Origin of the sequence: Streptomyces sp. NPDC017676, assembly GCF_044329325.1 — a bacterium.
Classification (GTDB): Bacteria; Actinomycetota; Actinomycetes; order Streptomycetales; family Streptomycetaceae; genus Streptomyces.
Genome location: NZ_JBIRJA010000035.1, coordinates 1 through 47,001, shown reverse-complemented (window position 1 = coordinate 47,001; position 47,001 = coordinate 1). Strand labels below are relative to the sequence as shown.

Here is a 47,001-nt window from a genome sequence, read left to right as displayed (position 1 = left end):
GTGCCGTGGTCCTCGTAGTACAGCTCGATGTCGGTGGTGTTCTCCTGGCCGACGGTGATGTAGGGCATGGTGGTGGCCTTTCGGTGTGGGGCGGTACGGGGAAACCGCACCGCCGGGCGACACACCCACCGTCCCCCGGCCGCACACCTCCGTGAATCCGTCTAACGACTTACGGCGTGGTCTTCTTGGTGTCTCCCGCCGGCCCACGGCCTGCCCGATGAGTGCAGTCGAACGACGCACGTCCGGGCCTGTCCGTGCGACCTGCCGGCCGCACCGGTCCGGGCACGTCGTCCCCGGCCGCAGCGGAAGGTTCGGTGGCGCACATCGGCCGCGGGCGGTCATCAGCCGGGTACGGAGGCGTCGGCGCTCCGTCCGCGGGTGCCGACCGCCGGCCGCCCTCAGGGCAGCAGAGACACCCCCGTGACCCACCGGGCGGGGGTCGGCCGAGGTCACACCTGCTGCCCGCGTCGGGCCGGAGCGTGGCCGCATGTGCCGCCCGCACTCCGGGGCGTGGCCTCCTCCTCGGGCACGACCCACACGAAGTGGACGACGTTGCCGTCGTCCTCCGTGCCGTCCCGCGTACCGCCCAGGATCTCTGCCGGCTCGACGTGTGCGCCGAGCGAGGTGCAGATGGCGGTCATGCGACGGTTGTCGCGCGTCGTCACGACCACCGCCTCCCGGACGCCGAAGAACGGCGCCCGGGACAGCGCCCAACGCGCCAGCGCCGTGCCGAGGCCCACGTCCTGCCAGCCGTCCTCCACGAGTAAGGCCAGCTCACCGCGGCCGTCGGCGCCGGCGTGCAACAGGTGGGTGGTGGCGACGACCACGTCGGGGCGGTTCACCGGGCTCGTCACCCAGCTCACACCCTGTCGGATCAAACGGGCCCACTCGTGCTCGCGCAGGGCGGAACGCCCGGTCTGGTAGCGGCTGAAGAGCGTCTGCGGGGAACAGCGGCCGTGCATGGCGTTCACCGCCGCGAGGTCCGCCGCCTCGGCTCGCCGGGTCACGGTCATCCGGCCCGAACGGGTGCGGATCCGGTGTCCTGCGGATCCGGCCGTACCGACGGAAGGGGCTGTCAGCGCATCAGGTGTCACGGTGAGGTCCTGTATCGGGCGCAGGGGCAGAGAAGCGTGGAATCCCGCGTCCGTGCCGTGGTCGACATGTGAGGACAGTCCAGCGCGGAAGAGGGCTGCCCGCTTCCGTCGAACGACTGCCGACGGGCGAAGAATGACTGACACCTCGGTCGGTGCGCTGAGAAATGTGTGCCCTATCGGGCACCATCGGCGTCCCGCACCGCTCCCGGCACGCCGACGGCCGTAATGTCATGGTCAGTCGACCGGTCTTCTGCGACAGGGCCGGTGTGCCACTTCTCGCGTGCATTCTACGAACCGGGACTTCTCCATGCCGAACACCGCAACCTCCTCCACGCATGCCCCTGTGCGTGCCGAACAGCAGAGCCCTGGTTACTGGAGGGTCACCTTCGACAATCCTCCCCTCAACCTCTACGAGCCCGAGGTGGAGTCCGCCCTCGGGAAGATCGTCGACCAGCTGGAGGCGGACCCCGACGTCAAGGTGGTCGTCTTCGACAGCGCCGTTCCCGACTTCTTCATGGCACACCTCAATCTGGGCAGGGTCGCCGAGTTCGGGGAGGGCATGCCGGCCTGGTTCGACATCGTCGGCCGTCTCGGCACCGCCCGCTTCATCACGGTGGGTTCCCTGCGAGGCCGTGCGCGTGGCATCGGCAACGAGTTCCTGACCACGCTCGACGTGCGGTTCGCCAGCCGGGAGAAGGCCGTGCTCAGCCAGCTGGAAATCGGTACGGGGATCATCCCCGGCTGCGGCGGAATCCAGCGCCTGGTGCAGCTCACCGGGCGGTCACGGGCCCTGGAGATCATCACCTCCGGTGAGGACTACGACGCCGACACGGCCGCGCTGTACGGCTGGGTCAACCGTGCCGTCCCGGACGCCGAACTGGACGCGGTCGTCGACCGGTTCGCGCGGCGGATCGCCTCCTTCGACACCGACGCCCTCCGCGCGGTCAAGGAGATCATCAACGGGGAGGCCCCGTTGCACAGCCCCGGTGATCTGGCGGCCACCCACCAGCGCTTCGCCGGGCTGCTCGCCCGCGACTTCGTCCAGCAGCGCCTGAAGCTGTCGGCGCAGGCGAGCCCGGAGGTCATCTACGACCTTGAACTGAACATGGGCGAGCGCCTCGGTCCCCGCGACTAGTCCGGACGCCTTCGCTGCCACGTCGTAGGACCGCACGTCGTCGCACCGTATGCCCGCGGGCCACATACCCGGGCCGCGTCCCAAGGGCCGTAGGCAGCCCCCTCGCCTGACCTCCCCAGTCCGCCACCAGTGCTGAAAGGCGCTCACCATGGCCACCGATTCCATCCACAGCCAGATCACGACGCCCAACCTCCACGTCGAGGCCGCCGACGGCGTCACCTACCGCTACCGCCGCTTCGGCCGCCCCAACGCGAGCGATCTGCCGGTGGTCTGCCTGGTGCACTTCCGCGCCAACCTCGACAACTGGGATCCCGAACTCGTCGACGCCCTCGCCGCCGAGCGCGAGGTCGTCCTGGTGGATCTCGCCGGGGTCGGCGGGTCCACCGGGACCACTCCGAACACCGTCGAGGAGATGGCGCACAACGCGATCGCCTTCCTGGACGCCATCGGGCTGCGCCGCTTCGACCTGCTCGGCTTCTCCCTCGGCGGCTTCATCGCGCAGGAGATCACCCTCTTCCGCCCGTGGCAGGTTCGCCGGCTGGTCCTGGCCGGCACGGCGCCCCGGGGCGGCCGGGACATCCACCAGTACACGGCGGGCGCCATTCGTGAGGCGGCCTTCGACGACGCCCCCTCCGCCGCGAACCTGCTCACCCTCTTCTTCGAGAAGAGCGCGTCCAGCCAGGCCAAGGGTGTGGAGTTCCTCAAGCGGCTGGGCCTGCGCACCGCGGAGCGGGACGCCGCGACCGACCTGGCCGTCCGTGACGCGCAGCTGACCGCCATCTCCGCGTGGGGTGTGCGGGACGACTCGCGCCTCCAGCGTCTGGAGTCCATCCAGCAGCCGGTTCTGGTGGCCAACGGCGACAACGACGAGATGGTCCCCACCAAGAACACCTATCTGCTGGCCGAACACCTGCCCAACGCGAAGCTGAGCATCTACCCGGACGCCGGTCACGGGTTCCTCTTCCAGTACCCGGCCGAGTTCGCCGGAGAGGTGAACGCCTTCCTCGGCAGCTGACGGCCCTCGCCCAGCGGGTGATCCGGGCCTGTCACGCGGCCCACGCCCGCCTGCGTGACCCATCCGTACCGCACACGTCCAGAATCGGGAACACGTCCATGCGCAGCCAGCCCCACGCCCGCCCCCGCGGTGGCACCGCCACCGGCCACGGCGGGCACACCACATCCCCCGTGGTCACCTCCGTGCCGTCGGCCGTACCGAGCGGGAGGGCCGGCTGACCATGGGCGCACATTACGACGTCGTCGTCCTGGGGGCCGGTCCGGGCGGATACACGGCCGCTGTGCGGTCGGCCCAACTGGGGCTGCGTACCGCGGTCGTCGAGGAGCGCTACTGGGGCGGGGTGTGCCTGAACGTGGGCTGCATCCCGGCCAAGGCGCTGCTGCGCAACGCCGAACTCGCGCACATCTTCACCCGGGAGGCGAAGACCTTCGGCATCGAGGTCGACGGCCGGGTGCGGTTCGACTACGGCGAGGCGTTCCGGCGGAGCCGGAAGGTCGCCGACGGCCGGGCCAGGGGCGTCAACTTCCTCATGCGGAAGAACAAGATCACGCAGTACGACGGGCGCGGTCACTTCACCGACGCCCACACCCTGAGGGTGACCGGCGCCGACGGCAGCGAGGAGACGGTCACCTTCGACCACTGCGTCATCGCCACCGGCGCCACCGCGAAGCTGCTGCCCGGCACCCGGCTGAGCGAGCGCGTGGTGACCTTCGAGGAGCAGATCCTCGCCGAGGAGCTGCCGGACAGCGTGATCATCGCGGGCGCCGGCGCGATCGGCGTCGAGTTCGCGTACGTGCTGCACAACTACGGCGTCCGGGTGACCATCGTGGAGTTCGCGGACCGGCCGGCCCCGCTGGAGGACGAGGAGATCTCCGCGGAGCTGGCGCGGTGGTACCGCCGGCTCGGCATCGAGGTGCTCACCTCCACCCGGGTGGACGCCGTCGCGGAGAAGGCCGACAGGGTACGGGTCACCGTCACCCGCGGCGGGCAGCGGCAGGTCCTGGAAGCCGACAAGGTGCTCCAGGCCCTCGGTTTCCAGCCGAACGTGACCGGCTACGGCCTGGAGAACACCGGGGTACGGCTCACCGAACGGGGTGCCATCGGCGTGGACGGCCGGCTGCGCACCAACGTCCCCCACATCTTCGCGATCGGTGATGTCACGGCCAAGCTGATGCTGGCGCACGCCGCCGAGTCGATGGGCATCGTGGCGGCGGAGACCATCGGCGGGGCGGAGACGATGGAACTCGACTACGTCATGATCCCGCGTGTCACGTTCTGCAAACCGCAGATCGCGAGCTTCGGGTGGACGGAGGCGCAGGCACGGGAGCGCGGCTTCGACGTGCGGGTGGCGAAGTTCCCGTTCACGGCGAACGGCAAGGCGCAGGGCCTCGGGGATCCCGCGGGCTTCGTGAAGATCATCAGCGATGGCACGCACGGCGAGCTGCTGGGCGCGCACCTCATCGGCGGCGAAGTGGCCGAGCTGCTGCCCGAGCTGACGCTGGCCCAGCAGTGGGACCTGACCGTCCACGAGGTGGCCCGCAACGTGCACGCGCACCCCACGCTCGGTGAGTCGGTCAAGGAGGCCGTCCACGGCCTGGCCGGCCACATGATCAACATGTGAGGCCGCCCCATCCGGCCGGAAGGTGGCCGGAAGGTCCCCCGGCCGCCGACCAGGAACAGTCCCGGTCGGCGGCCCGGCGGCCCGGCGGCCTGGCGGTCGGCAGCCCGCTGGTCGTCATGCCGGTGACGTGCCGGGCGGTGCCGTCAGTGACGGGAAGCCGGTGGCAGGGGTGGGTCGAGGGTGCGCAGCAGACTGCGGGCGGGCGGCCCCGGCGGCAGCGGTTCGTCGTCCGTCACGGCGCAGGCGCGCAGGACGAACGCGACCAGCCGGCGGGACGCCTTGTCCGCGTTGGACCCGCTGCCCATGACGACGCCGGCGTTGGCGAGCAGCAGCAGGGGAAGATCGTGCGCGGAGAAGTCGGGGCGCAGGACCCCGGCCTCCTTGGCACGCCGGACCAGACGGGTGAAGCCGCGCATGGCACGGCGCCGGTGGGCTTCGAGTTCCGCCGAGGCCGGGAACGTCGTGTTCAGTACGACGGCCAGTCCCTGGTCCTCGCACTGCAGTGCGGCCACGTGCTCGACGTAACCGCGGAAGCCCGCCCAGGGATCGGGCTCTTCCAGAGCCCGGTCGACGGCGTCGGCGTACGCGCGCACCCGGGGTGTGAACACCGCCGCGACGAGCTCCTCGCGCCCGGCGAAGTTGCGTTGCAGCGTGGCGATGCCCACCCCGGCACGCCGCGCGATCTCGTTGAGCGAGACGTCCAGGCCGCGCGTCGTGTAGAGCTCCGCCGCGGCTGTGAGGATCTTGGCACGGTTGGCCTGCGCGTCGGCGCGACGCTGCCGGAGTGGTGGTGAGGTGTTGTCGGTGGATGGCACGGTCCGACAGCTTACGGTCGTCCGTCAGGCGGGGAACGGGTCCGGTCCCGCCCGGCCCCCGTGCACGGCGTCAGCCCCGCGGCGCACCGGGCCGGTTCCGGGCCGCCGGAACCGCGAGCCGGCGCAGTGCGGGCGCGACCGCGGTGGCCAGGTGCCCGACGGACGAGGCGACCGCGTCGCCGGGCAGACCGCCCCAGTCCACCAGGGCCTGGAGGCGGTCGAAACGCACCGCTTCGTAGAGGGCGGCCGCCTTCTCGGTGACGCGTTCGGGTGTGCCGACCAGGAGGTGCCCGGCCGGTTCCAGGCCCGCCCGGAACTGTTCCGGTGAGACGGTGAAGCCACTTCCTCCGGGCCGCTTGGGCCGCAGGAAGTCCCGGTAGTACGGGTAGGTGTCGAGGGCGGTGGTGGCGTCGTCGGAACTGAAGAAGTGCACCCCCACGCCGAGGCGCAGCCGGTGGCCGTGCCCTTCCGCCTCGCCTGCCGCCCGGTAGACGGCGGCGAGGTGGGCCAGGCGCTCCAGAGGGCCGCCGATGTACCCGAGCATCATGGGCAGCCCGAGTCGCCCGGCGCGTTCGGCGCTGGCGGGAGTCCCCCCGACGCCGATCCACACCGGCAGGGGGTCCTGCCGTGCCCGGGGCACGACGGCGGCCTCGGTCAGCGGGGACCGGAACCGTCCGTGCCAGGTCACCCGCGGTTCACCGCGGATGCGCAGCAGGAGCCCCAGTTTCTCCGCGAAGACCTCGTCGTAATGGCTCAGGGGCACCCCGAACAGTTCGAACGGCTCCGGGTGCGCGCTGCGCCCCACTGTGATCTCCGCGCGGCCCGCGCTGACGAGGTCGAGCGTGGCGAAGTCCTCGTACAGCCGCACGGGGTCGAGGGCGCTGAGGGTGCTGACCGAACTGGTGAGCCTGATGCGGGAGGTCCGGGCGGCGACGGCGGCCAGCACCACGGCCGGTGAGGAGACGGCGAAGTCCTCGCTGTGGTGTTCGCCGACGCCGAAGTGGTCGAGTCCGAGCCGGTCGGCGGTGACGCCGAGGTCGATCAGCCGGCTGTGCCGGTCGCCGGCGGTCAGGGAACGGCCGTCGACCGTACGGGGCTGGAAGTCGGCCAGTGACGCGATGCCGATGTCCAGCCCCGGGTCCTGCGCGCTCATGCCTCTCCTTCCGGGGCGGTGTCCACGGATCAGGAGGCGGACGGGGTGAGCCTGGTCGCCGTCTCCTCGTCCACCGGTATCCAGCCCTGGCCGAGGTCGATCTCGCCGATGTGGTGATACGTGTCGGACCCCAGCCGGGTGAAGGTGTCGCGCAGCGGAACGGTCGCACCGTTCATCGTCATGGTCCCCTCGAACACCAGGGTGTCACCCTGCCAACCCGAGGACCGCTGCCTGGCCCGGCCGCCGTTGCTGTCGAACCAGTCCGCGACGAACTCGTCGGAAGCGGCGTCGAACCCCCACACGTATGTGGCGCGCAGCGGGTTCGGGTTGTCGGCGGTGGGCTGCTCCTCGGTGCTGAGCCGCAGATAGTGCGGGGTGAGTTCGCCGGAACCGGTCACCTTCATCTCGATCGGCTTGCGCGGGCCGAAGGGGGTGGCGTGGAACTGCCCCGGCGCGTCCCAGACGCCCAGGAAGAAATCGAGTTCGTCCATCCGCGAGCCACTCATGGCTGTCTGCCTCTCTCAGGGGTCCCGGGCGGCCGTCCGCCGTCCCGGTGCCGGTCAGCATAACCATAAGTGGTGTGGGCACACCACTTAGCGGGTGTGGCGGGTTTCTCCCGCCGAATGACACACCCTCCGTGGACGGCCGCTGTCGGCAGGTGCAAACATGTGTGCATGAACGACACCACGCAGGCGTCCGCGACCATGCGCGCCTTCAGTCAGGACACACTCGGTGGTCCCGAGGTCCTCAAGCCCGTGAACGTATCCCGCCCCGCTCCGGGTCTGGGGCAGATCCTGGTCCGGGTGCACGCCACAAGTGTGAACCCGGTCGATGTCATGAACCGCACGTCGGGTGTGTTCGTCGGTGAGCCGCCGTTCGTGCTGGGCTACGACGTCTCGGGCACGGTCGCGGCGGTCGGCCCGGGTGTGACCGTGCACCGGGTCGGTGACGAGGTGTTCGGCATGCTGCCGTTCCCGCACGGCCTGGGCTCCTACGCCGAGTACGTGGTGGCCCCGGCCCGGCCCTTCGTGCGCAAGCCGGAGCGCCTGGACCACGCGCAGGCCGCGGCGCTGCCCATGGCGGGTCTGACGGCCTGGCAGGCGCTCGTGGAGACGGCGGGGATCGGCGAGGGCAGCCGCGTGCTGGTCAACGGCGCGGCCGGCGGGGTCGGGCACCTGGCGGTGCAGATCGCCAAGGCGCGCGGGGCGTACGTGGTGGCGGTGGCGGCCCCGGCCAACGCGGACTTCGTGCGCGGGCTGGGCGCCGACGAGGTGATCGACTACACGACCACGGCCATCACCGAGGCCACCGGCGATCTGGACGTGGTCCTGGAGAGCGTCGGCGGGGAGTACCCGGTACAGGCCGTGCAGGTCCTCAAGCCCGGCGGGGTCCTGGTCTCGACGCTGCCTCCTTCTCTTGCCGCGGCGGCGGGGGCTGCCGCCGAGCGCGGGGTGCGGTTGGCGGGCCTGTTCGTGGAGGCCGACCGGCTCGGCATGCGGGAACTGGCCTCGCTCGCGGCCGACGGCCGTATCACCCCCCACGTCGGTGCCACGTTCGCGCTGGAGGACGTGGCCGAGGCGCAGGCGAGCAGGCCGGGCGCGGGCAAGACCGTTCTCCTGGTGTCCTGACGCCGGCGACGATCGCCCCTCCCCGCCGGCCGGCCCGGCGGGGACGGGCCGCGGGGCCCCGCCGGCAGGCGACCGGGTGCCGAGGAGCCGCCGCGGGGCCTCTCTGTCCTGGGCGGGCCAGAGCGTCACCGCGCCCTGAGCGTGGCCCAGGGCTTGTCGCGCGGATCATCCAGACGACGTCCGGACGACCAGCCCTAGGCCCTGTCGTCAAACTCCCGTCTGCCGCGCGACGCCATGCACGCACTCTCGCCGCACCGGCCCCAGACCCGAGTACGCCCAGTACGAGGGCCTGTGGCCGGCACGGCGAGAGCACGCACCTGACGCCGCACGGCCCGCCCTCCGGGCGGACGACGGGAGTTTGACGACAGGACCTAGGACCCGGACGTGAGCGCGTCGTTGCCCGCGGTGAGTTCTCCGAACAGGCGCCGCTCCGTCGTGATCGCCTCGCCGAACGGAAGGCGCGAACCGGCCACGACGGAGTGCTTCGCCGCGTGCAGCGCGGGCCCCGGGTTCCTGGCGATGGACTCGGCCCAGCGCAACGCCTCCTGTGGGAAGTCGGTGCCCGTCAGGATGGTGTTGACCCATCCGACCCTCAGTGCCTCCTCGGCGAAGACCGGCCGTCCCGTGAGGATGACCTCGGCCGCGCGGCCGGGGCCGATCAGCCGAGGCAGCCGGACACTTCCCCCACCGCCCGGGATGATGCCGACGGCGACTTCCGGCTGCTGGAAGCGGGAGCGCGGGGAAGCGACCCGCAGGGTGCACGCCAGGGCGATCTCATTGCCTCCGCCGGAGGCCAGACCGTCGACGGCCGCGATGGTGGGCTGGGGAATCTCCTCCAGCAGTCGCAGCGCACGCGACCACGAGCCGAGTTCCTCCTCGCTCGCCTGTCCCGCACCCGCCCGAGCCAGATCGGACAACTCGGCGTGGTCGATGAACTTGTCGTCCAGTCCGCTCGCCAGCACGACGACCTTCACCTCGTCGGTCTGCCGGCCCAAGTCCTCCAGCAGGGAGCCGAGTCGCACCATGGAGCCGAAGTCCATGAAGTTTCCCGGTGCCCTGGTGAACGTCAGGACGGCCACCGGGCCGAACCGGTCCGAGGTCCAAGTAGACATAACGCGCTCCAAATACGTGTGCGGACCGAACAGGGTCTGGTCGTCCTGCCCGGTCCTGCCGTGTGTGTCCTGACCAACCCTGTCCGATCGTCCCGGTGCCGCCATCAGTCATGTGACCAGTTCATTTCCCAAGGAGCCGACATGCCCGTACTCGACCGGCAGAACGACGTGTTCGTCCTCGACCTGGGTGACGGCGAGAACCGCGTCGACCGCGACTGGGTCGCCGCCGTGGACGCCGCGTTGAAGGAGGTGGAAGAGGCCGAGGGTCCGCGCGCACTCGTCACCACCGGCTCGGGCAGGTTCTACAGCAACGGCCTGGACCTGGACCGGCTGTCCGCCCACGAGGAGGAGCGCCATGAGTTCACCGTGCGCGTCCACGACCTCTTCGCGCGCCTGCTCTGCCTGCCGGTGATCACCGTGGCCGCCGTACAGGGCCATGCCTTCGGTGCCGGAGCGATCTTCTCCCTCGCGCACGACTTCAGCGTGATGCGCGCCGACCGTGGTTACTGGTGCCTGCCCGAAGCGGACCTGGGCATGCCCTTCCCCCGTGGCATGGCCGCCCTGGTGCAGGCCCGTCTGACCCCGCGGATCGCCCGAGAGGCCATGCTCACCAGCCGCCGGTACGGCGGTGCGGAGGCCGAAGCCGCCCACATCACCGACCGCGCGGTCACCGGGGACGCCCTACGCGCCGCAGCGCTGGAGATCGCCGCGGCGCACGCGGCCAAGGCCGGTGACGCCCTCGGCACCACCAAGGCCCGTATGGTCACCGGGGTCCTGGCCGCGCTCCGGGACATGGACACCGCGTAGGGCCGGGCCGGCCCGCAGGCACACACGGCGTCGGCCCGAGGGCGCCGGGCGCCCCGGCCCCGGCCCCGGTCAGGAAGCGTGGGCGGGTGGGGGAGACGTCTTGACCAGCCCGGCCCGCTGCCAGTCGGTCACCTGCTCCTGGAGGAGCCGGTCAACCGCCGAGACGTCGGCGTTCCACGCGCTCCCGAGCACCGCGGCGGCGGCCCGGACGTTCCCACCGTGCTGCCGCAGGGCGATCCACATGGCGCTGGCCTCGGGCGCGTAGAAGTGGGGGGCGCCCTGGGGCGACAGCAACGTGAGCGCCCCGTCCTCTGCGATGCCCGCCGACACCCCGGCTTCGATCACGATGTTCACGTCGTCACGAGTCCCTTTCCGGCGGCACTTGCGGAAAGCACGCCTCATGTGTCCGAAGCCGCTTCGCTCACGTTCCCCCATATGACCTCATGACACCTGAGTCCGCCGTGGACGAGGCACCAACGTGCAACTCTCCTGCCCGAACCGTCAGCACCGGGCCGCGGCGTCCCGTCCTCCGGCCGCCTCAGAAGCCGGTGAGGGTGATCTTGCCGATGGCGGTGCCGGATTCCATGATGCCGTGGGCCTCCCGCAGATTCGCCGCGTTGACCGGGCCCAGGTCCCTGGTCGCGGTGGAGACCATGACGCCGGCGTCCACCAGGCGCGCCACCTGGGTGAGGATCCTGCCCTGCCGGTCCATGTCCGCCGTCCCGAACAGGGAACGGGTGAACATGAACTCCCAGTGGAAGCCGATGCTCTTCGCCTTCAGCAGGCCGATGGGCAGGTCCTCGACGTCGTCGATCGCGACGATCTGCCCGAACGGGTTGAGGGCCTCGGCGTAGGCGGCCAGGTTGCGGTCGGTCCCGGCGGTGCTGAAGACGTGGTCGATGCCGGCCGGGGTCACCTCGGCGAGCTGCGGCAGCAGCGCCCGGTGGTGGTCCACGATGTGGTGGGCGCCCATGCGGCGGGCGAAGTCGACCGTCTCCGGGCGGGACGCCGTCCCGATCACCGTCAGGTCGGTCAGCGCGTGGGCCAGTTGGCTGACCACGGCTCCGACACCGCCGGCGGCCGCCGTCACCAGCAGCGAACCCGTCTCGTCGATCAGGTCGCGGTGCAGTCCGATCCGCTCGAACAGGCCCTCCCACGCGGTGAGCGAGGTCAGCGGCAGCGCCGCCGCCTCGGTGAAGGTCAGCGTGGTCGGCTTCAGGGCGACGAGACGCTCGTCGACCGCGTGGTACTCGGAGTTGGCACCCGGCCGGTCGAGCGCTCCGGCGTAGAACACCTCGTCCCCGGGCTTGAAGTTCTCCACCTGGGAACCGGTCGCGACGACCGTGCCGGCGGCGTCCCAGCCCAGCACCCGCTCACGGCCCTGCGGATCCTGGTTCTTGCGGACCTTGTGGTCGACCGGGTTGACGGCGACGGCCTCGACCTGGACGAGCAGGTCCCGGGGGCCGGGTTCGGGCACGGGCAGCTTGACGTCGAGGAGGCTGTCGTCGTCGGTCACCGGCAGGGACGCGCGGTAGGCGACGGCGCGCATGGTGGTGGTCATGTCGCAGGGTTCTCCTGGTCGGACTGGTCGGACTGGTCGGACTGGTCGGACTGGCCGTGGTGGGGGCGGGGCCGTTCGGGCGGCCCCGGGCTGTGCGGCTCGGCTCCGTGGCACGCCGCCGCCGTGCACCGGTCCGCCGCGGTGGCGCCCGTCTCGGCCGGGGCCACCGCGGCGGAGGTGCGCCGTGCGGGTCAGGACACCGCGACGTTTTCGAGCCGGACCGAGACGACGAGCGGCTCGGGGATCTTGTGGCCCTCGTCGTCGCGGCTGTAGATCATCCGTGTGGTGGGGATGACCAGGCCGGAGACTTCCTGGTGGCCGGAGATGTAGTGCGCGGCAGGGGTGTTGCCGGCGATCTCCACGCTGTAGTCGCGCCGACGGATCAGACCCTGCGAGTCGACGTACACGGTCTGCTCGGTGCTGAGGGTCGCGATGCTGTCGGGGAAGGTGATGTGCAGGCGCCGGAACTTCTCCCCGTCCTCCGTCCACGGACCGATCTCTTCCGTCCGCACGCCGGGATAGGTCAGCGAGAGCGGCTCGGCCAGGTACGTCCACATGGCGCTGCCGGAGAAGTAGGCGAGCTGGAGCCTCGTCCACGGCGTCATCAGGTCGTGGCCGGCGAAGGACGCGCGGGGATCGGTCAGTTCCTCGACCACGTTGCCGTCGGAGTCCTCCACCGCCACGCGGTCGGCGGAGAACGCCGTGTGGTGGTCGGGGTCGAAGAACGGCTTCTGGGTGACGTACTCGCGGCGCAGGTCGACCGTGACGTCGACGTCGTTGAGGGCGCCGGGGTGGCCCTTCATGCCCCACAGGGCGCCGCCGAAGAACTGGCGGGCGGTGATCCGGCTGGCCTCTTCCCAGCGGGAGCGCCCGCCGTAGGCGTCGAAGATGGTGCTGAGCAGGTCGGACATGGTGTTCTCCTGATGATGTGGCGGGGATCAGCCGAGGAAGGCGTTGACGTCCTTGGCGGCTTCGGCGGGGTACTGGAACAGCGAGGCGTGGGCGGCGTCGGGGTAGACCCGGATCTGCGCGTCCGGGATCAGGCCGGCCATCAGGTAGCTGTTCTTCGTGGGGATCATCAGGTCGTCGTCGCCCTGGATGATGAGCGTGGGGCACTGGATGCCGGTGAGGCGCTGCAGGGCGGAGTGGTCCGGGATGCCCCACTCCAGTACGGCATCGTACTGGGCGTCACGCGAGGCGAGGCTGCTGGGCACGTCCCGGCCCTCGGTGCGGGCCATGAACCGGCCGAGGAACTCCACGCCCTTGGCCTGGCTGGTCTCGGTGTGGGCGAAGAAGATGTAGAGCAGGTCCTCGCCGGTCGGCACCTCGGCGCGGGCGTGCGTCTCGATGTCCTTGCGCCAGCCGTGCATGCCCGGGGCACCCTTGGGGCCGGTCCCGGCGAGGACGAGACGGCGGACCAGGCGGGGCCTGATCAGCGCGATGTCCTGGGCGGCGAAGCCGCCGATGGAGAAGCCGAGCAGGTCGATCCGCTCCAGGCCGAGGGCGGCGGTGAAGGTGATGATCTGCTGGGCCATCTGCGCGATGGTCGTGGCGAAGGGGCCGGTGGAGGAGGCGACGCCGGGGTAGTCGACCAGGACGACCTCGCGTTCGGCGGCGAGTGCGTCGACGAGCGCGGGGTCCCAGTTGTCGAGGTTGCCGGTGAAGTGCTGGAGCATGACGAGGGGCACCTCGCCGCCGGAGCCGAGCCGGCGGTAGGCGTAGCGGACACCGTCGGCCTCGACGAACTGCGTGGGAGCGGTGTGGTGGGTGACAGCGGACATGTTTCTCCCTGTGCCGGAACGGGATCGGAATTCTGATGTGTGTGCTGGAGCCGGGGGCGGCTTTGCGCGGGCTCGCCGTCCGTTCCGCAACGGGCCACGAGCTACCTCGTGAACAGCATGCGGAACCGGGAGTGGAAACTTTGTGGTGCGTGTCTTGACCGGAAGGAGAGTGCCTGACCGGACTGTGGGTGTCTTGGCCGGACGGTGAGCGCCTCGACCGGAAGGTGGGTGGCCTTGCCCCGAACGTGCGGGACGGCCGGCGGGGACGGGCAGCGGACGCCGAGCGGGCGAGGGGGAAGGCGGCAGCCGGCCCGGTGGATCACGCCCACCCGGCGGATGTGTCGAGGGTGGCCCTCTCCGCGGCGGGAGGGCGCCCGGCGGGCCGGTCCCGGCGCGGACAGCGTGTCACACGACGGGGGTCTGTTCAGTGCCGGTGGCGGCCCGCCGGACGAGGGGGCCGGTCGCCTCCGGGAGCCGCCAGACGTCCCCGTGCGCGGCGGCCAGGGACCGGGCGGCGTCGCGACAGGCCGCCACGAAGCCGGCCACGGCCCGGGAGTCGTCGTCGCGCCGCCAGACCACGCTCATCGTGCCGGACAGCCGCTCCAGCGGCACGAACGTCACGCCCGGGTACCCGGCGAACCGGAAGGATCCCGGTACGGCGGAGACACCCAGGCCGGCCGCCACCAGGTCGGCCACCGCCGAGGGCGCCGTGGGCACCGGCGTGATGCCCACCCCCTCGGCCGCTGCCGCGGCGTCCAGCTGGGCCCAGCAGTGGCTGCGCTCGCGCACGGGAAACAGCACGGTCTGCGCCTCCAGCGCCGCGAGCGGCATCGGCTCCGTTCCGGCACGGGGATGCCCCTGGGCCAGGAGCGCGCTGGTGCGCTCCTCCACCAGTGCCTCGCCGGTCAGCCCGTCCGCCACCGGCGGATCCCAGGTGAGGACGGCGTCGACACGCCCGTCGGCGAGAGCGGCCGCCTGCTGTCCGTCCCGCAGGTCCACCACCGACACCCGCGTGCGCGCGCGGCCGGACCACAGACGGCGTACCGCTTCGGCCAGCAGCCCGCCCGGTGGGCTGGGCATGGGGGCCGAGACCGTCAGGACGGCGGGTCCGGCGTCGGTCAGGGACCGGGCGGCCCGTACGAGGCGCCGGTTGTACGCCAGAGCGCGCTCCGCCTCGGGCACGACCGTGCGGCCGGCCTCGGTGAGTTCGGCGCCCCGGGGTGTGCGGACCAGCAGGTCGGTCCCCAGCAGACGTTCCAGCCGGCGCACCTGCCTGCTGAGCGCGGGCTGGGCGATGCCCAGGCCGGCCGCGGCATGCCCGAAGTGCCCTTCCCTGGCCACGGCGAGAAAGGCGCGCAGCAGTCTCGGGTCGACGTCCGGCTCGGTGGCGGCCGGAAACGTGTCCGCCTCATACGTGTTCACAGCGGGCTGCCCTTTCTGACGGAGGCCATGGGCTCGGCGACCGACGTGCCTGGTGTCGCCGCCGGGGGCGGCGCACCGGGGAGGCATGCCGGACCGGCATCGTCCGATGACGGATCCGTCCTGGACGCGGCGGTCAGGCTCTGGTCCCATGGCGTCGTGACCGGCCGGGCGGCGACAGGACAGGCTGCCACGGCCGGGGTGCCCGCGGTCCCTCCTCACGGCGAACGTCGCCTGGACGGTACCAGGTTGGCCCGTGAGGACCGACGCGGGCCCGGCAGCGGGACGGCTCACGCAAGGCGTTTCCCCCGGACGCCCCCGGCTCGCCGCCCGTGCCGGCGATCGGCGGGCGTGAGCAGTCTCCCGGCCGCGCACCACGCCGTACGGCCTGTGGGGCGCGTACGACGACCGTGGCCCGCGCCCACACCTCCGTCGCACCGGGTGTGGAACCGCGGCCCGTGGCCCTTCCCGCCGGCAGCGTGGGCGACTGCCTGGAGTCCGGGCTGCCCGACCACGCCTCCGTCGCCCCGGGTGTGGAACCGCCGCCCGCCCACACCTCCGTCGCCCGGGGTGTGTTCGGAGGGCCCGTTCCCCCAGGTGTGCGTCGGCTCAGCCGGGCAGTGGCCGCGCCACGGGCCGCGCGGGCCGACGGGAGTGCACGTACGAGCGCCGCGGAACGGCCGGACGGTCCGCTTCCCCGGTACGGCCGAGTTCGGCCGCGTAGGCCAGGACCAGGTCGTGCGCGCCGTACCGGTCACGGCCCCGGACGTCCAGCAGACGGGCGCGCACCAGCTCCCCGACAGCCGTGGCCGCCGCGTCCCGGGAGATGCCGGCCGCGCTCGCCAGGGCGGCCGTGCCGACGTCGGACGCCCGGTGCAGGGGCAGCAGACGGAAGACCCGCTTGGCCTCGGCACCGAGCGTCCGGTAGGACCAGGAGAAGACACCGCGCAGGGCGTTGGCGCTGTCGTCCTCGTCGAAGCCCCCGAGGCTGCCCTGCGCGGCGGCCAGTTCGGCGGCCAACCGGCTCAGCGGCTGCTCGGGACGGCTCGCGGCGCGGGCGGCCACGAGGGCCAGGGCGAGGGGCAGCCGGCCGCAGCGCGCCACGATCTCCTCGACGACGGCCACGCCGACGTCGGTCCGCGCGGGGCCGACACGGCGCAGGAAGCACGCCGTCGCCTCGGCCACCGAGGGCACGTCCAGGGAGAGCAGCCGTGCTCCGTGCGCGGTCGCCAGACCGATCAGCCGGCTCCGGCCGGTCACCACGACCATGCACTCGGAGGTCCCGGGCAGCAGCGGTCGTACCTGGTCCGCGTCGAACGCGTTGTCGAGCACCACGAGCACACGACGCCCGGACAGGACGCTGCGGTAGAGGGCCGTCCTGGCCTCCGTGGAGGCGGGGATACGGTGCCGTTCCACGCCCAGGGCTTCCAGGAACCCGTGCAGCACCTCACCCGGGTCCGCGGGGTCGCCGTGTGCCGCGAAGCCGCCCAGATCCGTGTAGAGCTGCCCGTCGGGGAAGTCCCGCGCCACGCGGTGGGCGAAGTGGACCGCCAGCGCGGTCTTGCCGACCCCGGGGATGCCGTCGACGGCCAGGACACGCAGGCCGGCGCCGACCCGGTGCGCGGTGTCCAGCGCCTGGTCGAGGGCTCGCTCGCGTCCGGTGAAGAACGGCAGGTCCGGCGGTAGCTGGGCGGGCTCGATCCACGGCGGCCGGGAGGGCGGGAGCGACGCCGCGGGCGGTGCCGGGGGCGGTGCAGGGGACCCGGTGGACGCCGGCACCCGGGGCTGCGCCGGGCTGCCGCGCAGGACGCTCTGGTGAGCGGCCCGCAGCTCCGCCCCGGGATCGACCCCCAGTTCGTCCGACAACCGGGCCCTGATGGTCTGGTACAGCATGATCGCCTCTGCCTGCTTGCCGTCCGCGGCCAGCACGAGCAGCAGGGACGCCTGGAGCGCCTCGTCGAGCGGGCAGCGGTCGGCGGCCTGCCGCACGGGCAGCAGGACGGAGCCGGCCCGGCCGCAGCGCAGGGCCGCGGTGGCCGCCTCGCACACGACCGGAGCGTATTCGTGTTCCACCATGGCGAAGGCCGGGTGCACGGCGGCGACGGCGCCCAGGTCCTCCGCGCAGTGGCCCTGCCACAGGTCCAGTGCCTCCAGATACCTGTCGACGGCGGCCGGGAGGTCGCCGGTGGCGGTCGCGGCGCGGGCCTGCCGGACGAGGTCGCGGAACCGGAGCAGGTCCAGACCGTCCGCGTCGACACGCAGCAGGTAGCTCCCTGCCTGCCGGACGAGCCACCGGCCCGACGACCTGATCGGCAGGCCCGGTTCGAGCAGCCGCCGCAGCGAGCCGACGTACCGGTGGACCGCGTTCACCGCGCTGACCGGTGGGTCACCGTCCCACAGCAGGCCGATGAGCTCGGTCAGCGGGACGGGCCGTCCCGCGCCCGCCAGCAGCGCGGCCAGGAGCAGGCGTTGCTGGCGCGGGCCGAGCGGGAGTTCCTCCTCGGCCCGCCAGGCCCGCACCGGCCCCAGCAGCGTGAAACGTACCGCTTGTGCCGGCCCCTGTTCTTCGCCGGTGCGTCGACGCGGTGTCACCTGCATCGGGGCGTCCTCCTTTCACCGTCCGGACGGCGTTCCGGCAGCGGGTCCGCCGCCTGCGCGCCGCCGTACCCCTCCACCGGGGTGGTGCTCCGTCCGGCGGCCACGCCGAAAAGGTAGGTCCGGGCCGATCGACGGTCATCAGTCGGTTGACTCACCGCGGTGACCGACAGCCGGCCCCGCTGCCGGACCTGCCGGAACACACGGCCCCGCACCCTGGGTCCCGGGCGGACCGGCGGGCACGTCACCCCCCCCCGGATACGTCGTTCCGCACCCAGCCGGGCCAGGAGGGAGGGGTTGCCCGCACCGCGTCGCGGGGTGGCTAGTCATTCGACTGATGCGTCCGCCCGCGAGAGTGGCGAGCCTGGACCGGGGCGGCCGGTGTGTGACGCGCCGGCCGCCCCGCCCCACCGCTTGTGCACGGCCGAGGAGGACGGAGACGGAAATGAACGTTGCGGAGGAACTCGTGGAGGACGTGGACCTGCTGGTGGTGGGTGGCGGCAAGGCCGGCAAGACGCTCGCCATGGACACCGCGCGGGCCGGCGGCAGGGTGGTCATGGTGGAGCGGGGCATGATCGGCGGCACCTGTATCAACGTCGCCTGTATCCCCACCAAGACGCTGGTGACCAGTGCCCGGCTGGCCCGCAGGGCCGGCAGCGCCGAGTCGCTGGGGCTCCGGCTGGGGGCGCCGCAGGTGGACCTGGAGCTGCTGCGCGCGCACAAGGACGGCGTCGTCTCCGACATGGTCGAGCTCAACCACCGGCAGTTCCTGGACAGCGGAATGGACTTCGTCCTCGGCAGCGCGCGCTTCGTGGCGGAGCGGACCGTGGAGATCGACCTCAACGACGGAGGCCGCCGTGTCGTACGCGGTACCGACGTGGTGATCAACACGGGGACGACGCCGCACATCGCGGCCATTCCCGGGCTCGCCGAGGCGGAACCGCTGACCAGCGAGAGCATCATGGACCTGCGCCGCGTCCCGGACCGGCTCCTGGTCATCGGCGGCGGTTACGTGGGGCTGGAGTTCGCGCACATGTTCGCCGCGTTCGGCAGTCGGGTGACGGTCCTGGAACGCGGCCCCCACCTGCTGCGGAGCGAGGACCGGGACATCGCCACGGCCCTGGCGGCGTACCTCCAGGAGGACGGCGTCGAACTGATCACCGACGTGTCGGTGAAGGAAGTGGTCCGGGAGGGGGAGACGGTGCGGGTGCTGCTGGAGGACGGGCGGACCCTGACCGCCGACGACGTCCTCGCGGCGACCGGCCGGGACCCCGTCACACGCGGCCTCGGCCTGGAGGCGGCGGGGGTGCGGACCGACGACCGCGGTTTCGTACGGGTGGACGAGAGGCTGGCGACCGACGCCCCGCACACCTGGGCGGTGGGCGACGTGGCCGGCAGCCCGCAGTTCACCCACGTGTCGCTGGACGACTACCGCATCGTCAAGGCCAACATCGCCGGCGGTGCCCGCAGTACGGCCGGCCGGCTGGTGCCGTGGAACCTGTTCACCGACCCGGAACTCGCCCGCGTCGGCCTCACCGAGGAGCAGGCCCGCGCCACGGGCCGTTCCATCAGGGTCGCGAAGCTGCCGGTGAAGGCCATTCCGCGGGCGCGCACACTGCGGGAGACGCGGGGTCTGTGGAAGGCGGTGGTGGACCGGGACACCGAGCAGATCCTGGGTGCCGCCCTGCTCGGCCCCGAGTCGGCGGAAGTGCTGTCCGTGGTGCAGACGGCCATGTGGGCCGGGATGCCGTTCACCCGTCTGCGGGACGGCATGATCGCGCACCCGACCATGGCGGAGGGACTCAACGCCCTGTTCGCCTCCTGGGTGGACTGAGCAACCGGCACCGCCCGCCGCCCCGCGTCGCCGACAGCGACCGAAACTCTTCGGTCGCTGTCGGCACGCCGGGCAATCCTGCACGTCAGAGCCGTCCGGGCGGGGAATCAGGGACTCAAGCGACCCAACTTCCGGATATACCGCGTGGCCCGTCGCCGGCCCCGGCGCGTCCTGCCGTGTGCCACGGCTCGGTCCGGACGGTGGTACTCCACCGGAGGCTGCTGCCGCACGCGGGCCTCGTGGGGGTCTTCCCCGGACTCGGCCCTGGCCCGCCGCTGCCGGGGCAGGGCCCAACTGGTACGACTCCCGTTCCGACGCGTCCGACTCCCGAGCCAACTCCTTGTAGCCACGCGCGATGATCGCTTCCGGTCCCGGCTCCCGGTTGCCCCGCACGATCGCGTTGACCAGCAGGCGGCGCACGTCGTAGCGGCGCAGCGCGGCCCCGGGGTCGCCGCAGGTGCGCGACCACAGCCGGTCCCAAGCCGTTCAGCGACCGCCCACTGCGCAAGGCACGCACACGTGTCATCGGAACGCCGGTGCCTGCCTGGGTGCGCACTACCGCCGGCTCACCAGCCGTGACGGCGTCCTGCCGGGCTCGGGGACGGGGCGCGTCGCCGTGCCGGTCCCGGTGCCGGACGCGTGGTCCGGTGTCCGCTCCCGGGGCTCCTCTGCGCGGCTGAGCGCGTCGTGGAGCTGGGTCCGGCTGCTGACCCCCAGCTTGGGGAACACCTGGTACAGGTGGAAGCCCACGGTGCGCGCGGAGAGCAGCAGCCGTTCGCCGATCTGCCGATTGGTGAGCCCCGCCGCCGCCAGCCGCGCGATCTGCAACTGCTGCGGGGTCAGACGATCCACCGACCCCGGGCTCCCCTCCGCGTCCCGCACCGGTACCCCGCAGGCCCGCAGCTCTCCCGTCGTCCGCTCCACCCACGGATGCGCCTTCAACCGCTCGAACACCGACAGCGCCCGCGCCAGTTCGGCCCGCGCCTCGCTCATCCGGCGCCTGCGGCGCAGCCACTCGCCGAACTCCAGCGACACCACCGCCCGCTCGAACGGCCACTGCTCTCCCACCGGGTCCCCGACGACCGTACGGAAGAGCCCTTCCGCTTCCTCCCCCTCGCACAGCAACGCCCGTGCCCGCCCCACGATCAGCCGCAGGCGCGGCGAGATTCCCCCGCCCACCCACCGCTCGACCGCGTCGACCGCCGCGACCGCTTCTTCCGGCCGTCCCACCCGGACGGCAGCGGCGGCCAGGTCCCCGACGCCGTAAAGGGAGCAGTGGTAGTGCACCGGCCGGGGATCGGGCCCCGCCGTGAACAGCCCCCGCAGCAACTCGAACTCCAGCGCGTGATCGCCCTCGGCGGCGGCCACCGCCGCACGCACCACCGCCATGCGCACACCCAGCGCCCGGCTCTCCGACATGTCGAGCCCCTGCACGGCCCGCGCCATCAGCCCGCGGGCGTCCTCCCCGCGCAACGCCATCACCATCGCGCTGACGTACACGGCCACCCAGGCCGCCGCCTCCAGCCTGTTCTCCCCCGCCACCCGCTGCGCGTCCTCGGCCGACTCGCACGCCGCCTCCCACGCACCGGCGTCGAACTGTGCCAGCGCCAGCGCCTGCCCCACCATGGCGTTGGCGGCCGTGGTCGTCTCCGTCCGGAGGCGTTCCATCGCCGCACTCAGCAACCGCACCCCCGACGCCGTCTCGTCCAGCATCCACGCCGCGGCGCCCAGCACGCTCAACTGTCCCGGTACGCCGTCCGCCTCGGCCTCTGCGCGCTCCAGCGCCGCCGGCAGACCGCCACGGTCACCGAAGGGATCACAGGAGGCGCGTGCCCACATCTGTTCGCACGCGCTGCCCACGTCGCCCGGGATACGTGCCAGCAATCCCTGCGCCTGGCGGCGGAAGGCCCCGTCACCGCTGCAGTACAGAGCGACGGCGCTGTGACTGAGCGCGTCCAGCGCCGTCACCGGCGAGGCGTCCATCATGTCGGCGGCCAGCGGCAGCAGGTGCGAGAGCGCGGCCTTCTGCCGGCCCGTCGCCGCCAGCGCCCACCCTCTGCGCAACGCCGCCTCGGCCAGCATCCCGGCGTCGTCCGTCGCCGCGGCCACCTCGCCCGTCAGCGCCTCGACCCACCACGGCTCGCCCGCGTACGCGGCGAGATCGCACGCGTCCAGCAACCGCCGCGCCCGCGCCCGCCCCCGTTCACTCAGCTGGGCCGCGCGCTCCAACGCCGCGGCCGCCACGCGATAGCCGCCCCGTCGCCGTGCCCGGTCCGCCGTCTCCACCAGCGCGTCCGCCACCGACTCGTCCGGGGCCAGGGACGCCGCGGCCAGATGCCACGCCCGCCGGTCGGGATCTTCCGCCAGCTCGTCGGCCAGCCGCAGATGCACCGCGCGACGCTCCGCGAACGACGCCGCCCCGTACACCACGGCCCGCAGGAGCGGATGCCGGAACTCGACCCTCCCGCCCGCCAGGCGCACCAGCCGCGCGTCCTCAGCGGCCGCCCATGCCTCGGCGCCGCCGCCGGGTACCGACGCCGCAGCCGTCAGTGCCGCCCTCATGTCCGGTCCGTCCGCGGCCGCCGCGAACAACAGCACCCGGCGTGTGGCCTCAGGCAATCCGTCCAAGCGTTCCGCGAAGACCTTCTCCAATCGGGCCGGCAGCGAGAATCCGGCCCCCATCGCCGTGTCCCACCCCGGAGATCCGCGCTCCGCGGCGTCCCGCGCCAACTCCACCACGGCCAGCGGATTTCCCGCCGCCAGCCGCAGCACCTGCCCGCGCACCCGGCCCCGGGGAACCACGGGCTGCGCGTCCAGCAGGCGTCCGGCCGCCTCCCCCGACAAGGGGCCGACGGGCACCGGCTCGAAATCGGACCAGCTGGGTCCGGACGCGCCGTCGCCGCGTACGGCCGCCAGCAGGCCCACCGGTTCACCGGCGGTGCGCCGCGCGACGAACAGCAGGGTCTCCAGGGAGGCGTCGTCCAGCCACTGCGCGTCGTCCACGACGACCGTGACCGGGGGGTGGGTCGCCGCCGCCAGCAGCAGGTTCAGGGACGCGAGTCCGACGAGCAGGCGGTCGTCACCGGCTTCCGCGCCGGCGGTACGGGCAGGGGCGTGCCCCATGCCGAGGGCCTGGGAGAGGGCCGCTCGCTGGGGAGCCGGGAGCTGGGGGAGGTGGTCCAGGGCGGGCCTCAGCAACTGGTGCAGGGCGCCGTATGCGAGCGTTCGCTCGGCCTGGCTGCCGGCGCAGCGCAGGACACTGGTCCCGCGGCGGCCCGCCTCAGCCGTCACGGCGTGCAGCAGTGCCGTCTTGCCCATGCCGGACTCGCCCACGAGGAGGAGGGCGCCCGCCTCCTCGGCCCGCTCCGGGAAGAGGCCACGCAGGAGACGCGATATCTCCGGCTCGCGCCCGATGATCCCGTCCAGTGGGTCCTCTTCCACGCGTCCACGGACCATTGTTCCTCCCCGGCTCCTCGCAATGGCTCGGAAGCTATCACGGAATCACCGGAAGTCCCGGATTCTTCCTTTCCGCCGAGAAGTGCGGAACGCGTCGGAGGCCGCATTTCCAGAAACAATCAAGAATTGCCGCGGACAATTGAGGGACATTCCAGATTCATTCCACAACCCGTCCGCGCGGGCCGCCGCCTGCCGTGGACACGATGCGCGATGTCCCGCGCCGAGCGCAAACCCGGGATCCCGTCAACATGGCCGGGACGCAGCGGGCAGTCTCCAGATGCCGGGGTGCGCGGCGCTCAGCCCGGCGGCCGCGGACCGGCAGGACGCGACGAAGCCCCGGGCGACGGCGGAGCTGTCACCGTCCTGCCACACGACGCTCATCCGGTGGTGCAGACCGGGCAGCGGTACGAAGGCCACGTCCGTGTAGCCGGCGAAGCCGAAGGACGCCGGTACGACGGACACCCCGAGGCCCGCCGCGACCAGGTCCGGAACGGCGGAGGGGGCCGTGGGTACGGGGGTCAGCCGTACCTGTGCGGCGGCGGCCAGCTCGTTCAGCGAGTCCCAGCAGTGTCCGCGTTCTCTCACCGGGAAGAGGAACGGGTCCTCGGTCAGCGCGGCCAGGGGCATCTCCGCCGCCCCGGCCCAGGCGTGGTGCCGGCTCACGAGTGCGCTGGCGCCCTCTTCGAGCAGTACCTGTCGGTGATCGGCGTACGGGTCCCCGCCCCAGGTGAGAGCCGCGTCGATGCGGCCGTCCCGCAGCGCCGCGGCGACATCGCGATCGTCCAGTCCCACGACCGAGACCTGTACGTCCGGGTGCGTGGCACGAAAATGACGCACCACCTCGGCCAGCAGGCCGCCCGGAGGACTGGGCAGGGGAGCGGAGATCGTCAACGTGCGCGTCCCGCCCTGCCCCGCCGCCGATCTCGCCAGGCGGACGAGCCGGCGGTTCTGGGCGACGGCCTGTTCGGCGTGCGGCAGCACGAGCCGTCCCACGCCGGTCAGCCGGGCACCCCGGGAGGTGCGAGTGAACAGGGGCGCCCCCAGCAGGCGTTCGAGTTGCTGCACCTGCCTGCTCAGCGCCGACTGGGCGACCATGAGACGGTCCGCGGCATGACCGAAGTGCCCTTCCCGGGCGACGGCCAGGAACGCCCGCAGCAGTCGTAGGTCGATGTCGGGCTCGGAACGCGTCACCTGGAGATCCGCCAGGGCGACGGGAGAGGAGTCTGTCACTGCTGACCTGCCTCGGTCTGTTGTGTACGGAACCACTTGGGAGACGGATACGCGCACGGGCGGCCGTCGAACGGTGCGTGGCCGCGGCCCCGCCCAGGCTAGGAGCGCTCACCCGGCGCTCCATCAGTCGACTGACTGTGCTTTCCGGGAGGGCGGCACCCCGACTGCGGGACACCGGGCGTCCACATGTCCTGTGTTCCGGGCGCCGGGCGGTGTGAGCCGGCACCGGAACCCCACGGCGTCGCCCTGCGCCAAACGGTCAGTCACACGACGGATGCCCGCCACGCGCCGTGGCGAAAGGGTGGCGGTAACACAGGCTCATTGTGGAGGTGGCGATGGAAGCGTTCGACGGGGCACGGTCGTGGCCCACTCCTCCGGCACTCCCGCCGTCGGGTCCGCCCGCCGCCGGGAGCCACCACACCCTTCCGGCTCCCGGCCGGCCGACGCGGTCCGGTGGGACCTCTCCGGCCTGGCAGCGGTATTCGATGTGCCGGTCCGAGGACCCCGAGCTGTTCTTCCCGGTCGGCGAGGCAGGACCGGCGCTCGGGCAGACCGAGGAGGCCAAGGCCGTCTGCCGGCGGTGCCCGGTCATCCGCCCGTGCCGGACCTGGGCCCTCGACCACCACGAGGAGGCGGGCGTGTGGGGCGGCCTCAGCGAGCAGGAACGGCGGACCATCCGCGTACGCGCGGCCCGCGAAGCACTGCGGCGCGTGGCCCCCGGACCCGCCGCCGTCGACCAGGACACGACACCGACAGCGAGGACGCTGAGCAGATGACCGAGCACGCACACCCTTCCGATCGCGCCCACGGCGGCCCCCTGGGCACCCTGGAACTCCTCACCACCCTCCGTTTCCGGCCGACGCCCCCGGAACACGACGGCGTCGAGTGCAGGTTCAGCTACAGCGCGGACGATCCCTTCGCGGTCCGCATGGACCTCCGTGTGACCGAGGAGACCTGCGTGACCTGGGTCGTCGGGCGGGACCTGCTGACCGCCGGCACCGACCGACCCAGCGGCGAGGGCGACTGCAAGGTGTGGCCCTCCACGGGACCGGGGGAGCGGCCCTCGTTCCACCTGAGGCTGGAGAGCCCGCACGGGCACGCGACGTTCACGGCCGATCTGACCGTGCTCCGCCGATGGCTGGAAGACACCTATGCCATGGTCCCCTCCGGCAGCGAGGTCGCACTCCTGGACTGGGCCGCACTCACCGAGAGCCTGCTGCCGCCCGTCTGAGCCCGGGATGCCCGCTCGCTCCGGTCACACCTCTCCCCATGGTCAAATGCCCGATGCCCCGGACCCGGCCCGTCGTCACACTCGACGGCATACGTTGCTCCCACCCGAGCGGGAAGCAGGACTCCGGCGAAGGATCCGACATGTACATCGACGCACCGAACCACGTCGTCGACGCCGCCAACGGCGTCAGATACGCCTACCGGCGCTGCGGTCCCTCCGGCTCACAGCCGCCGCTGCTGATGCTCCACCATTTCCGCGGCACCCTGGACAGCTGGGACCCGGCACTGGTCGACGCCCTGGCGACGGAACGCGACGTCATCGCCTTCGACAACGCCGGGGTCGGCCTGAGCACCGGCCGCACCCCCCGCACCATCGCGGAGACGGCCGTGGACACCCTGGCCTTCATGACCGCCATCGGGGTACGGCAGGCGGACCTGCTGGGATTCTCGATGGGGGGCTGCACGGCCCAGGAGCTGGCCCTGCTGCGGCCCGCCGCCGTCCGCCGCCTGGTGCTGGCGGCCACCGCCCCGCGCGGCGGCCCGGGCGCTTTCGCCTGGCCGGACGACGTCTTCGTCCGCGCCGACGCCGACCAGCCGAGCCTGGAGGACTACCTGTACACCTTCTTCGACCACACCGATTCCAGTCAGCGCAGCGGGCTGGAGTTCCTGGGCAGGTACATCGAGCGGGAACACGACAGGGACCTGCCGGCCGGCCGAGCGGCCAGGCAGGCGCAGTACGAGGCGATGACCGAGTGGGGCGTCCCCGATCACCGCGCCCTGCACCGGCTCTCCGCGATCAGACAACCCGCGCTCGTGGTGCACGGGGACAACGACCTCGTCACCCCGCCCGGCAGGTCCCGGCTGCTCGCGGGCCTGCTGCCCGACGCACGGGTGAGGACGTATCCCGACTCCGGCCACGGCTTCCTGTTCCAGCACCACGAGGAGGTCGCGCGGGACGTGCTGGCCTTCCTGGCCGAAGCGCACTGAAACCCGGCCGATACCAGTCGACCGACAGATGCGTCACCCTCCCGCAGGCGGCCACCATATGCACGTCGGCAGGGGCAACCGCCCTCCGGCGTGGGAGGAACGTTGTCGTTGGTGGGCCGTACGTCCGAGTTGCGTGCTCTCGAAGCACTGCTGGTCGAGGCGGAGAACGAAGGAGCAGCGCTGCTGCTGCAAGGCGACCCCGGGGTGGGGAAGACCGCGCTGCTGGACGCGGTGACCGCCCACGCCCGGACGGGCGGACTGCGGGTGCTCCAGGTCGTCGGGGTCGAGAGCGAACAGGAACTCGCGTTCTCCGCGCTGCACCAGCTCCTCTATCCGCTGTTCGACCACCTCGCGGGGCTGCCGGCCTTCCAGGGCGGCGTGCTGGAACAGGCGCTCTCCATCCGCGAGGGCTCGGCGCCGGGACGCTTCGCCATCTCGGCGGCGGCGCTGGCGCTCCTCCAGGCCGCGTCCCTGCGGCGGCCCCTGTGCGTGGTGGTGGACGACGTGCACTGGATCGACCGCTCCAGCGCCGAGGTACTGACGTTCATCACCCGCAGGCTCAAAAGCTGCCGGGCGGCCTTCGTCATGGCCGCGCGCAGCGGAGCACACGGCTTCCTCGACCCCACGGGCCTGCGCGTGCTCGACGTGGGTCCGCTGCCCGCCTCCGACGCGCTGACGCTGCTCGACAGCAGTCACCCGAGGCTGGCCGAGACGACCAGGCGGCGCCTGCTGGACGAGGCCGAAGGCAACCCGCTCGCCCTGGTGGAGCTGCCGAGCCAGCTCACCGACGCACAGCGGGACGGCGTCGAGACCCTGCCGACGAACCTGCCGCTGAACAGCCGGCTGGAGAGCGTGTTCGCCGACCGCGTCCGGCAGCTCGGCTCCGTCACACGTTTCGCCCTGTTGCTGACGGCCCTGGACGGAGAGCGCCCCGGCAATCTGGGGGACATCCGGGCGGCCTTCGGGGCGGCGGGCGAGCAGTGGGACGACGGCCTGCTGGAGACGGGCGAGCGCAACGGACTGGTCCGCGTCGACCACCTCGCGGAGCAGGTCACCTTCCGGCATCCCCTGGTCCGCTCCTGTGTGGTGCACATGTCCCCGGCCGGACGCCGCAGAGCCGCGCACCGCGCGCTGGCCGAGGTCCTGAAGGCGGAGCCGGAGCGGCGCGCCCTGCATCTCGCCCATGCCGCGGACGACCCCGACGAGGCGGTCGCCGTCGAACTCACCGGCGCCGCGGAGCGGGCCATGGCCCGTGGCGGCGCCGCGGAGGCCGCCACGGCGTACCGCCGTGCCGCCGAACTCAGCCAGGACTCCACCGAACGCCTCCGCCGCCTGGAGCAGGCCGCGTTCGCCGCCGGCATCGCCGGTCTCCTGGGAACGGCCCACGAACTGGCCGGCCAGACCACGGAGTCGTTGCGGGGCGCGGCAGCCGCGGGATACGTGCAGTTCCACCGGGAGGGCGACATCGACGCCGTCTACCGCGTCCTGCCCCCCGCGATGGAGGCAGCGCGCGGAAGCACCGCACCGAAGGACGCGGACGCGTTCGACGACGCGTTCTACGTCCTGCTCAACGCGGCCGTGTGGGGAGGCCGAGCGGAACTGTGGCCGCCCGTGTACCGCGCGCTCGACCGGATCTCCGAGTCCGCGCGCATGTGCTTCGACAGCGTCGCCGACCCGGCGCGGACCGCTCATGACGTGCGGGAGCGGCTGGACAGGGCGACGGCCGCGCTGTCTCCCGACACGCCCCTGTGGCGCGTCAACTGGCTGATCTACACGGCCATGTACCTCGACTGCTTCACGTACTACGACGGTGTGTGGCGGGAGGCCGTCGGGCACAGCGCGTACGACAGCCTGCGCTTCGGCGTGGTGGCCAGGACCCACGAGGCGTTCATGCGGGGTGAATGGGACAGGATCCAGGCGATCACGTCCCCGGGCTTCGCGGACGCCACCGAGCACGAGTACCACCTCATCCACATCATCTTCACCTACGGACTGGCCATGGTCGCGTCCGGCCGCGGGGACGAGGAAGCGCTGCGCCGGCACTGCGACACGATCACCGCGTGGGCCCAGCCGCGACGCATGCAGCTGCTGATGTCCACCGTGAACGAGACCTGGGCCCGCGCCGCGGTCGGCCGCGGGGACTTCGAGGAGGCCTACCTGCTGACCTCCGCGTTGACCCCGCCGGGAGAACTGCCCTCGCACTTCCCGCACTTCTCGCGGGTGTTCCTGGACCTGGTGGAGTCGGCGATGCGCACCGGCCGGACCGAGGAGGCCCGCGCACACGTCGAGGCAGGCCGGCAGGCGCGCCTGGACGCCATCTCACCCCACCACGCGGTCATCCTCGCCGCGGCGGCCGCGGTCGCCGCGCCCGACGACGAGGCGGGCGAGCTGTACGAGGCGGCCCTCGCGGTGCCGGACGCCTCCCTGTGGATCTTCGAGTACGCCCGTATCCGGCTGTGGTACGGCGAGTGGCTCCGCCGGCGCCGGGAGTACACGGCCGCGCGCGTCCAGCTCGGCGTGGCACTGGAACTGTTCGAGCAGCAGCTGAAGGCCCCGCTCTGGGCGCAGCGCGCGCGGGACGAACTGCGCGCGGCCGGCGTGGGCGTCGGGGTCGCGGACGCCAGGACCGGTGTGAAGATGAGCGCGCAGGAGCGTCGTATCGCGGAGCTCGCGGCGAGCGGCCTGTCCAACAAGGAGATCGGCCGGCAGCTCAACATCTCACCCCGCACTGCCGGCGCCCACCTCTACCGGGTGTTCCCCAAGCTGGGCATCACCTCCCGCGCCGCCCTGCGCGACGCGCTGAAGGCCTTCGACGAGGCCAACGGCACGTGACGGCCGCGCCGCCGGCGGTCCCGGACCAGGGCGGGGGCGCGTGACACCGTGCTCGGGACCACGGGTACGCCCGGGCAGGGAGTCACCGCGAGCCCGAGCACGCGCGGGTCCAGGGCCTCCACCCAGCCGTTTCGCACGCTCCAGCCGCACACCCGGGTACCGGCCGCCACGGTCCTGGCCACCAGAACGGCACAGCGGATCCCCTCGTCCGACAGCGCCGACGCGAGCAAGGCCCGTACATCCGCCAGCTCGCCCGCCGGCTCCGGGCCGGCGGCACCGGGCCGGCCGGCGGAGCCATGGTCCACGGCGCCCTCGGCCCGGTCGAGGGTACCGTCGCCCCACTCGACCACCAGGTCGAGACGGTGGTGCCCGGGGCCGAGGGCCGCGGGCAGGGCCGCGCAGATCGCGCCGGCGTCCGCCGTCGCACGAGCGAGCACGACGGACCGGTGTGCCGACCGGACGAACCTCCGCAGGAACATATCGGCCCCTCCGCACGACGATCGCTGACGAATGGCGGACTGCCCCAGGATCAGGCGCACTTGTGGATTCTTTGTGGGGCGGTTGCCCGATGGGGCAGCAACGGGGCGCCGGGACGCCCGTTGGACACGTGTGCCGAGTGCGCCGGCGACCGCGCCGTTATGGTCGACCTCGATCCCACCGCGCACCAGCCAGGAGGCGAAATGAGTACGTTCCCCGTGCGGCGTCTGGACGTGGCCGTGCCGTCCCTGTCCGACTTCCGGCAGAGCTACGAGGCCGCCGTACCGCCCGTGCCGGAGGAGGAGCTGGAGTCGCTGATCCGCCGGGAAGCCTCCTGGCCGGAGATCACCGCGCTCATCGACTCGGCGGCCCCGCACGGTTTCATGATCTTCGAGAAGAACGCGGCCCACCCCGTCTTCCGTCGCGCCGGACACCAGGCGATCTGCTTCTGGTACTTGATGGGCAACCACACCATCGCCGAGCGCATGTACCGCCACGACCCGCGGACCATGCTCTACGCGCCGCTGCGCACCGCGATCTGGCAGGACGAGGCCGGAGCGGCCTGGTTCAGCGTGGACCAGCCCAGCACCCACTTCGCCGGGCTCGGCATCCCGGAGGTGACGGAAGTCGGCGTCGAACTCGACCGGAAGCTCGCCGCCCTCCTCGGCTTCCTCGGTACGGACGTACCGGACGAACTGCTCCGGAGCTGACCCGGCCCGGCGTCTTCGCAACACCCGCATCGGGCTTCGCCCCGCACACGTCCAGATGTCCCGTCCGAGACACACGTATCTCGCCGTCGGACGTCTTGGGTATGCTGGCTGCGATCCCGGTCGCGTACATGTCTTTCCCCGCGTCCCGCCGGCAGACCGCGGCGGCACGGTGCCGGGCCGGGGCCTCTGGCGCCTACGACCCGACTCTTCTCCCGCGTGATGAGCACACGCCGCCCTGCGCGCTGTCGTCGTCCGCGGCGATCCAGCCCCTCGAAAGGAACCCCCGTGGCCACTCTCACCGTCTGGAAGTTCCCCACCCCCGACGGCGCCGACCGCGTCGAGGAGACCCTGCTGTCCCTGCGGAAGCAGGGTCTCGTCCAGGTCCACGACGCGGCGGTCGTCACCTGGCCTCAGGGCCGCAAGCAGCCCAGGACCAAGCAGCTCTACAACCTCACCGCCGCGGGCGCGCTCTCCGGCACCTTCTGGGGCCTGCTGTTCGGCCTGATCTTCTTCGTGCCGCTGCTCGGTGCCGCCGTGGGCGCTCTCAGCGGCGCCCTGGGCGGCTCGCTGGCCGACGTCGGCATCGACGACGACTTCATCGAGAGCGTCCGGAGCGAGGTCGGAGAGGGCACGTCCGCCCTGTTCCTGCTCACCTCCGACGCGGTCGTGGACCGCGTGCACGAGGCGTTGCCCCACGGCACCGCCCGGCTGATCCACAGCAACCTGTCCGAGCAGGACGAGGCCAGGCTGCGCGAGGTGTTCGAGGCGTAGCGCGGGGCCGGGAGGCCGGGGAGCTGGCTTCCTGGCCTCCCGCCGCGTCCGGGCCGAGCGCCGGTTCCTCCGCGAAGCCGGCCTGACGCACGTCTCCCGGGGCCTCCCCCTCCCCTCCTCCTTCCCCCTGACGCCACACCAGGAAGACACGTGAGAAAGACCCTCGTTTCATCGGCGATCGGCGTGGTCATGGTGGGTGCCACCCTCACACCCGCCGCCGCGGCCGATCCCACCGCCCACACGCCGTCGGCCCTCAGGACCGGCGAGCCGCAGCAGCGGCGGCTCGCGACGGCACCGACCGGCACGGAGACCGTGCGACGGTGCCAGGACGCCTCCGCCCTCCGTACGACACCCACGGACGGCAAGAGGGGACGTGCCGCGCGGATCACGGGCACGCTGCCGTCGACCGTCCGGTTCGTCAGCCTGCCCGCCGGCGCGGAGGACGACGGGTCCCTGGTCAAGGCCACGGACACGGGCATCGGCACCGGGCGGTCCGGCATCCGCGTGACGGGCACGGTCGGCGACGGGCCCCACGCGGGCAAGGGCGACGGGACGGGCGACTTCGACTTCTACCGGCTCCGGGCGCGCGCCGGACAGACCATCACGGCGAAGATCACCGGGGGTTCCGTGGACGCGGCGCTCACCCTGTACGACGCCTCCGGACAGGTCCTCGCCGGGGCGGACGATTCCGCGGGCACCCTCGCCCCGACCCTCATCAGCAAGGCCGCCGGGACGGGCACGTACTACCTGATGGTCGCGGGCTCGGGCACGCGACCGCAGGACCCGTCCGACTCCGGCAGCGGCAACGGCGTCAGCAGCGAGGGCACGTACACGCTCAGCCTCAGCGCGGCCGTACCGCACACCCAGTACCACGCCGTCCGCCTGCGGGCGGGAGACGTCGTCGGCGCGGCGGTGGACGGCAGCCCGGACAAGGTCGCGATCTACGGGCCGGACGGGACGGAGGACGAGGGCTCCACCGGTGACGTCGCCCACAACCACCCCGCGTCCAGCCCGCTGCCGTCGGGCAGGATCTCCCTCGACGACGTGGCGGCCGAGGACGGGTGGTACTGCGTCGCGGTGTCCGGCGACACCCGCGGCCCCTACCGGCTCAGGCTGCTCGCCACCCGCCCCCGTCTGGAAGGCACCGGTGACGAACAGACCATCTTCCTGGACTTCGACGGCGCCCGTATCGACCCCTCCGTCTTCGCGTCCTCCGGGCTGCCGGTGACCCCCGGGCTCCGCACGACGAGTCCGCTGAGCGCCTTCCTCGGCGCCTGGGGACTGCCGGCGAGCGCGGAGAAGCCCCTGGCCGACGCGATCACCGCCGACGTGCGCCGGCGACTCGGGACCGATCTGGCGTCCAGCGGCATCAACAAGCGGTTCGGCGTCCGCGTCCTCAGCAGTGAGCACGACGCGGACCCCGGCGACGCGAAGAACGTCGACCGCGTCGTCATCGGCGGGACCATCGAGGAGACGGACCTGCCGACGCTGGGCGTCACCAGTTCCATCGACCCGGGCGACTTCGACACCTCGGACACGTCGATCGTGCTGCTGGACCTGCTCAGCGGACCGGCGGGCGACACCATCTCGCTGAACCACTACATGAAGCCGACCAGCGACAGGATCACGTTCATCAGCACGGTCGTCTCCAACCTCGTCTCCCACGAGATCGGCCACGCCCTGGGCAACTGGCACACCGCCACCGACGGGACGTCCACGCTCATGGACAACGACAGCACGTTCCTCGGCACGGGGCCCGACGGCGTCGGCGGCACGGCGGACGACGATGTCCCGCAGAGCTTCGGCACCGATGCCTTCACCGATGCGGACGGACTGACGGGAGTGGAGGACACCGCGGTCCGCACGGCCTACGCGCTGTCCCGCTGACAGTGGCGCGAACACCCCGTCGCATTGCGTGTGGCGGGGTACGGGCCCGTTCCGCCGGCCGCACCCCCCAGGGCCTGGTGGGACGGGACCGGACAGGCGCCCATGTCGCCGTCGGTCCTCCGGGCGTGCCCCCTTGTCGCGGACGGCCCCGGACGCCCGGCTCCCTCCCGATCCTGGAACGACGACCATGACGACACCCGCGCCGCACCGGACACCACCGCAGCCGCGGCACCACCACCTCCACGTCCGGGCCCTGGTGACCCGGCACCGCGCCGCCCTGGTCGCCTATGTCGAGAGACTGCTGTCGGACCGTCACCTGGCCGAGGACATCGTGCGGGAAGCCTTCCTCCGCGCCTGGCGCCACACCGACGAGCTGCGCGACGGACCGGGCTCCACGCGCGGCTGGCTCCTCAAGGTGACCCGCAACCTGATCATCGACCGGTCCCGCAGCGCGCTCGTCCGCCACGAGAGCGTCACCGACCGGATGGGCGACGTTCCGCAGCGCGACCACGCCGGGCGCGTGCTGGCCGCCATGGGGGTCCAGGACCTGCTGCGGAGCCTGAGCGACGAGCACCGGGAGGTGCTCGTCCACACCTGTATGTACGGCTTCACCGTGCACGAGACCGCGCGGCGACTCGGCATACCCGCCGGAACGGTCAAGTCCCGCCGGCATTACGCCCTGTACGCGCTACGACACGGCGCCGGGGCGTAGCAGACCCGCGCCGCACCGCCGGACGCGTGCGCGTCACCGGCCGGGCGCCTTCCGTGTCGTCGGACCTCGCGGAATCCACGTGGCCACGGACGTGACATCGCGCCGACGGACGTCCTCGGCCGGGGCGCCGCCCGGCCTCACCGTACGGCGTGCTCTCGGGCGAGTGCGGCGGCCCGCTCGACGCTTCCCCGGTGCGCCGGCCCGTGCCCGGGCAGGATGACGTCGGCGTCGATCCGCTCCAGCACGTCCAGGGAGCGCAGGGCCCCGGACCGGTCGGTGTCGAACATGGCGGGAAGCAGCTGGGGGCCGGCGATCCGGGACGTCGGATGGGCGGTGACCAGGGCGTCACCGCTGATCAGAACGCCGCTGCCGGCCAGCAGATAGGCGCAGTGGCCTTCCGTGTGCCCCGGTGTGTGCACCGGCTCCGGAGCGCCCGGCAGATCCAGCGGACCCGGCGCGGGAAACGGCGCGGGCTCGGCGACCGGCACATGTGCGGTGCCCCCGGCCCGGATGGCGTGGACGGCCCAGGGCAGCACACCCGGGCGCCAGGCCTGCGTCAGCACCTGCCCGACGGACACCTGGTGCAGGTACTCCCGCCGCGCGTGCGGGACTTCCTCCTCGTGCATCAGGACCGGTGTGCCGTACGCGAGCCGCAGGCGCTCCGCGGCGCCTATGTGGTCGTTGTGGGCGTGCGTCACCAGGACCGCGCGCACGGCCTCCGGTTTCAGACCCAGCACGTCCAGGGAGGCCAGCAGCACGTCGTGGTCGTTCGGATATCCGCTGTCCACCAGTGTGGCCTCGGCACCGTCCTTGACGATCACCCAGTTGGTGTTGCCGCCCGACACCAGATGGACGTCGTCGCCGATGTGGACGATGTCGCCGTCACGCAGTCGCTTGCTCATGAACGTTCCCGTCTCAGATCGTCGCGAGGTACTGGTGGACCGAACGGACGGCGCTGGCGCCGTCACCGACGGCGGCGGCGACCCGCTTCATCGAGGCCAGACGCACGTCACCGGCCGCGAACACGCCGGGCACGCTGGTCTCGTACGGCAGCGGCTCACGCCCCAGCTCCTTCCAGCGCGGTCCGAGGTCCTCCGTCGACAACTGCCGGTCCGTCGGCACGAACCCGTCCGGGTCCAGGACCACTCCACCGAGCCAGGTCGTCGCCGGCCAGGCGCCGATGAAGCAGAACAGGCCCGCGCAGTCGACACGGCGTGCCCCGGCGCCCTCGGCCCGGGTGGTCAGGGACACACCGTCCAGGTGGGGCCTGCCGTGCAACGCCGTGACCTCGGTGCCGGTGAGCACGGTGATCCGCGGATCGTTCAGAATGCGTTCCACGAGGTACGCGGACATACGGGCGCCGAGATCGGGTCCCCGTACCACCAGGGTGACCCCGGAGGCGTACCGGGCCAGGTGCAGGGCGGCCTGGCCCGCGGAGTTGGCGCCGCCGACCACCGCGACCGGCCGGCCCGCCACCGCCTGGGCCTCCAGGTCGGTGGCCGCGTAGTAGATGCCGCAGCCGGTCAGTTCCGCCCAGCCGTCGAGCGGGAGCGCCCGGTACTCGGCCCCGGTGGCGACGATCACCGCCCGCGTCCCGATGCGGGTTCCGTCCATCAGGGTCACGACGTGGTCGCGGCCCTCGGTGCTCAGCCCGACCACACCGCACGGACTGGCGAGGTGCACACCGAACTTCAGCGCCTGCACGGCGGCACGCGCGGTCAGATCGGCTCCGCTGAGCCCGAAGGGGAAACCGAGGTAGTTCTCGATGCGTGCGCTGGTGGCGGCCTGGCCGCCGACGGCCACCCCGTCCAGCAGCACCGTCTGAAGGCCCTCGGAGGCGCCGTACACCGCGGCCGCCAGCCCCGCCGGCCCGGCACCCACGACGGTGAGGTCGGCCGAGCCGCGTCCGGTACGGCGGTAGGCGAGGTTGAGCTGCTGACTCAGCACACCCGGGGTCACCCGGGGCGTCGCCTCGCGCGACGACAGGGCCGCGGGCAGGTCCTCCTCGGTGAGACCGGACGAACGCAGCGCCTCCGCGCCCTGCGGGGAGCCGCTGTCCAGCCACCGGTGCGGCACGCCCTGACGGTCCAGGAAGGTGCGCATGGCCAGGCCCGCGGCCGATCCGGTGTCCCCGACGATCCGCAGCGTCTGCTCCGTCGCCTGGCGCAGCAGCCGGCGCCGGGCGAGGATCGCGCGCAGGAGCAGGTCGGAGAGTTCGGTCTCCTGGGCCATCAGCCGGCGGAAGGCCGCCGGCTGCACCCGGTGGACCGTGCCACCGGACACGACCCGTACGGTCAGCCCGCGCCGCTGTCCGGTGAGCAGGTTGAGTTCGCCGGCGAACTGGCCGGGGCCGTGCGTCATGAAGAGGTGACCGTCACCGCCCTCCGAGGACGGGATGATCGCCTCCAGCGTCGCCGTCCCGCACAGGAAGAGGTCGACCGAATCGTCCTCCACCTGGTAGAGGACGTCTCCCGCCCGGACCTCCTCGCGGGTCGCGTACCGGGCGGCCCGGGCGAGCTGACCGTCGTCCAGCCGCACTTCGGCGGCGGTGGCGAGATCGTCGGGACGATCACCGATCTCGGGGAATGAGGTTGCCATGCCCGAAGAATGCCACCGGGTCACACCGCCGGGCCACGGATCGCCCCGCGTGTGTGGCTCCAACGGCGCACATGTGCACGCGAGGACAGTTTGGGTGCACGAACGGTTCCACATGTACGAGGAGTATGTTCGGTGGTGCCCCTGACCCCGGGGCACGCACATCCGAGGAGTGTCTTCCGTATGTCTGCCCGACCCGTGGTGCGGGGCCTGCACCACATCAAGATTCCCGTGTCCGACCTGGAGCGGAGCATCGCCTGGTACGGCTCCGTCCTGGGCGCACGTCGCGTTCCGGAGTTCGACCACGTCACCCGGGACGGGGAGCTGTTCGCCGTCATCCTCGACGTCCCCGGTGCGGACGTGCCCGTGGAACTGCGTCTCGACCCGGCGACCGCCGGACGGCTCGCCGGCTTCGACCCGCTGACCTTCACGGTGCCGGGCCGGGCGGAACTCGACGGCTGGATCCGTCACCTCGACACGCTCGGCGTGCCGCACTCACCGGTCATCGTCGCCCTGGTCGGCCACCTCCTGGTGGTCCCCGACCCCGACGGTGTCCGGCTGCGGTTCTACACCGACGAACCCCACGGACTGGGCCCCGAACACGTCGACTTCGCGTCCCCCTGGCTGCGCCCCGACACCGTGCCGCCCACGGACGCCTGACCGCCGGCGAGGTCCCCGGCGATCGGGCACGACCACATATGCCGGTCATATCGGACGTGCCTGGCAGGACACGGGACTTGAGACCCGCGCCCTGCCAGGCACGCCATCGCCGCCGGTCAGCCGCGCATCAGCGCGTGCACGCGGTCGCTGTCCCGCTGGGCGGTCGCCCGTTCCTCGGGCGTCGGCCGCTCCAGTCGTACCGGCATGTCCTTGTGGTGGGGAGTGCCGGCGATCGGGTCGCGGTCGGTGGCGTCGGTGAGCAGATTGATCCGCGGGCCATGGGTGACACGCCCACCGCGGCCGTCGGGCACCGACATGCCGAAGCCGTGGGGCAGCGCCACCTGCCCGGCCCGCAGCGTCTCGTCGGCCTCGGCCCGCGCGACCAGGCGGCCGGTCCTCGACACCACGGCCACCCAGTCACCCGGGGCGACACCGGCGGCGGACAGGTCCTCGGAGCGGGCGCGCAGCGCGCCGTCCGGGTCGCTCCTGCGCCACGCGGGCGGGCGCAGGATCTGGTTGGCGTTGTGGCTGCGGCGCTGGCCGTTGACCAGGGACAGCGGGAAGTCGGGGTCACGGCGGTCGGCGGCCGGGTCAAGGGACGTGAGCCAGGCGAGCAGTTCCGGCACGGCGAGCGTGACGCGTTCGCTGCGCATCAGGCTCCACACCTCGTCGTACCGGTGCTCGCTGAAGGCGAGACCGCTCGGTGACCGCAGGACGCGGTCGAAGAGTTCCTCGCCGAGCGCGGTCCCGGACGCCTCGGTGCCCAGCGCCCGTTGAACGGCGGGTCCCAGCCGGTGAGCGGCGGTGTGGCAGCCGGGCCACAGGACCGCGGCGGAGGCCGCGCCCTCGGGCAGCGTTCGGCCGAGCGTGCGGTACAGCAGCGCGGGGGCGATGCCCGGAGCCTCGCGCAGGGTGGCGGCGGCGTGCCGCAGCAGGTTCGGCCGGTCGGTGCGGGCCAGCTCCGTGAGCCGGTCGAGCTCCGCCCGGTCAGGCAGGGCGCCGAGCTTCTCCAGGAGCCGGGTGTAGATCTCGGCCTCCACCAGGGTGCCCGGCAGCGGGGCGAACAGCGGCCGGCGGAGCTGGAAGTAGTTCGTCGGCCACTCGAAGTCGAAGAACGTCCACTCCCACTTCTCGTGCTGCGAGGCCGCGGGCAGGACGTAGTCGGCCAGCGCCGCCGTCTCCGTGTAGGCGACGTCGACGACCACCGACAGTTCGCACTCCGCCAGGGCGCGCTCGACGGACGCCGTGTCCGCCGCGGTGTTGGCCGGATTGGACGAGTCCACCCAGACCGCACGGGCCCGGTGCGGATGGTCGGCGAGGACCTCCTCGGCCAGGGTGTTCATGGGCAGGTACCCGCCGATGTACTCGAACCCGGTGATCTGCGAGCGCTCCCCGTGGGACTCCTTCCACAACGGGACCAGCCAGGAGTGCAGGGCATTGGTGCCCGGCCGGCCGAAGTGCCCGGTGACCAGGTACAGCAGCTTCTCCAGGTAGCTGTTGAGCGTGGAGTTGCGCCCCTGCTGGACGCCGAGTTCGACGCGTACGGTCATCGCCCGCGCGGCCAGGATCAGCTCCACGGCCCGCTCCACCTCCGACCGCTCCACCTCGGCGTGGGCGATCCACTCGTCGACGGGGATGCGCAGCAGGGCGTCGGCGACCTCTTCGTAGCCCTCGGTGTGGTTCCGCAGGAACGTCTCGTCCGCGCCCCCGCGCCGCACGACCAGGGCGAGGATCGCGCCCAGCAGATAGGCGTCGGTTCCGGGCCGCAACGGCAGGTGGACGTCGGCCACGTCCGCCGTCTCGGTACGGCGCGGATCGATGACGATCATCTTCCGGCCGGGGTCGTTCTTGATGCCGTTCACCTCGGTGCGGGCCCGGTTGAAACCGTGTGCCAGCCAGGGGTTGCAGCCGATCGCCACCAGCAGGTCGCACTCCTCGACGCCCTCGGACGTGTGGCAGACCTGCCCCCCGAACAGTTTGCCGTTGACCCAGAAGTCCCCGGTCTTCTCCTGCGACAGGGCGCCGAAGAACCGCGTGGAGTTCATCCAGCTCATCAGCGCGTTCCCGTACGCGCCAGCGGAGTGGTTGCCCTGACCGCCGCCGCCGACGTAGGCGAGCGCGCCGGGGCCTGACGGCTCGGTGGTGTCCCGGATGTCCCGCAGGCGCCCGGCGATCTCGGTCAGCGCGGTGTCCCAGTCCACGGGCTCGTGGCCGCCGTCGGGGCGGCGGCGCAGCGGGGTGGTGAGACGGTCCGGGTGGTCGCCGTACCACGTCAGCCGCTGCGGCTTCTGGCAGAGGTATCCCCGGGTGCGCGGATTCTCCTTGTCGCCGCGGACCCGGGTGATCGCACGCTGGTCGATCGCGACCTCAAGACCGCAGTTGACGTAACAGAGGCTGCACGCTGTCTTGTGCCAGTCGGTCATACGTGTTTCCCGCTTCCGCGACGGTCCCGCACCGGGTCGCGGTCCGCTCGGGGACCGGCGACGCCCGGGTGCCTGGGGGGTGCACATTCCGGAGCCCAGGGTTTCTTCACCGAACTCTCCCTGTCAAGGTGGCGATGTGGCCTGTTCCCGCGGGCGTCAGGCGCGGAGCGCCGCGGGCAGGTGCTTGCGCGCGGCCACACCTGTCTTGGCGAACACATGTGACAGATGGCTGGCGACCGTGCGACGGCTCATTCCCAGCTGCCAGCCGATCCGCTGGTTCGACAGCCCGTCGGCGGCGAGGCGGGTCACCTCGGCCTCGCGGGGCGTCAGGTCGTACTTCTCGGCCCACGCGGGACGGGACGTGTCCCCGGCCTCGCCCGCGGCCAGCAGCTCGGAGGCCGCGCGCCGCTCCCAGGCGGTCGCGCCGAGCGTGCCGAACAGCTCCCGGGCCCGCTGGAGATGGGGCCGCGCGTCCAGCACCCGGCGCCGGCGGCGCAGCCACTCACCGAAGGCGAGATGCGTGCGTGCCGACTCGTAGCGCAGGGCGTCGTCCTGCTCGGCGAGCGTGGCCGAGAAATGCCGTTCCGCGCGGGCACCCTCACCGAGCAGTGCTTCCGAGCGCCCGATCAGGTGCCGCAGGAGGGCGGAGCCGACAGCCCGGTTGGCCTCGCGCACCAGGTCCACCTGGCGGCGCACCTCCTCCGCGTGCCCCGTGGCGACGCCGGCCGCGGCCAGGTCGCCCAGGGCCCAGGCCGCGACGACCGGGTGACGGGCGTCGCCGTCCGCGGCCGACAGCATCCGCAGCTCCTCGTAGGCCTCCTCGGGCCGGCCGTGGGCGAGGGCCAGCAGCCCCCGCGCCCACCGGGCCCGGGCGGCCAGCATGTGCAGACGGCGGGGGAGCGCGAAGGCCAGGATGCGGTCGGTCAGTTCGCGGTGGCCCTCCTCGTCCCCGGTCCAGGCCCGCGTGTGCGCCACTCCGGCCTCGAACACCATCTCCGCGTGGGCGTTGGCCGCGGAACGCGCCCAGCGCAGCCCGGTCCGCGCGTCCTCCATGAGCCCCTCGCGGTCGCCGAGGTGGACGCGGGCGATCTGGAGATGGGCCAGCACCATCAGGGCGAGGCCGAACTGCCCGCGCGTGGTCAGCGGCGCGAGCACGCGCGTGGCGTACCGCTCGGCGGCGGCCGGCTCGTCCAGCGCGGACGCGGCGATGACGAGTGCCGCGTCCCGGGCGGGATCCCGAGGGAACGTTCCTTCCCGCACCGCCCGTGTCGCCTTCGCCAGCAGGGCACGGGCCGTCGCGGAGTGGTTGTCGCGGTCCGTCCAGCACAGCGCGGAGACGAGGAAGGGACAGTCCGCGCGGCCGGGGTTCTCCCGCAGGAGCGCCTCCAGCAGCGGACCGACGGCTCCACGCCCGGCCGGCTCGCACAGCTCCGGGGCGATGGCGCCGGTCAGCGGCAGGAACGGCGGTGGCCAGCCGGTGCTCCGCGCCGTCGCCGAGCGCAGCAGGAGCGACAGCGCGTGGGCCGGGACGCCCTCGCTGTCGTAGACGACGCCTGCCTCCAGCGCCGCCACGACCGCCGCGAGCGAGGCGTCCACGGGGGCGTCGGTGATCAGATCCAGCAGCCTTCGTACGTCGTTCGGCTGTCCGCCGAGCTGGGCCGCCTGGGCGGCCCGGATCAGCCGCCGCGTCCTGCGGCGGGGATCGGGCGTCAGTTCGGCGGCGGTCTCCAGGACGGTGACGGCGGAAGCGGGGTCCCTCGTGGCTCCCTTCTCCAGCGCGGCCGCGGTGGCCTCGTCCGGCTGCGCGGTCACGGCCGCGACGTACCGCGCGTGCCGGTGGTCGTCGTCGGTGTCGGTGGCGGCCAGGGCGAGGTTCATCCGCCGGCGCTCCGCGGGCGAGGCGCTCCAGTGCAGCGCGGAGCGCAGCAGGGGGCCGCTGAAGCGCAGCCGGTCCCCGTCGACGGTCACCAGGCCCGCGTCTGAAGCCGCCTTCAGCCCCCGCGCGGGCACGCCCGCCTCCCGCGCGGCGGCACGCAGGGCCGGCAGCCGGTCGGTGTGTGCCTCGGCCGTCAGCAGCAGGAAGTCACGGGCGGCCGGGGGGAGCGCGTCGAGCCGGGCTGTCACCTTCTCCTGCAACCGTTTCCCCAGCGGCAGGGCGGGGGCCAGCAGGGCCGCCGCCGTCACCTCGCGGACCTGGAGGTTCCAGGCGAGGCTCACGACGGCGGCCGGGTGCCCGCACGCCTCGCGCAGGACGCGTTCGTGCAGGGCGGGCGGGAGGCCGGGACCGTGCCGGTGCAGCAGTCGCGTGCTCGTCCCGTGGTCCAGCGGGCCCAGGGAGACGCCCGGCAGTTCCGGCAGGACGGCCGGTCCGGCCGCCGGGTCGGCGGAGAGCAGCACGCCCACCCGGCTCCCGGCCAGCCGGGGCAGCGCGTGGCCCAGGGCGTCCAGGGACTCGGCGTCGAACCAGTGGGCGTCGTCGAGGACCAGGAGCACGGGTCCGCGCGCCGTGGCCCCGGCCGAGTGGAGGGCCTGCGCCAGGGCCACCCCGGCGTCGCGCGGCACGTTCGCCGCTGCCTGGACCGCGAGCCAGCCGCCGGCCGCGTCGGGCGGGGTGTGGCCCACGGTGCCGGACCCGCACCGCAGCAGGATCCGGGTGACGGCGGCGGCCGGGAGGTCGGCCTCGGCCCGCAGGCCACGGACGTCGACCAGCGTGAACCCGGTTCCCGCCAGTCGCGCGGTCTCCTCCAGCAGCGCGGTCTTGCCGATGCCGGAGGCACCGCGTACGACCAGCGCGGCGCCCGATGCCCGGGCATCCGAGAGGAAACGTTTCAGCATGCGCGTCTCGGACTCCCGGCCCAGCAGCGCGGACCGCGCCGCCGGAGCCCGACGGTGCGCGTCGGGGTACGTGCCCGTCCCGCCGGCGCCGCCGGGCGACTTCGCGCCCCGGTCCGGGCCGGCCGGGTCGGACCGGAAGCCTGGTGGGTCGTAGGAGAGTGCTCGCATGCGCCGCCTCCGCGGGTAGGGAAGTGCGCCAGCGCTTCTGGCGCGATCCTGCCGTGGGGGGAGTTGGTTCCGGGGCCGCTGACCGGGCGCCGCCGAACACGCCGGGCGGCCCGCCGGCCCCGTGGTCCGCCGCACACCCGCACATCACTCGCGTGCGACGGCACCGAGGCCGTGACGGCGCGCCGCCGGCGAGCGCCCGTCCCGGTCAGGTGTGCGGTCGGACTTCACAAGGAAGCACGGGCGCGTCGTCTCGTCGTGCTCGGCGCCGACACGAGAGTGCTTCGGCTTCGGCGGGACCGTGCCGCACTCGACCGCGTGCCGCGGCGGCCCCCGGTCCGCGGTGCCGCTCTCACAGCGCGCCGTTGCGGATGGCGTAGGCCACCGCCTGCGTCCGGTTGCGCAGGCCGAGCCGGGTGATGACGTCGTGCAGCACGTTCTTGATCGTGCGTTCCGAGTAGTTGAGGCGTCCCGCGACCTCCGCGGTGCTCAGCCCCTCGGCCAGCAGCCGCAGGACGTCCACCTCCCGGGCGGACAGGTCGGACGAGCCCGGCTGGTGCCCCGGCAGCGAACGCAGCCGCTCGACCAGGGCGCGCACCAGGGTGGGCGGCAGCGGCGACTCCCCTTGCAGGGCCCTGCGGCTCGCCCGCACGATGTCGGCGTAACCGACCTCGCCGCGCAGCAGCACACCCACCACCCCGCGGTCGACCGCGTACAACAGGTGCCGCTCGCTGATCGAGTCCACCACCAGCAGCACCGGCACTCCCCGCCCCTCGGCCGTCCCCGCGACCTCCTCGACACGTGTGAGTGTCGCCAGGGAGACCTTGTGCGCCAGCACCAGGGCCACGTCGGCACCGTGCCGGTCCTCCCAGGGCACCACCCGCACACCCGACGCCGCACGGAGGTAGGCCTGCGCGCCCTCCTCCGTGAGCACGTCGCTCGCCGTCAGGGTGAGCGTCACCGGCTGGGCGTCCCGGTCCTCGCCCCCTCCCAGGGCCCTCATCGCCGGCGCGTCCGGCACGGACGTCAGACGGAACCGGCCGGCCGGACCCGGACGCTCCCGCACCGGCGCCTTGACGGCACTTCGTGTCATGTGTGATCACCGAGTTCCTGCAGTGCGCGGTCGAGTTCCCGGCGGGAGCTGGTGCCCAGCCGCGGAAACACCTTGTACAGATGGGAAGCCACCGTCCGTGGCGAGATGGCCAGCTGGTCCGCGATCTCCGGGTTGGACAGCCCGCGGGCGGCCATCCGGACGATCCGCAGTTCGTGCGCGGTCAGGGCGGGCCGCCCGGGGTCCACCTGCGCGACGGCGCCCGGACCGGGGAGACTCACGCCCACCGCCCGCAGTTCGGCACGTGCGGACTCCTGCCAGGGAGTGGCGCCCAGTCGGGTGAACAGGTCGTAGGCGTACCGCAGTTGACCACGCGCCCCGGCCGTCTCCCGTTGCCGCTTCAACCATATCCCGTGGTCCAGGGCGAGCCTGCCACGGGCGAAGGGGCGGGAGGCCGCCGTGGCCGCCTCGGCGGCGGAGCGGAACAGCGCCCCCGTGTCGTTCCGGCCGTCGTGGGCGGCCAGAAGCGCGCGGCCGTGACGGACCGCGAGCCGCATGTCCGCCGAGAACGCCTCAAGACCGTGCAGCGACGCACGCGCGGCCTGGGCCCGGGCCAGTGTCGTCCGGCCCCGGGCCAGCGCGGCTCGTACGGTGTCCACGTAGGCGTAGCGCGCCACCACGTCACTCAGCGGTCCGGGCGGCGGCGGCGCGTCGCTCCCGCCGCCGGCCGCGGCGGTGCCGGACCCGGCGAGCAGGTACGCGGCGTAGGACGCGATGCGGCCGTGGTGGGGGGAGTCGTACGTACGGGCCCAGCGGCGGACGTCCGCCAGCAGTTCCGCCGCCTGCCCGGCGCGCCCCTGGAAGGCGCAGACCAGGAGCAGTTGGGCCTTGAGCGAGACGCCGTACCGGGTCAGGCCCTCGCGTTCGGCCTCCCGCAGCCGCGCCGGCACCACGGTGTGCACCTCCGACCACCGCCCGGCCGCCACCATCAGCGCGACCTGGAGGGCGGAGGCATGGGAGAGATGCGTACGGTCCTCCGGCCCGCCGCGCCGCAGGGCGGCCGCCGTCAGGTGTTCACTGAGCGCGATGTCGTCGATGCGCCACGCCGCGTCCGCCAGCCAGGTCAGTTCCCGCGCGTTCGCACGGGCGAGCCCCGCGTCCGCGGCACCGGTCGCCTCGGCCAGACCCGACCTGATCTCACTCAGCCGGCCCACCGGGTCCAGGTGGGCGAGTACGGCCGTGCGCAGCGCAGCGCTGGGGACCGGCCGCGCGCTCAGCCAGTCCAGCGCCTGGCGTGCCGGTTCGGGCCGGTGGGTCAGCGAGCCGAGCAGGGCCGACTGGAAGGCGGCCCACTCACGCCCGTCCGACCCCAGCACCTGACCGTGCGTCAGGGCCGAGGAGAGGGCCGCCCGGTTCGTCTCGGCGGTGAAGGCGGTGTCGAACCCCGCGCTCGCCTGGACCATGCTGACGGTGCGGGTCAGCGCCGGCTCCCGGCCCCCCTGCGCCTGACGGCACAGCGCCATGGCCAGACCCGGGCGGCCACAGCGCAGCGCCATGGTCGCCGCCGCAGCGTACCCGCGGGAGCGGCCCGCAGGGTCCGAGCCGGCGTCGGCGGCCCGCTGCCACGCGCGCAGCGCGGCGCTCCACTGGCCCCTGGCCGCCGCCGCCCGGGCGAGCCGGTCGAAGCGGGTGACCCCGTCGGTGCCCCGGGCGGCGTGCGCCCCGTCACCCGCCGACGTCCCCCACCGTGCCAGACCGAGGTCCGTCCAGGCGGTGTGGGCCCACCGCCGCGCGGCCGGGGAGGCCGTGGAGTACGCCAGGGTCCGGAAGAAGCGGCGCGTGAAACGCACCGTGCGGTCACCGCGGACGAGCCCCGCCCTCTCCGCCGGGTCGAGGGCGTCCGGACCCGTGCCGAGCCGCTCCGCCGCGTGCGCGAGTTCGACCGTGCTCATGCCCGCCTCGGTCAGGGCGAGAAGTGCCAGGAGATCGCGGGTGGGCAGCGGCAGCGACCGGAACAGTCCGCCCAGCCTGCCGTCGAGCAGGGAGCCCGCCGGCAGGGGATCGGGAAGGGGTGTGCCGCCGTCGCGCTGCGCCGGGGTCAGCGCGTCGGAGAGGCTGAGCAGGGCCAGCGGATTGCCCTGCGCGGCCGAGATCACCGCGGTACGCACCACCGCGGCCAGGCCCGGGTGACGGCTCGCCAGCAGGTGCGCTGCCCGGTGCTGGTCCAGACCGGACAGCGGGACCTCCGTGATCTCGCATCCGTCGAAGGGGTCGCAGACATCGACCGCCGTGGCCGCCAGCACGGCGACGGCCGTGCCGGGCAGACGGTTGGTGACGAACGTGACGGCACGGGCCGAGGCGGTGTCCAGCAGATGGCAGTCGTCGACGACCACCAGGACGGGACCGCGCTGCGCCGCGGACGCCAGCACCTGCCTCAGTGCCGCGTACGTCGACAGCGGGTCCGGGGCCGGATCTCCCCGCAGCGCCCTCCGCAGAGCCGTACGCAGCAGGTCCGGCAGTCCGGCGGCCAGGTCCAGCAGTTCGTCCGCCAGCGGTTCGAACGCGCCGAAGGCACGCCTGGCGCGCGCGTCGCCGCCCGACACGCGCAGGACCCGCCACCCGCTGCCGGCCGCCCCGTCCGCGACGCTCCGCAGCAGCGTGCTCTTGCCGATTCCGGCCTCGCCCCGCACCACCACCGCGGCACCCTGGCCCCGCGCGGCCCGGTCGAGGGCGCGCCGGCAGGTGTCGAGGTCACCGCTCGTGCCCGCCGTGCCGGTGTGCCGGGCGATGCCCGAGGACGCGGAGGGACGCGGGGCCGCGCCGGCCCATGTGTCCAGGTACGGGGAAGAGGTGGTCGTCGTCACCCCGTTCCTCCCTTCGGCTCGGAGGTCAGCCGTCGACGGCGGACACCCGGCGCACGAGCCGGCGCGGGCCGCCCGCCGCCGGCGGGCGGGAACGGGTCGGCCTCGCGGTCGCGTGCCGCTCCGCCGTCCCCGAACGGGGACGCGCTCACGGCGTGTGCGCCGCGGGGGTGGGTGTCCGGCTTCATGCCGCATCTCCGGTTCGTTCGATGGCCTTCCCGCCCGGCACCGAGGCCGCCGGTCCGCACGGCAGGGCGGGTCGGGGGTCCCGGACAGCGGGACCGTTCCAACCTAGACACGTGTGAGGTCCCTGACATCTGTCATTCGACGTGTCCGGCGCCCGACCAGGCGGGTGTTCGCCTGTCCGCCCCGCCGCCTGCCGACGACGTGGCGGTGTGCCCGGGTGGCCCGCACCGCCGGATCGCGGAGTGGGCCACCGTGGCATCGGCGGTGACTACTTGGCGAGGAAGGTGAGGAGGGCGTTGTTGACTTCGTCGGCGTGGGTCCAGAGCAGGCCGTGGGGGGCGCCGTCGATCTCGACGTAGTCGG

At 72.9% G+C, this 47,001-nt stretch carries 34 protein-coding genes and 2 pseudogenes; 15 read left to right on the top strand and 21 right to left on the bottom strand.

Annotation, left to right across the window (positions count from 1 at the left end; translation table 11 throughout):
* Positions 1–449 precede the first annotated feature (449 nt).
* Positions 450–1,013 (bottom strand): GNAT family N-acetyltransferase, encoded by a 564-nt coding sequence (locus ACH4LD_RS41565; protein WP_398059422.1) that lies wholly within the window; start codon positions 1,011–1,013, stop codon positions 450–452.
* Between the two features lie 388 nt (positions 1,014–1,401).
* Between ACH4LD_RS41565 and ACH4LD_RS41560 the strand changes: the two genes are divergently transcribed.
* From ACH4LD_RS41560 to lpdA, 3 genes are all read left to right on the top strand, one after another.
* Positions 1,402–2,229 (top strand): enoyl-CoA hydratase/isomerase family protein, encoded by an 828-nt coding sequence (locus tag ACH4LD_RS41560; protein ID WP_398059360.1) that lies wholly within the window; start codon positions 1,402–1,404, stop codon positions 2,227–2,229.
* A 148-nt stretch (positions 2,230–2,377) separates the two neighbouring features.
* Positions 2,378–3,244 carry an alpha/beta fold hydrolase gene (locus tag ACH4LD_RS41555; protein ID WP_398059362.1) on the top strand — a complete coding sequence of 289 codons (867 nt, stop codon included), beginning with the start codon at positions 2,378–2,380 and terminating at the stop codon, positions 3,242–3,244.
* A gap of 220 nt (positions 3,245–3,464) precedes the next feature.
* Positions 3,465–4,865: a dihydrolipoyl dehydrogenase gene (gene lpdA, locus ACH4LD_RS41550; protein WP_398059364.1), complete on the top strand. Its 1,401-nt coding sequence runs from the start codon at positions 3,465–3,467 to the stop codon at positions 4,863–4,865.
* Positions 4,866–5,008: 143 nt separating this feature from the next.
* On the opposite strand, the gene ACH4LD_RS41545 is transcribed toward lpdA, so the two are convergent.
* The 3 genes from ACH4LD_RS41545 to ACH4LD_RS41535 all read right to left on the bottom strand — a co-directional run bounded on the left by ACH4LD_RS41545 (position 5,009) and on the right by ACH4LD_RS41535 (position 7,324).
* Positions 5,009–5,680, bottom strand: a complete 672-nt coding sequence (locus ACH4LD_RS41545) for a TetR/AcrR family transcriptional regulator (RefSeq protein ID WP_103817620.1) — start codon at positions 5,678–5,680, stop codon at positions 5,009–5,011.
* Positions 5,681–5,750: 70 nt separating this feature from the next.
* Positions 5,751–6,833, bottom strand: coding sequence for an LLM class flavin-dependent oxidoreductase (locus tag ACH4LD_RS41540; protein WP_398059366.1), 1,083 nt, complete (start codon positions 6,831–6,833; stop codon positions 5,751–5,753).
* Positions 6,834–6,862: 29 nt separating this feature from the next.
* Entirely contained in the window at positions 6,863–7,324 is a 462-nt protein-coding gene (locus ACH4LD_RS41535) for a hypothetical protein (protein ID WP_398059367.1), read from the bottom strand.
* 183 nt (positions 7,325–7,507) lie between these two features.
* Here ACH4LD_RS41535 and ACH4LD_RS41530 point away from each other — a divergent pair, with 183 nt between their 5' ends.
* Positions 7,508–8,461, top strand: a complete 954-nt coding sequence (locus ACH4LD_RS41530; protein ID WP_398059369.1) for an NADP-dependent oxidoreductase — start codon at positions 7,508–7,510, stop codon at positions 8,459–8,461.
* Positions 8,462–8,832: 371 nt separating this feature from the next.
* Here the strand turns inward: ACH4LD_RS41530 and ACH4LD_RS41525 are convergent, their stop codons facing one another.
* A complete protein-coding gene (locus ACH4LD_RS41525) occupies positions 8,833–9,573 on the bottom strand; it encodes an enoyl-CoA hydratase/isomerase family protein (RefSeq protein WP_398059371.1) in 741 nt (246 codons plus the stop codon).
* A 141-nt stretch (positions 9,574–9,714) separates the two neighbouring features.
* Here ACH4LD_RS41525 and ACH4LD_RS41520 point away from each other — a divergent pair, with 141 nt between their 5' ends.
* The gene (locus ACH4LD_RS41520; RefSeq protein ID WP_398059373.1) at positions 9,715–10,380 is read left to right on the top strand and encodes an enoyl-CoA hydratase-related protein; all 666 of its coding nucleotides are present in this window, start codon (positions 9,715–9,717) and stop codon (positions 10,378–10,380) included.
* A gap of 69 nt (positions 10,381–10,449) precedes the next feature.
* On the opposite strand, the gene ACH4LD_RS41515 is transcribed toward ACH4LD_RS41520, so the two are convergent.
* The 6 genes from ACH4LD_RS41515 to ACH4LD_RS41490 all read right to left on the bottom strand — a co-directional run bounded on the left by ACH4LD_RS41515 (position 10,450) and on the right by ACH4LD_RS41490 (position 17,739).
* Positions 10,450–10,734, bottom strand: coding sequence for a hypothetical protein (locus tag ACH4LD_RS41515; RefSeq protein ID WP_398059375.1), 285 nt, complete (start codon positions 10,732–10,734; stop codon positions 10,450–10,452).
* Between the two features lie 184 nt (positions 10,735–10,918).
* Positions 10,919–11,941 (bottom strand): zinc-binding alcohol dehydrogenase family protein, encoded by a 1,023-nt coding sequence (locus ACH4LD_RS41510; protein WP_398059377.1) that lies wholly within the window; start codon positions 11,939–11,941, stop codon positions 10,919–10,921.
* 191 nt (positions 11,942–12,132) lie between these two features.
* The gene (locus ACH4LD_RS41505; RefSeq protein ID WP_398059379.1) at positions 12,133–12,852 is read right to left on the bottom strand and encodes a hypothetical protein; all 720 of its coding nucleotides are present in this window, start codon (positions 12,850–12,852) and stop codon (positions 12,133–12,135) included.
* A gap of 27 nt (positions 12,853–12,879) precedes the next feature.
* Entirely contained in the window at positions 12,880–13,722 is an 843-nt protein-coding gene (locus ACH4LD_RS41500; protein WP_398059381.1) for an alpha/beta fold hydrolase, read from the bottom strand.
* 405 nt (positions 13,723–14,127) lie between these two features.
* Complete coding sequence (locus ACH4LD_RS41495; protein WP_398059383.1) at positions 14,128–15,144, bottom strand: LysR family transcriptional regulator; 1,017 nt, start codon at positions 15,142–15,144, stop codon at positions 14,128–14,130.
* 606 nt (positions 15,145–15,750) lie between these two features.
* Positions 15,751–17,739, bottom strand: a complete 1,989-nt coding sequence (locus ACH4LD_RS41490; RefSeq protein WP_398059385.1) for a BTAD domain-containing putative transcriptional regulator — start codon at positions 17,737–17,739, stop codon at positions 15,751–15,753.
* Positions 17,740–18,181: 442 nt separating this feature from the next.
* Between ACH4LD_RS41490 and ACH4LD_RS41485 the strand changes: the two genes are divergently transcribed.
* Positions 18,182–19,570, top strand: coding sequence for a dihydrolipoyl dehydrogenase family protein (locus tag ACH4LD_RS41485; protein ID WP_398059387.1), 1,389 nt, complete (start codon positions 18,182–18,184; stop codon positions 19,568–19,570).
* 555 nt (positions 19,571–20,125) lie between these two features.
* Here ACH4LD_RS41485 and ACH4LD_RS41480 read toward each other — a convergent pair.
* Complete coding sequence (locus ACH4LD_RS41480) at positions 20,126–23,011, bottom strand: ATP-binding protein (RefSeq protein ID WP_398059389.1); 2,886 nt, start codon at positions 23,009–23,011, stop codon at positions 20,126–20,128.
* Positions 23,012–23,269: 258 nt separating this feature from the next.
* Positions 23,270–24,217, bottom strand: a complete 948-nt coding sequence (locus ACH4LD_RS41475) for a LysR family transcriptional regulator (RefSeq protein WP_398059391.1) — start codon at positions 24,215–24,217, stop codon at positions 23,270–23,272.
* A gap of 509 nt (positions 24,218–24,726) precedes the next feature.
* On the opposite strand from ACH4LD_RS41475, the pseudogene ACH4LD_RS41470 reads away from it, so the two are divergent.
* From ACH4LD_RS41470 to ACH4LD_RS41455, 4 genes and pseudogenes are all read left to right on the top strand, one after another.
* Positions 24,727–25,032, top strand: a pseudogene (locus tag ACH4LD_RS41470) (WhiB family transcriptional regulator); the annotation flags it as partial.
* Positions 25,029–25,487 (top strand): SsgA family sporulation/cell division regulator, encoded by a 459-nt coding sequence (locus ACH4LD_RS41465; RefSeq protein ID WP_398059393.1) that lies wholly within the window; start codon positions 25,029–25,031, stop codon positions 25,485–25,487. The pseudogene ACH4LD_RS41470 and the gene ACH4LD_RS41465, both read left to right, overlap by 4 nt.
* Before the next feature lie 140 nt (positions 25,488–25,627).
* Positions 25,628–26,473: an alpha/beta fold hydrolase gene (locus ACH4LD_RS41460; protein WP_398059395.1), complete on the top strand. Its 846-nt coding sequence runs from the start codon at positions 25,628–25,630 to the stop codon at positions 26,471–26,473.
* Between the two features lie 111 nt (positions 26,474–26,584).
* Positions 26,585–29,305: an AAA family ATPase gene (locus ACH4LD_RS41455; RefSeq protein WP_398059397.1), complete on the top strand. Its 2,721-nt coding sequence runs from the start codon at positions 26,585–26,587 to the stop codon at positions 29,303–29,305.
* Here ACH4LD_RS41455 and ACH4LD_RS41450 read toward each other — a convergent pair.
* Positions 29,218–29,742: a hypothetical protein gene (locus ACH4LD_RS41450; RefSeq protein WP_398059399.1), complete on the bottom strand. Its 525-nt coding sequence runs from the start codon at positions 29,740–29,742 to the stop codon at positions 29,218–29,220. The genes ACH4LD_RS41455 and ACH4LD_RS41450 overlap by 88 nt on opposite strands.
* Positions 29,743–29,985: 243 nt before the next feature.
* Here ACH4LD_RS41450 and ACH4LD_RS41445 point away from each other — a divergent pair, with 243 nt between their 5' ends.
* From ACH4LD_RS41445 to ACH4LD_RS41430, 4 genes are all read left to right on the top strand, one after another.
* Positions 29,986–30,492 carry a DUF302 domain-containing protein gene (locus ACH4LD_RS41445; RefSeq protein WP_398059401.1) on the top strand — a complete coding sequence of 169 codons (507 nt, stop codon included), beginning with the start codon at positions 29,986–29,988 and terminating at the stop codon, positions 30,490–30,492.
* Between the two features lie 285 nt (positions 30,493–30,777).
* On the top strand, positions 30,778–31,263 hold the full coding sequence (locus tag ACH4LD_RS41440) for a DUF1269 domain-containing protein (RefSeq protein ID WP_398059403.1): 486 nt from the start codon (positions 30,778–30,780) through the stop codon (positions 31,261–31,263).
* A gap of 150 nt (positions 31,264–31,413) precedes the next feature.
* Positions 31,414–33,150 carry a PPC domain-containing protein gene (locus ACH4LD_RS41435; RefSeq protein ID WP_398059405.1) on the top strand — a complete coding sequence of 579 codons (1,737 nt, stop codon included), beginning with the start codon at positions 31,414–31,416 and terminating at the stop codon, positions 33,148–33,150.
* 187 nt (positions 33,151–33,337) lie between these two features.
* Complete coding sequence (locus tag ACH4LD_RS41430; protein ID WP_398059407.1) at positions 33,338–33,862, top strand: sigma-70 family RNA polymerase sigma factor; 525 nt, start codon at positions 33,338–33,340, stop codon at positions 33,860–33,862.
* Positions 33,863–33,999: 137 nt separating this feature from the next.
* Here the strand turns inward: ACH4LD_RS41430 and ACH4LD_RS41425 are convergent, their stop codons facing one another.
* The gene (locus ACH4LD_RS41425) at positions 34,000–34,764 is read right to left on the bottom strand and encodes an MBL fold metallo-hydrolase (protein WP_398059409.1); all 765 of its coding nucleotides are present in this window, start codon (positions 34,762–34,764) and stop codon (positions 34,000–34,002) included.
* A 13-nt stretch (positions 34,765–34,777) separates the two neighbouring features.
* The gene (locus ACH4LD_RS41420) at positions 34,778–36,460 is read right to left on the bottom strand and encodes an FAD-dependent oxidoreductase (protein ID WP_398059411.1); all 1,683 of its coding nucleotides are present in this window, start codon (positions 36,458–36,460) and stop codon (positions 34,778–34,780) included.
* Between the two features lie 180 nt (positions 36,461–36,640).
* Between ACH4LD_RS41420 and ACH4LD_RS41415 the strand changes: the two genes are divergently transcribed.
* The gene (locus ACH4LD_RS41415; protein WP_398059413.1) at positions 36,641–37,117 is read left to right on the top strand and encodes a VOC family protein; all 477 of its coding nucleotides are present in this window, start codon (positions 36,641–36,643) and stop codon (positions 37,115–37,117) included.
* A gap of 116 nt (positions 37,118–37,233) precedes the next feature.
* On the opposite strand, the gene ACH4LD_RS41410 is transcribed toward ACH4LD_RS41415, so the two are convergent.
* The 5 genes and pseudogenes from ACH4LD_RS41410 to ACH4LD_RS41390 form a co-directional block, all read right to left on the bottom strand.
* On the bottom strand, positions 37,234–39,540 hold the full coding sequence (locus ACH4LD_RS41410; protein WP_398059415.1) for a molybdopterin-dependent oxidoreductase: 2,307 nt from the start codon (positions 39,538–39,540) through the stop codon (positions 37,234–37,236).
* Positions 39,541–39,696: 156 nt separating this feature from the next.
* Positions 39,697–42,543 (bottom strand): AAA family ATPase, encoded by a 2,847-nt coding sequence (locus ACH4LD_RS41405; RefSeq protein WP_398059417.1) that lies wholly within the window; start codon positions 42,541–42,543, stop codon positions 39,697–39,699.
* 349 nt (positions 42,544–42,892) lie between these two features.
* Positions 42,893–43,633 (bottom strand): LuxR C-terminal-related transcriptional regulator, encoded by a 741-nt coding sequence (locus ACH4LD_RS41400; RefSeq protein ID WP_398059419.1) that lies wholly within the window; start codon positions 43,631–43,633, stop codon positions 42,893–42,895.
* Complete coding sequence (locus tag ACH4LD_RS41395; RefSeq protein WP_398059420.1) at positions 43,630–46,455, bottom strand: AAA family ATPase; 2,826 nt, start codon at positions 46,453–46,455, stop codon at positions 43,630–43,632. The genes ACH4LD_RS41400 and ACH4LD_RS41395 overlap by 4 nt, the downstream gene beginning before the upstream one ends.
* Before the next feature lie 451 nt (positions 46,456–46,906).
* Positions 46,907–47,001, bottom strand: a pseudogene (locus tag ACH4LD_RS41390) (alpha/beta hydrolase); the annotation flags it as partial.

Excerpts from the sequence above, each read along its gene's own strand:
- ACH4LD_RS41505 (WP_398059379.1), bottom strand. The coding sequence starts at position 12,852 with ATGTCCGACCTGCTCAGCACCATCTTCGACGCCTACGGCGGGCGCTCC.
- ACH4LD_RS41420 (WP_398059411.1), bottom strand. The coding sequence starts at position 36,460 with ATGGCAACCTCATTCCCCGAGATCGGTGATCGTCCCGACGATCTCGCC.
- ACH4LD_RS41565 (WP_398059422.1), bottom strand. The coding sequence starts at position 1,013 with ATGACCGTGACCCGGCGAGCCGAGGCGGCGGACCTCGCGGCGGTGAAC.
- ACH4LD_RS41520 (WP_398059373.1), top strand. The coding sequence starts at position 9,715 with ATGCCCGTACTCGACCGGCAGAACGACGTGTTCGTCCTCGACCTGGGT.
- ACH4LD_RS41510 (WP_398059377.1), bottom strand. The coding sequence starts at position 11,941 with ATGACCACCACCATGCGCGCCGTCGCCTACCGCGCGTCCCTGCCGGTG.
- ACH4LD_RS41430 (WP_398059407.1), top strand. The coding sequence starts at position 33,338 with ATGACGACACCCGCGCCGCACCGGACACCACCGCAGCCGCGGCACCAC.
- ACH4LD_RS41485 (WP_398059387.1), top strand. The coding sequence starts at position 18,182 with ATGAACGTTGCGGAGGAACTCGTGGAGGACGTGGACCTGCTGGTGGTG.
- lpdA (WP_398059364.1), top strand. The coding sequence starts at position 3,465 with ATGGGCGCACATTACGACGTCGTCGTCCTGGGGGCCGGTCCGGGCGGA.
- ACH4LD_RS41560 (WP_398059360.1), top strand. The coding sequence starts at position 1,402 with ATGCCGAACACCGCAACCTCCTCCACGCATGCCCCTGTGCGTGCCGAA.
- ACH4LD_RS41460 (WP_398059395.1), top strand. The coding sequence starts at position 25,628 with ATGTACATCGACGCACCGAACCACGTCGTCGACGCCGCCAACGGCGTC.
- ACH4LD_RS41525 (WP_398059371.1), bottom strand. The coding sequence starts at position 9,573 with ATGTCTACTTGGACCTCGGACCGGTTCGGCCCGGTGGCCGTCCTGACG.
- ACH4LD_RS41425 (WP_398059409.1), bottom strand. The coding sequence starts at position 34,764 with ATGAGCAAGCGACTGCGTGACGGCGACATCGTCCACATCGGCGACGAC.
- ACH4LD_RS41405 (WP_398059417.1), bottom strand. The coding sequence starts at position 42,543 with ATGCGAGCACTCTCCTACGACCCACCAGGCTTCCGGTCCGACCCGGCC.
- ACH4LD_RS41500 (WP_398059381.1), bottom strand. The coding sequence starts at position 13,722 with ATGTCCGCTGTCACCCACCACACCGCTCCCACGCAGTTCGTCGAGGCC.
- ACH4LD_RS41415 (WP_398059413.1), top strand. The coding sequence starts at position 36,641 with ATGTCTGCCCGACCCGTGGTGCGGGGCCTGCACCACATCAAGATTCCC.
- ACH4LD_RS41540 (WP_398059366.1), bottom strand. The coding sequence starts at position 6,833 with ATGAGCGCGCAGGACCCGGGGCTGGACATCGGCATCGCGTCACTGGCC.
- ACH4LD_RS41555 (WP_398059362.1), top strand. The coding sequence starts at position 2,378 with ATGGCCACCGATTCCATCCACAGCCAGATCACGACGCCCAACCTCCAC.
- ACH4LD_RS41400 (WP_398059419.1), bottom strand. The coding sequence starts at position 43,633 with ATGACACGAAGTGCCGTCAAGGCGCCGGTGCGGGAGCGTCCGGGTCCG.
- ACH4LD_RS41535 (WP_398059367.1), bottom strand. The coding sequence starts at position 7,324 with ATGGACGAACTCGATTTCTTCCTGGGCGTCTGGGACGCGCCGGGGCAG.
- ACH4LD_RS41490 (WP_398059385.1), bottom strand. The coding sequence starts at position 17,739 with ATGCAGGTGACACCGCGTCGACGCACCGGCGAAGAACAGGGGCCGGCA.
- ACH4LD_RS41445 (WP_398059401.1), top strand. The coding sequence starts at position 29,986 with ATGAGTACGTTCCCCGTGCGGCGTCTGGACGTGGCCGTGCCGTCCCTG.
- ACH4LD_RS41410 (WP_398059415.1), bottom strand. The coding sequence starts at position 39,540 with ATGACCGACTGGCACAAGACAGCGTGCAGCCTCTGTTACGTCAACTGC.
- ACH4LD_RS41530 (WP_398059369.1), top strand. The coding sequence starts at position 7,508 with ATGAACGACACCACGCAGGCGTCCGCGACCATGCGCGCCTTCAGTCAG.
- ACH4LD_RS41465 (WP_398059393.1), top strand. The coding sequence starts at position 25,029 with ATGACCGAGCACGCACACCCTTCCGATCGCGCCCACGGCGGCCCCCTG.